The organism is Embleya sp. NPDC050154, assembly GCF_044460165.1.
GTDB lineage: Bacteria > Actinomycetota > Actinomycetes > Streptomycetales > Streptomycetaceae > Embleya.
This window is the reverse complement of sequence record NZ_JBITJP010000004.1, coordinates 1-55,629: the sequence shown is the minus strand read 5'-3', so window position 1 is coordinate 55,629 and position 55,629 is coordinate 1. Positions and strand designations below refer to the sequence as shown.

At 70.1% G+C, this 55,629-nt stretch carries 53 protein-coding genes, 3 pseudogenes and 1 riboswitch (1 of these 57 only partly in view); of the genes and pseudogenes, 35 read left to right on the top strand and 21 right to left on the bottom strand.

Going from position 1 to position 55,629, the window contains the following annotated elements; translation table 11 throughout:
• Positions 1–456, bottom strand: the 5' portion of a protein-coding gene (locus ACIBSV_RS09780; RefSeq protein ID WP_395861090.1) for a TetR/AcrR family transcriptional regulator. 207 nt of this gene lie to the left of the window's left edge; only the first 456 of its 663 coding nucleotides appear in the window; it begins with the start codon at positions 454–456; its stop codon lies off the left edge, out of view.
• Positions 457–520: 64 nt separating this feature from the next.
• Here ACIBSV_RS09780 and ACIBSV_RS09775 point away from each other — a divergent pair, with 64 nt between their 5' ends.
• The gene (locus ACIBSV_RS09775) at positions 521–1,147 is read left to right on the top strand and encodes a methyltransferase domain-containing protein (RefSeq protein WP_395861088.1); all 627 of its coding nucleotides are present in this window, start codon (positions 521–523) and stop codon (positions 1,145–1,147) included.
• Between the two features lie 132 nt (positions 1,148–1,279).
• Here ACIBSV_RS09775 and ACIBSV_RS09770 read toward each other — a convergent pair whose 3' ends face one another.
• Together ACIBSV_RS09770 and ACIBSV_RS09765 are read right to left on the bottom strand one after the other, a co-directional pair.
• The gene (locus tag ACIBSV_RS09770) at positions 1,280–2,434 is read right to left on the bottom strand and encodes a hypothetical protein (protein ID WP_395861086.1); all 1,155 of its coding nucleotides are present in this window, start codon (positions 2,432–2,434) and stop codon (positions 1,280–1,282) included.
• 542 nt (positions 2,435–2,976) lie between these two features.
• The gene (locus ACIBSV_RS09765; RefSeq protein ID WP_395861084.1) at positions 2,977–3,405 is read right to left on the bottom strand and encodes a pyridoxamine 5'-phosphate oxidase family protein; all 429 of its coding nucleotides are present in this window, start codon (positions 3,403–3,405) and stop codon (positions 2,977–2,979) included.
• Positions 3,406–3,912: 507 nt separating this feature from the next.
• On the opposite strand from ACIBSV_RS09765, the gene ACIBSV_RS09760 reads away from it, so the two are divergent.
• On the top strand, positions 3,913–4,542 hold the full coding sequence (locus ACIBSV_RS09760; RefSeq protein ID WP_395861083.1) for a hypothetical protein: 630 nt from the start codon (positions 3,913–3,915) through the stop codon (positions 4,540–4,542).
• A gap of 229 nt (positions 4,543–4,771) precedes the next feature.
• On the opposite strand, the gene ACIBSV_RS09755 is transcribed toward ACIBSV_RS09760, so the two are convergent.
• Complete coding sequence (locus ACIBSV_RS09755; RefSeq protein WP_395861081.1) at positions 4,772–5,092, bottom strand: response regulator transcription factor; 321 nt, start codon at positions 5,090–5,092, stop codon at positions 4,772–4,774.
• Positions 5,093–5,196: 104 nt separating this feature from the next.
• Here ACIBSV_RS09755 and ACIBSV_RS09750 point away from each other — a divergent pair, with 104 nt between their 5' ends.
• A complete protein-coding gene (locus tag ACIBSV_RS09750; protein ID WP_395861079.1) occupies positions 5,197–6,063 on the top strand; it encodes a sensor histidine kinase in 867 nt (288 codons plus the stop codon).
• 200 nt (positions 6,064–6,263) lie between these two features.
• On the opposite strand, the gene ACIBSV_RS09745 is transcribed toward ACIBSV_RS09750, so the two are convergent.
• The gene (locus ACIBSV_RS09745) at positions 6,264–6,902 is read right to left on the bottom strand and encodes a hypothetical protein (protein WP_395861078.1); all 639 of its coding nucleotides are present in this window, start codon (positions 6,900–6,902) and stop codon (positions 6,264–6,266) included.
• A 148-nt stretch (positions 6,903–7,050) separates the two neighbouring features.
• A complete protein-coding gene (locus tag ACIBSV_RS09740; RefSeq protein WP_395861076.1) occupies positions 7,051–7,797 on the bottom strand; it encodes a carbon-nitrogen hydrolase family protein in 747 nt (248 codons plus the stop codon).
• A gap of 374 nt (positions 7,798–8,171) precedes the next feature.
• On the opposite strand from ACIBSV_RS09740, the gene ACIBSV_RS09735 reads away from it, so the two are divergent.
• Together ACIBSV_RS09735 and ACIBSV_RS09730 are read left to right on the top strand one after the other, a co-directional pair.
• Entirely contained in the window at positions 8,172–8,732 is a 561-nt protein-coding gene (locus ACIBSV_RS09735; RefSeq protein WP_395861074.1) for an EF-hand domain-containing protein, read from the top strand.
• Between the two features lie 339 nt (positions 8,733–9,071).
• Positions 9,072–9,761, top strand: coding sequence for a class I SAM-dependent methyltransferase (locus tag ACIBSV_RS09730; RefSeq protein WP_395861073.1), 690 nt, complete (start codon positions 9,072–9,074; stop codon positions 9,759–9,761).
• A gap of 233 nt (positions 9,762–9,994) precedes the next feature.
• Positions 9,995–10,158, bottom strand: a riboswitch (TPP riboswitch).
• A 444-nt stretch (positions 10,159–10,602) separates the two neighbouring features.
• Here the strand turns inward: ACIBSV_RS09730 and ACIBSV_RS09725 are convergent.
• Positions 10,603–11,346, bottom strand: a complete 744-nt coding sequence (locus ACIBSV_RS09725; RefSeq protein WP_395861071.1) for a FadR/GntR family transcriptional regulator — start codon at positions 11,344–11,346, stop codon at positions 10,603–10,605.
• A 221-nt stretch (positions 11,347–11,567) separates the two neighbouring features.
• On the opposite strand from ACIBSV_RS09725, the gene ACIBSV_RS09720 reads away from it, so the two are divergent.
• The 6 genes and pseudogenes from ACIBSV_RS09720 to ACIBSV_RS09695 form a co-directional block, all read left to right on the top strand.
• Positions 11,568–13,181, top strand: coding sequence for an ABC transporter substrate-binding protein (locus ACIBSV_RS09720; RefSeq protein WP_395861069.1), 1,614 nt, complete (start codon positions 11,568–11,570; stop codon positions 13,179–13,181).
• Positions 13,182–13,281: 100 nt separating this feature from the next.
• Positions 13,282–14,235, top strand: coding sequence for an ABC transporter permease (locus tag ACIBSV_RS09715; RefSeq protein WP_395861067.1), 954 nt, complete (start codon positions 13,282–13,284; stop codon positions 14,233–14,235).
• The gene (locus tag ACIBSV_RS09710; protein ID WP_395861065.1) at positions 14,235–14,534 is read left to right on the top strand and encodes a hypothetical protein; all 300 of its coding nucleotides are present in this window, start codon (positions 14,235–14,237) and stop codon (positions 14,532–14,534) included. The genes ACIBSV_RS09715 and ACIBSV_RS09710 overlap by 1 nt, the downstream gene beginning before the upstream one ends.
• Positions 14,458–14,754 (top strand): hypothetical protein, encoded by a 297-nt coding sequence (locus ACIBSV_RS09705; RefSeq protein ID WP_395861847.1) that lies wholly within the window; start codon positions 14,458–14,460, stop codon positions 14,752–14,754. Before ACIBSV_RS09710 ends, ACIBSV_RS09705 begins: the two co-directional genes overlap by 77 nt.
• A 557-nt stretch (positions 14,755–15,311) precedes the next feature.
• Positions 15,312–15,593, top strand: coding sequence for a hypothetical protein (locus ACIBSV_RS09700; RefSeq protein WP_395861063.1), 282 nt, complete (start codon positions 15,312–15,314; stop codon positions 15,591–15,593).
• A gap of 36 nt (positions 15,594–15,629) precedes the next feature.
• Positions 15,630–16,043, top strand: a pseudogene (locus tag ACIBSV_RS09695) (LysR substrate-binding domain-containing protein); the annotation flags it as partial.
• A gap of 93 nt (positions 16,044–16,136) precedes the next feature.
• Here the strand turns inward: ACIBSV_RS09695 and ACIBSV_RS09690 are convergent.
• A complete protein-coding gene (locus ACIBSV_RS09690) occupies positions 16,137–16,559 on the bottom strand; it encodes a hypothetical protein (protein ID WP_395861062.1) in 423 nt (140 codons plus the stop codon).
• Between the two features lie 383 nt (positions 16,560–16,942).
• Here ACIBSV_RS09690 and ACIBSV_RS09685 point away from each other — a divergent pair, with 383 nt between their 5' ends.
• Entirely contained in the window at positions 16,943–17,770 is an 828-nt protein-coding gene (locus ACIBSV_RS09685) for a hypothetical protein (RefSeq protein WP_395861060.1), read from the top strand.
• A 471-nt stretch (positions 17,771–18,241) separates the two neighbouring features.
• Here ACIBSV_RS09685 and ACIBSV_RS09680 read toward each other — a convergent pair whose 3' ends face one another.
• Genes ACIBSV_RS09680 through ACIBSV_RS09670 form a run of 3 tightly spaced genes read right to left on the bottom strand, consistent with a single transcriptional unit; the run spans position 18,242 to position 19,533 of the window.
• Positions 18,242–18,586 (bottom strand): hypothetical protein, encoded by a 345-nt coding sequence (locus ACIBSV_RS09680; protein WP_395861058.1) that lies wholly within the window; start codon positions 18,584–18,586, stop codon positions 18,242–18,244.
• A gap of 7 nt (positions 18,587–18,593) precedes the next feature.
• The gene (locus ACIBSV_RS09675) at positions 18,594–19,199 is read right to left on the bottom strand and encodes a hypothetical protein (protein WP_395861056.1); all 606 of its coding nucleotides are present in this window, start codon (positions 19,197–19,199) and stop codon (positions 18,594–18,596) included.
• A gap of 58 nt (positions 19,200–19,257) precedes the next feature.
• Complete coding sequence (locus ACIBSV_RS09670; protein WP_395861054.1) at positions 19,258–19,533, bottom strand: hypothetical protein; 276 nt, start codon at positions 19,531–19,533, stop codon at positions 19,258–19,260.
• A 358-nt stretch (positions 19,534–19,891) separates the two neighbouring features.
• On the opposite strand from ACIBSV_RS09670, the gene ACIBSV_RS09665 reads away from it, so the two are divergent.
• From ACIBSV_RS09665 to ACIBSV_RS09645, 5 genes are all read left to right on the top strand, one after another.
• Positions 19,892–20,206 (top strand): chaplin, encoded by a 315-nt coding sequence (locus ACIBSV_RS09665; protein ID WP_395861052.1) that lies wholly within the window; start codon positions 19,892–19,894, stop codon positions 20,204–20,206.
• 1,042 nt (positions 20,207–21,248) lie between these two features.
• Complete coding sequence (locus ACIBSV_RS09660; protein ID WP_395861050.1) at positions 21,249–21,590, top strand: STAS domain-containing protein; 342 nt, start codon at positions 21,249–21,251, stop codon at positions 21,588–21,590.
• Positions 21,587–22,510: an anti-sigma factor RsbA family regulatory protein gene (locus tag ACIBSV_RS09655; protein WP_395861048.1), complete on the top strand. Its 924-nt coding sequence runs from the start codon at positions 21,587–21,589 to the stop codon at positions 22,508–22,510. Before ACIBSV_RS09660 ends, ACIBSV_RS09655 begins: the two co-directional genes overlap by 4 nt.
• Before the next feature lie 266 nt (positions 22,511–22,776).
• Positions 22,777–23,427 (top strand): carbonic anhydrase, encoded by a 651-nt coding sequence (locus tag ACIBSV_RS09650; protein WP_395861046.1) that lies wholly within the window; start codon positions 22,777–22,779, stop codon positions 23,425–23,427.
• A gap of 642 nt (positions 23,428–24,069) precedes the next feature.
• Entirely contained in the window at positions 24,070–24,675 is a 606-nt protein-coding gene (locus ACIBSV_RS09645; RefSeq protein WP_395861044.1) for a 1,4-alpha-glucan branching protein, read from the top strand.
• 75 nt (positions 24,676–24,750) lie between these two features.
• Here the strand turns inward: ACIBSV_RS09645 and ACIBSV_RS09640 are convergent, their stop codons facing one another.
• Positions 24,751–25,785, bottom strand: coding sequence for an alpha/beta hydrolase (locus ACIBSV_RS09640; RefSeq protein WP_395861043.1), 1,035 nt, complete (start codon positions 25,783–25,785; stop codon positions 24,751–24,753).
• Positions 25,786–25,868: 83 nt separating this feature from the next.
• On the opposite strand from ACIBSV_RS09640, the gene ACIBSV_RS09635 reads away from it, so the two are divergent.
• The 3 genes from ACIBSV_RS09635 (at position 25,869) to ACIBSV_RS09625 (ending at position 28,622) form a co-directional block, all read left to right on the top strand.
• Complete coding sequence (locus tag ACIBSV_RS09635; protein ID WP_395861041.1) at positions 25,869–26,414, top strand: MarR family winged helix-turn-helix transcriptional regulator; 546 nt, start codon at positions 25,869–25,871, stop codon at positions 26,412–26,414.
• Positions 26,415–26,613: 199 nt separating this feature from the next.
• Positions 26,614–27,201, top strand: a complete 588-nt coding sequence (locus tag ACIBSV_RS09630; RefSeq protein ID WP_395861039.1) for an ArsR/SmtB family transcription factor — start codon at positions 26,614–26,616, stop codon at positions 27,199–27,201.
• Positions 27,198–28,622, top strand: coding sequence for an MFS transporter (locus tag ACIBSV_RS09625; RefSeq protein WP_395861037.1), 1,425 nt, complete (start codon positions 27,198–27,200; stop codon positions 28,620–28,622). The genes ACIBSV_RS09630 and ACIBSV_RS09625 overlap by 4 nt, the downstream gene beginning before the upstream one ends.
• Before the next feature lie 63 nt (positions 28,623–28,685).
• Here ACIBSV_RS09625 and ACIBSV_RS09620 read toward each other — a convergent pair whose 3' ends face one another.
• The gene (locus tag ACIBSV_RS09620; RefSeq protein ID WP_395861035.1) at positions 28,686–29,210 is read right to left on the bottom strand and encodes a MarR family winged helix-turn-helix transcriptional regulator; all 525 of its coding nucleotides are present in this window, start codon (positions 29,208–29,210) and stop codon (positions 28,686–28,688) included.
• Positions 29,211–29,311: 101 nt separating this feature from the next.
• On the opposite strand from ACIBSV_RS09620, the gene ACIBSV_RS09615 reads away from it, so the two are divergent.
• The 7 genes and pseudogenes from ACIBSV_RS09615 to ACIBSV_RS09585 form a co-directional block, all read left to right on the top strand.
• Entirely contained in the window at positions 29,312–30,829 is a 1,518-nt protein-coding gene (locus ACIBSV_RS09615) for an MFS transporter (RefSeq protein WP_395861033.1), read from the top strand.
• Between the two features lie 160 nt (positions 30,830–30,989).
• A complete protein-coding gene (locus ACIBSV_RS09610; protein ID WP_395861827.1) occupies positions 30,990–31,631 on the top strand; it encodes a transcriptional regulator in 642 nt (213 codons plus the stop codon).
• A gap of 10 nt (positions 31,632–31,641) precedes the next feature.
• On the top strand, positions 31,642–31,896 hold the full coding sequence (locus tag ACIBSV_RS09605; protein WP_395861031.1) for a hypothetical protein: 255 nt from the start codon (positions 31,642–31,644) through the stop codon (positions 31,894–31,896).
• Entirely contained in the window at positions 31,893–33,068 is a 1,176-nt protein-coding gene (locus ACIBSV_RS09600) for a DSD1 family PLP-dependent enzyme (RefSeq protein WP_395861029.1), read from the top strand. The genes ACIBSV_RS09605 and ACIBSV_RS09600 overlap by 4 nt, the downstream gene beginning before the upstream one ends.
• A 339-nt stretch (positions 33,069–33,407) precedes the next feature.
• Positions 33,408–34,859, top strand: a complete 1,452-nt coding sequence (argG, locus tag ACIBSV_RS09595; protein WP_395861027.1) for an argininosuccinate synthase — start codon at positions 33,408–33,410, stop codon at positions 34,857–34,859.
• 295 nt (positions 34,860–35,154) lie between these two features.
• The gene (locus ACIBSV_RS09590; RefSeq protein WP_395861025.1) at positions 35,155–36,276 is read left to right on the top strand and encodes a sulfite oxidase; all 1,122 of its coding nucleotides are present in this window, start codon (positions 35,155–35,157) and stop codon (positions 36,274–36,276) included.
• A gap of 304 nt (positions 36,277–36,580) precedes the next feature.
• Positions 36,581–37,120: pseudogene (locus ACIBSV_RS09585) on the top strand (ATP-binding protein); the annotation flags it as partial.
• Between the two features lie 359 nt (positions 37,121–37,479).
• Here the strand turns inward: ACIBSV_RS09585 and ACIBSV_RS09580 are convergent.
• The 3 genes from ACIBSV_RS09580 to ACIBSV_RS09570 all read right to left on the bottom strand — a co-directional run bounded on the left by ACIBSV_RS09580 (position 37,480) and on the right by ACIBSV_RS09570 (position 40,564).
• On the bottom strand, positions 37,480–38,712 hold the full coding sequence (locus ACIBSV_RS09580) for a PP2C family protein-serine/threonine phosphatase (RefSeq protein ID WP_395861023.1): 1,233 nt from the start codon (positions 38,710–38,712) through the stop codon (positions 37,480–37,482).
• 238 nt (positions 38,713–38,950) lie between these two features.
• Complete coding sequence (locus tag ACIBSV_RS09575; RefSeq protein WP_395861021.1) at positions 38,951–39,268, bottom strand: hypothetical protein; 318 nt, start codon at positions 39,266–39,268, stop codon at positions 38,951–38,953.
• A gap of 1,059 nt (positions 39,269–40,327) precedes the next feature.
• Positions 40,328–40,564, bottom strand: a complete 237-nt coding sequence (locus tag ACIBSV_RS09570) for a hypothetical protein (protein WP_395861019.1) — start codon at positions 40,562–40,564, stop codon at positions 40,328–40,330.
• Positions 40,565–40,723: 159 nt separating this feature from the next.
• Here ACIBSV_RS09570 and ACIBSV_RS09565 point away from each other — a divergent pair, with 159 nt between their 5' ends.
• Both ACIBSV_RS09565 and ACIBSV_RS09560 read left to right on the top strand, forming a co-directional pair.
• Positions 40,724–41,686 (top strand): ATP-binding cassette domain-containing protein, encoded by a 963-nt coding sequence (locus tag ACIBSV_RS09565; RefSeq protein ID WP_395861017.1) that lies wholly within the window; start codon positions 40,724–40,726, stop codon positions 41,684–41,686.
• On the top strand, positions 41,683–42,474 hold the full coding sequence (locus ACIBSV_RS09560) for an ABC transporter permease (RefSeq protein WP_395861015.1): 792 nt from the start codon (positions 41,683–41,685) through the stop codon (positions 42,472–42,474). Before ACIBSV_RS09565 ends, ACIBSV_RS09560 begins: the two co-directional genes overlap by 4 nt.
• Here ACIBSV_RS09560 and ACIBSV_RS09555 read toward each other — a convergent pair.
• Positions 42,401–45,589 carry an ATP-binding protein gene (locus ACIBSV_RS09555; RefSeq protein ID WP_395861013.1) on the bottom strand — a complete coding sequence of 1,063 codons (3,189 nt, stop codon included), beginning with the start codon at positions 45,587–45,589 and terminating at the stop codon, positions 42,401–42,403. The two genes, ACIBSV_RS09560 and ACIBSV_RS09555, sit on opposite strands and share 74 nt — an antisense overlap.
• Before the next feature lie 118 nt (positions 45,590–45,707).
• A pseudogene (locus tag ACIBSV_RS09550) lies at positions 45,708–45,848 on the bottom strand (ABC transporter ATP-binding protein); the annotation flags it as partial.
• Positions 45,849–45,988: 140 nt separating this feature from the next.
• Between ACIBSV_RS09550 and ACIBSV_RS09545 the strand changes: the two are divergent.
• Positions 45,989–47,362, top strand: a complete 1,374-nt coding sequence (locus ACIBSV_RS09545; RefSeq protein ID WP_395861011.1) for a VWA domain-containing protein — start codon at positions 45,989–45,991, stop codon at positions 47,360–47,362.
• A gap of 167 nt (positions 47,363–47,529) precedes the next feature.
• A complete protein-coding gene (locus ACIBSV_RS09540) occupies positions 47,530–49,191 on the top strand; it encodes a hypothetical protein (protein ID WP_395861009.1) in 1,662 nt (553 codons plus the stop codon).
• 339 nt (positions 49,192–49,530) lie between these two features.
• Here the strand turns inward: ACIBSV_RS09540 and ACIBSV_RS09535 are convergent, their stop codons facing one another.
• Positions 49,531–49,863, bottom strand: coding sequence for an Lsr2 family protein (locus ACIBSV_RS09535; RefSeq protein WP_395861007.1), 333 nt, complete (start codon positions 49,861–49,863; stop codon positions 49,531–49,533).
• A gap of 447 nt (positions 49,864–50,310) precedes the next feature.
• Complete coding sequence (locus tag ACIBSV_RS09530) at positions 50,311–50,850, bottom strand: DUF4303 domain-containing protein (RefSeq protein ID WP_395861005.1); 540 nt, start codon at positions 50,848–50,850, stop codon at positions 50,311–50,313.
• Positions 50,851–51,118: 268 nt separating this feature from the next.
• Here ACIBSV_RS09530 and ACIBSV_RS09525 point away from each other — a divergent pair, with 268 nt between their 5' ends.
• From ACIBSV_RS09525 to ACIBSV_RS09510, 4 genes are read left to right on the top strand one after another with little or no spacing between them, the layout of a single operon-like run.
• Complete coding sequence (locus ACIBSV_RS09525; protein ID WP_395861004.1) at positions 51,119–51,781, top strand: HemK2/MTQ2 family protein methyltransferase; 663 nt, start codon at positions 51,119–51,121, stop codon at positions 51,779–51,781.
• A gap of 34 nt (positions 51,782–51,815) precedes the next feature.
• Positions 51,816–52,004: a CDGSH iron-sulfur domain-containing protein gene (locus ACIBSV_RS09520; protein WP_395861825.1), complete on the top strand. Its 189-nt coding sequence runs from the start codon at positions 51,816–51,818 to the stop codon at positions 52,002–52,004.
• Entirely contained in the window at positions 52,001–53,041 is a 1,041-nt protein-coding gene (locus ACIBSV_RS09515) for an iron-containing redox enzyme family protein (protein ID WP_395861002.1), read from the top strand. The genes ACIBSV_RS09520 and ACIBSV_RS09515 overlap by 4 nt, the downstream gene beginning before the upstream one ends.
• Positions 53,038–54,339 (top strand): peptide ligase PGM1-related protein, encoded by a 1,302-nt coding sequence (locus tag ACIBSV_RS09510; protein ID WP_395861000.1) that lies wholly within the window; start codon positions 53,038–53,040, stop codon positions 54,337–54,339. Before ACIBSV_RS09515 ends, ACIBSV_RS09510 begins: the two co-directional genes overlap by 4 nt.
• On the opposite strand, the gene ACIBSV_RS09505 is transcribed toward ACIBSV_RS09510, so the two are convergent.
• Complete coding sequence (locus ACIBSV_RS09505; RefSeq protein ID WP_395860999.1) at positions 54,329–55,189, bottom strand: SigB/SigF/SigG family RNA polymerase sigma factor; 861 nt, start codon at positions 55,187–55,189, stop codon at positions 54,329–54,331. The genes ACIBSV_RS09510 and ACIBSV_RS09505 overlap by 11 nt on opposite strands.
• Between the last annotated feature and the right edge of the window lie 440 nt (positions 55,190–55,629).

Below are 55,629 nucleotides of genomic sequence, written 5' to 3'. Positions count from 1 at the left end.
GGTATAGCGCGGGTCCGGGCCGGCGGGCCACTGGGCGGCGATCTCCGGGTCGGTGGCCGCCGCGGCCGCGATCAGCGGCACGACCGGGGCGACTCGGCCGAGGATGTCGCGTACGCCCCGTACGTGGGCGCGCAGTTGCCCGGCCGCGGTGGGCTCGGCGCACGCGGCGCGGAACCAGTCGCGGTCCATCGTGGCGACCGGTTCGTCGTCGCCGGCGATGGACGTGTCGACGACGTCCTTGAACAGCGCGCGCTTGTTGCGGAACACGAAGTACACGGTCTGGACGGCCACTCCCGCGCGGTCGGCGACCTCCTGAAGGCTTGTCGCGCCGTATCCCTGCGCGACGAACAGTTCGCGCGCCGCGGCGACGATCCTCTCGCGGGTGAGCCGCGAGCGCTCGGCCCGCTTGTCGGGGCGTTTGGCGTTCTGCTTGTCGGATCCCTTGACCGCGTCCATACCCGAAGTCTATATCTAGAGTCGATCACTAGAGTTCAACTACAACTTCTTGGAGGAACCGGCGATGAGCGAGACTCGGACGGCCGCGGAGCTCGACCAGGAGGCGGCCGTGCGCCGCGCATTGGAGGACTACTACCGGGACGGCCGGCCGCCGTGGGACAGCGGCGTCACGCCGCCCGAGCTGGTGACCCTGGTGGAAGGGCCCGGTGCGCTCACCCCCGGCCGGGTCCTCGAACTCGGCTGCGGCACCGGGACCAACGCGGTGTACCTGGCCCGACACGGCTGGCGAGTGGAGGCTGTCGATCTGGTGGACCGCGCGGTTCTACAGGCACGGGCGAAGGCCGACGCGGCGCAGGCGGAGGTCACGGTGCTGTGTGGGGACGCCACCCGCCTCGACGAGGTGGGCGTGCGTGGCCCCTACGACCTGTTCTTCGACCTGAGCCGTTACTGCGGGATACCGCCGCACCGCCGCGACGCCTACGCCGCCGGCCTCACCGACCGCGCCGCTCCCGGCGCACGGCTGTCGATGTTCGGGTACGGGCCCGAGGCGTTCGACGACCCGATCTCCGGCGTCACCGCGGACGAACTCCGCGCCAGGTTCACCGGGTGGCAATTGGTCGACGTGGCACCCGGTACCAACCCGGTCCCGACCTTCTGGTTCACACTGCACCACATCGCCACCGCGACATGAGGCCCGCCTGTCCCGTTCGGGTGAACTGCGCACACCGGGGCCCGGGTTGAGGTAACCGCGAAGCTCGACGCGCCGGCCGTCCCGGGCCTTCTGTTCGCGAGATCGGGCCGGCTCGAACAGGGCGAGAACCCACTACTGCCCTTCGGGGAAGGGCGGATCCATGGTGGCGAGCAGGGCGTCGAGGTTCTCCCGGAGTGAGATCGCCCGGGCGGAGCAGAGGTCCGCCTCGGCCAGTCGCTCGGCGTCGCGCAGGTTGAACGGCGCCCAGTCGTGGCTCCCGCCCACCAGGTGGTCGCGCCTCCAGCGCGAGAGTCCGCGGTCGAGGAAGGCTCGGGCGTCGTCGGCGGTGTCGAGCGGGATGATGCGCTGAACGAAGCGGGCGTGCTCGTGGTCCCATCCTGCGGCGATCAGCATGCGCGCGGCCTCCGCGCCCGCGCCGGTCGTGCGAGCCCACACGCTCGCCTCGTACTCGACGCGCAGGTCCCGGATCACCCGTGCGCGCTCGGGCGTGAGCGGAAAGCGGCGTACGACGTAGAACTCGTGCGATCGGGTGGTGCGTTCGAGGACCCACACCGCGCACTCGCAGTCCTCGTCCACGTACATCAGGTCCTCGTCGACGTGCCGCGTATCGGCGGTGTCGTCGAACGCGACGGCGCGGCGATCGTTGCGATCCGGCGGGCCCGGGTCGTGCGTGGACACGGTGGCGCCGTCCGTGGTGTCGGTCCCACCCGAGCGCAGCAGCCGCCAGACACGCTCGCGCAACTCGGCGCGGCGTCGGACCCGTTCGCGATCACCCTCGGGGACGGACGGGCCCGGCGGCGGTTCCGGAGGTTCCCCGTCGGCGGGTAGCCCACGCCACAGCGCGGCGGGGCATCGGACGACGTCGGGGGTATCCGACGCGGGAGCGTGCAGCACGGTGGGGTGGTCGGGCGGCCCGGTCCAGGTGGGATGCGCCGCGATCGCGTCGCGCACGACATCACCCCACGGCCCGGAGACGGACGCGGCCCGGTGGTCGTGGAGGACGATCAGGGCGCCCGAGGCGGAAACCTGCCAGAGCCGCTCGCGGTGGATCACGCCGGCGTCCGGGGTCTGTTCCGTGTCGTAGCCGACGAGCAAGACCCCGGCGGGCAGCATGAGCAGCACGCCGGCGGCGACGTCGAATCCCGGCACCGGCCTCACCTCGGTGGAGACGCCGGTGACGCCGGTGACGCCGGTGACGCCGGTGACGCCGGTGACGACGACCCTCCCGTAGTGGGTAGCGGCCGTCGACGGAGGCGGAACACTCACAGGGCGCAAGGGGGTTCCTCCGTAGGAGCGCGGGTGGCGGCAGGAGCCCGGCACGACGCTGGGTCGTTCCGGTCGACCCGATCGCCACGCTCGAACCTACGTGGTCACGGCACCGGCTGTCTCAACTCGGCGCCGCGCCTTGGGCATTGCGCAGGCGGGCCGGTTCGACTTCGGTCACGGCCGTCTTCGCGTCCAGCTCGCAACCCTTCGCGTACGCCGCGGCGAAGGCTTCCTCCCCAGTGCGGCCCGCCCTCGGCGAGTGAGGTCACGAACCTGCCGATCGGTGCGGTCGTGAGCGCCGCGCAGCCGGAAGGCGGCACAGGAGCACTGGAGCGGACGTGCTGCCGACTTCGATCATCTGCTGCTCGGCGCCATCGACGGCGGGACACATGGCGACGGTCTCCCACCGATGCAGGTTCCGCGTACCGCATCCTCGCGTCGCGGACGGCAAACCTGGTTCGTACCAAGGCGACGAGGGTGTGTGCTCATGCTCCACCTCGGCCGCCGCGACAGCGCCTCGCTCGCACAGGTTGCCGCCGGAGTCAGTTCGCGTAGCGACTCACGGTCTCCGGGTGGATGACGAGACGAACCTGGTCCGCGGCCAGCATCTCGGCGAGTTGGTCGGCGCGGGCCGGGTCGTCGACGTCCCAATAGCGGGCGGCCAGACGGGTGCACAAGTCGTGTGCTCCGTCGGGTTCCACCGTGACACGGCCCGCGACCGCCACCCAGCGCTCGCTTTCACCCACCGGGGCGGCGACTACGATCGAGGCACGGGAGTCGCGGCGTAGGCGCCGCACCTTGGGCGAGTCCGGACCCGTGAAGAGTTGGATCGTGCCTTCGGCAGTGGCCTCGAACCACACCGGCCGGGGCTGGGGCGGGATCGGCCCCCCGGCCACGGACAGGAATCCGTGCAGGGGGCGTTGGAGGAATTCGAGATCCTGGGGAGTCAGCGAACCGGCGTCGATGCTCATCACAGTCCTTCCGGTAGGCGAGGAAGACCGTCCGAGCCTATGTGAACCAGGCATCGCCGCGCGGCCGGTCGGTGGCCTGTTCCGTGACCTCGATCTCCCGGGAGCGCCGAGCGCACCGGCCACGGCGGACAGCATCGATTGGGCGGCCGGGAGTCTCGGCCTCCGGCGGCCACACGGGCCGAGGAGTACGACCGAGAAGCACCGACCGACGCCGACGACGTAATCGCGAAAAGCGCCTGTCACCCGCCATCGCAACAACCTGACCCTCATCGAGTGGAACGCCTCTCGGACGGCCACCACATCTTCCCCGGTGTCACGGCCCGCGCGCTCCGGCGTCGGATCATCCCCGCAGACGCGGGGAGCGGAATCCGCGCCGTGGCTTTCGGCGTGACAAGGACGAATCGAATGGCCCAAACGAACGTCCGGCCCTGTTTGAGGGATTGTCCATCGGACGACTCTCCCCCCGTACCGCATTGGTCTCAAGGGGTTGTCATGTCGCGTCGGGTCGTGTCTGTCTGCATCGTGGTCACCGCTCTTCTTTCGTTGGCCGGTTGCGGCGACGACGACGGGAAGAGTGGTTCGGGTGCCGCGTCGGCGTCGCCGTCGGTGAGCTGTGATCCTCCCGGCCTGCCGCAGGACGAGTGGTTGCGGTTGTGCGGGCCCGGATCCGGTCGCGACACCGGGTCGGCGAACACCGCGCCAGTCGGGGGCTGGGTGGCGATGCCCAACGGCGTCGTCGTGTCGGTGGCGCGCGTGGAACCCGCGCCCGCGGCTGCGAGCGCCGCGCCCGGTTCCTTCCCGGCGCTGGTCACGATCACCGTGACCAACCGGTCGCAAACCCCGTACGACGTCTCCGGAGTGCATGTCAGCGAAATGAGCCGCGTCGGCGGAGCCCGCGCCGAACGCATCGCGCACGGGAGTCTGCCGCAGCAGGACTTCACCGGCACGGTGGCACCGGGACAGTCGGTCTTCGCCCAGCAGCTCTTCGACGTTCCCGACGCCCTCCGTCCCGGTTTCCGCATCATCGTCGCCATGACCCCGCTCCCCTCGGCGCTGCCGGACGCCACGTTCACCGGCACCCTGCCGCAGAGCGCCGGCACCACACCGACACCCGCCCCGTCCGGGTCGACCCCGTAACGCACGGCGTCGGAGACGGCGCGGCGACGGGACACCGTCCCCGTCCACCACAGCAGGACCTGCGTGGTCGTACCAGCCCTTCCCGTAGGCAACGGCCAATCCGGGGTACTTCGCGACAGACGCGGCAGGTTGCTCCCGCGGGATGCCGGTGAGGTCCCGGAATCGATTCCGGACGGGTGAAGCGGGTTGCGGTCATCGGCCCCCGTGTCAGGGCGTGCGTCCGGCCACATCAACCCCGAAGCCGCCGGCGACCGAGACCACGGTGCCGCTTTGGCGGCAGCAGGCGGCCGTCGTCTTCGCCGGCCAGGGTGCCCGTTCCGCCCTGCTCGATGCCGTCCGTGGGTCGCCGACCGGGTTCGGTCAGGCCCGCCTCGTGCGCGGCTATCGCGGCTTCGACCCGATTGCGTGCGCCGATCTTGCCGAGGATCGAGCTGACATGCGCCTTCACCGTACCTTCGACCAGGCACAGGTGGACGCCGATCTCCGCGTTGGGCAGCCCGGTGCCGAGCAGGGCCAGAACCTCGTGCTCGCGATCGGTGAGTCGGTCCATCCGATGCCGGGGCCGCGTTTCACTCGCCGGCGCGTCGGACCGCAGGCGCGCGACGACCCGGGCCGCGACCCTCGGTGAGAGGTACGCGCCGCCCGCCGCCAGAGGTGGAAGAACTCGTCGCCCGGGTCGGTGAGTCCGGTGTCGCGGTGGACCTGCGCCGGAACGGCTCGGCCCCGGCGCTCTCGCCGCTGGTCGAGCACGCGGTGTACCGCGTGGTGCAGGAGTCGTTGACCAACACCATCAAGCACGCAAGGGGCAGTAAGGTCCGGATACGCATCACCCATCGGAACGAGCGCACCACCGTACGGGTGACCAACTCCGCGCCGCCCGCAGCCTCGTCGGCGGGCCCGACGTACGGCACGGTCGTGCCCCCCGGTTCGGGCAACCGGGGGCTGATCGGGCTGCGGGAGCGGGTGCTGCTGATCGGTGGAACACTCCGTGCCGCTCCCCGTGACGGCGGCTTCGAGGTCGTTGCCGGCTTCCCGGATCGGGTACGGTCCGAACGGGCCGAGACCACCGATCGGCCCTCGGTGAAGGCCGGTTCGGACTCGGTGCGTGAACTCGCGGCCGCCCGGCGCAGCGCCCGATTCCGCTTCGCCGCCGCGTTCGCGCTACCGGCGGGGGTAGGGCTCGTGATGGTCGCGTCGGCCGCGTATCTGGCGCTTCGACTGTCGGGATGCGTCCTTGCCCCCGCGGACTACGCGGCGCTGCGCGTGGGCGGCGAGCGCGCCGAATTGGCAAACTCGCTGCCGTTGCGACAGTTCCCCTTCGTGCCGGACGAGATGCGGACGCTGCCTCGACCCGCCGGTGCCGTCTGCGAGTTCTACCGATCCAACGGCAACCTCCTGGAGCAGGTGGATGTGTACCGGCTCTGCTTCTCGGGATCCCGACTGATCAGCAAGGACGTGTTGCCGGCGAACGGCCCCTCCCACAGGGACACGCCGGCGCCCCGCACGCCGGAACCCCGGTGAGTGCGCGGCGATTCCTCGTGCGGTCGATCCCCGGGCCCATCCCCCCGGTTCGACCCTTCGGTCCTTCCTCACCCGCTCGGGAGGAAAGCCGGGCCGAGGCGGTCGGGGTCGGGGCCGTCCGCATCACCCGGCCCCGAATCACCGAGGCGCACTGCCTCACCTGCCGACCAACGGGGCGCCGGGCGGGCGGCGTGGGGGACTCATTTCGTACCGGTGGCGCCCGAGTGGGTCATCACGTAGTTCAGCGACGAGGCCAGAGCGGTATGGGCGAACACAGCCGCGAGCCGGTCCCAGCCCGCAAGCGTGAAGTGACCCAGCAGCCACCACACCTGGATACGGTCGTCGCACTCCCAGAGCGGCCGAGGGCCTTTCAGCGTCGCGAACAGCCGTGCCCGCGGCGCCTTGCCGTCGGCCAGGCGCGCTGCGTCCTCGGCGCAGCACAGAACCGGCCGGGGCAGCAGTTCCGGCGACGGCTGCCACAACGCACCGACCTTCGCCGGCCCGTGGTGTGGATCGAACAGACACGGTGCCGTGTACAGGCCCGTGGCGTCCGGGCCGAAGCCTTCTCCCGGTCCTGCGGGCAGGCACACGCGGGCCTGGGCGAGTTGAGCGGTGAACCAGCCGACCGGCGATGCGTCCAGGAAGAGGTCGGTCGGGTCGGGTGCGGCACGCAACGCGTCCCGAATGCGCGCGGCGTCCGCGGTACGAGCCACAGCCTGGGAAGGCGAACCGCAATCGGCCACTCGCGCTTCGACCGCGGCCAATTCGGTGTCGAACTCGTCGAACATGCGCAGCAGCACCGCACGGGTCTGCGCTATTTCTCGGTCATACGCGGACAAGAGTGCTCCTCGGGCATTCAGCGGACCGGCGCGGGCGTGCCGGAAACCCGAACCGATCATGCCGTGCCTGCGTGACACCCGCCGAGACTTCGCCCCACCTGTCGAAGATCGCGCGATTCCCACGCGCGCATTCGGGCGATTTTTCGGGTCAGCCGGAGATCCCGTCGGCGTCGGCCGGTGATCGGAGCCGGCCGACCTCGGCGACGACCACCGTGACCGTGCGGTCGTCGGCCTCCGCGAGGAGCGCGCCGCCCGGGGCCCACAGGGCTGCGCCGCCGCAGCCGGTCCACGGTCCCGACGGGCCGACGTGGTTGGCCATCACGACGTACAGGCCGGTGTCCTCGGCGATTCCCGGGTAGACGGCCGCCCGCTCCGCGATCCCCTTGCCCGTGCCGTACAGCGAGCTGGCGAGGTGCACTTGGCAGCCGTCGGCGGCGCCGCGGGCGGTCAGCTCGGGGAAGTGGTTGTCGTAACACGTGGCCAGCGCGAAACGCAGGCCACCCAGCTCGAAGCGCCCGTCCCGATCGCCGGCCGCGAAGACGCCCCGCTCCTCCTCGTAGAGGTACTGCTTCCGGTATGTGGTCACCGGTTCACCGTCGGCGTCGTAGACCAGTGTCCCGATGGCGGGCAGCGATCCGCCCGTGGTCACGGCGCAGTTGACGACGGTGGCGATCCCCGCCGCCCGGATCGGATCCAGTCGCGGATCGTCCGCACTCACCCACAGGCCGGGATCCTCGGCCAGGGATCCGAGTTCGTACCCGGTCAGCGCGAGTTCGGGAAACACGACGAGTTCGGCGCCCCGTGCGCGCGCCTGCTCGGCGAGAGCCACAAGCTGTCGAACGTTGGCGGGGATGTCCGCGGGAACACACGTGAGCTGCGCGGCAGCGATCTTCATACCGCCGAGCATGCCAGGCCATGCCGCGACGGTGAGAGCCGTGTCCGGGAATCTTGGCACCACGACTCGGTCGAACCTGCCCGACACGACACGAACGGCACGGTCCGGCAGAGTCGGCGAGCGCCCGCGGCGGGGAGGTCGGCGCCTGGATGGCAGGGCCTGTGATGGTCTCCCGCGCCCCACGATTCACTCGTAGGAGTGATCTTTCTTCAGGAGCGTCGCAGCGTCGGAGAGATTGCCGCTAGACAGGCAATCCACTCACCATGGCCGAAGGTTGCACATGCCGCCTATGGTTGCCGGCTGGTTGCCTCAGGTTGGCTTGCCTCAGGTCGTGGAGATGCACTCATCGGTCCGTCGTCCAGAGGGAGCCGTCCATGGCCAGCGTGTTCCAGCAGCGCAAGATCCAGGAAATGTTCGTCGCGTTCGATGTCGACGGGGACGGCTACCTGCAACGGGACGACTTCGAGGCCCTGGTGGACCGCTGGGGCCGGCTGCCGGGCGTGGAGCCCGGGACGGAACTGCGCGCCCGCGTCGAGGCGCTCCTCATGGGCTGGTGGGACGAGCTGTCGGCGGCCGACACCGACAACGACGGCAGGGTCGACGTTTACGAGGTCCACGCCCTCATGGACCGGCTGCACTCCATGCCGGAGGCCGTCACGGCCACCGCCCGGACCATCTTCGACGCCATCGACGAGAACCGGGACGGCCGGATCTCTCGCACCGAACACCGCCGACTCGTCGAGACCTGGCACGGCCGCAGCGTCGACACGGACGCGGTCTTCGACCTGCTCGACGTCGACGGCGACGGCTACCTGAGCCGGCCGGAATTCGCCCGACTGTGGTCCCAGTTCTGGATGAGCGACGACCCCACCGAGCCCGGAAACCTGCTCTGCGGACGCATCCCCGAACCGGGGCCGGCGAGCCGGAAGGCGTGATCCGGCAGCCCATCCGACCGACGGTTCCCGGTACTCCGAGGTCCGGATCACCCGCTCCCCCGCCGTCCGGGGATCATGCGCCGTGTCACCGTCAGGGCTGCGCGGCTCCGGCGCGGGAACGTCGATCGAGCACCCCGGTCCTGCCCGCGATACACAGCCGCGCCGGGTCGGGGCCGATCACCACCGCCCGGGTCGGGCACGGACACCCCCGTCGGCATGCCCGCAATCGGCCGGCCCGGTGTCGAAACCGTTGACAGCTCCGGGCCGTTGCGGTTTGGGTGGGCGCGTTGCTGTCCGTTTCGTGAGCGACCGTGGGTCGTTCGGGGGAGGGGATCGGTCATGGCGCGTTTTCGTGAGGGGTATCGCGGCGAGGGGCCCGGGGCGTTCACGCCGGATGGGTGCGCCGTGGACATGTACGACCGCCTGCCGGCGCGTGAGGAGCCGGAGATGATCGCGCTCGGCGCCCGTGAAGGGGCACGCACTCTGCTCGAACTCGGTTGTGGGGCCGGGCGGGTGACCCATGCCTTGGTCGAGCGCGGGTGGGAGGTCACGGCGGTGGACGAGTCGCCGGAGATGCTCGATCGGGTGCGCGGGGCAAAGACCGTACTGTCCACGATCGAGGACCTGCGGCTCGAGGAGCGCTTCGACGTGGTGTTGTTGGCGTCCTATCTGGTGCACACGGTCGAGCCCGAATTCCGCCGGGCGATGCTCGACGCCTGTCGGGCACACGTCGCCGACGACGGGGTGGTGCTGATCCAGCGCGAAGGAATCGGCTGGCACGACCAGTTGCCCCGGATCAGCCAACACCCCGACGGTTCCGTGAACATCCTCAGCTCCGAGCCGATCGGAGACGGGGTGCGCGCGGTGCGCATCGAATACGAATTCCAGGACGCTCACTGGGTACACGAGTTCCGCTGCCGCCCGCTGACAGACGCTGAGTTCGAGGCGATATTGGCGGAGTCGAACCTGGTGGTGGACGGCCACCTGGACGAACTCCGCACCTGGGCACGGGTGTTGCCCACCAACTGAGCGCGCTTCCGACGAGCCGGTCCACGAACCGCTCGGCAGATATCCCACCGTCGACGTGTAGCCGGTGGGTGAGGTGGCTGCCGATTCTCGGCCACCCGCCCCCGGCTTCCCGCAGCGCCGGCGACTGCTCTCGCCTCAGGCTCGCGACCAGAGCGGGTCACGACAAAGCGCCCGCCCCGGCCGAGGCCAAGCGCGAGCGCGGATCGGAATCGCGATGCGGGGTGCGCGGATAAAAACCTACGAGGTGGGCTCCCTGCGCCGGCATTGTCCGGATCAGGTGCTAGGGGTCGCCTTCCGGTCCTTTCGACCTTCCGGCCTCTCAGCCTGGCCCTGCGACCTTGGCCCGAGCAGTGCTCCTTGCTCCAAAGCCGTCGGTCAAGCTCCCTCGCTCGCCCCGTAGGCTGATTCCATGATATTCACACATCAATCGGACAACAAGGGGTTTGCCTGATGAATCTCGGATGACCCGGAAGCGGACCGCAGGTCGGGCGGCAGGAGCGGGCCGCTCGTACCCTTGATCGTCACCCCGCAATCCGTCGAATTCCGGTTCCACACCGCGCAGTTCACCGCTCCCCTGCCCCATCCCGGCGTTCCGTCGCCGCCGCTCCGCACACCTGAAGCCGACCGCCCGCCAGGGTGATTTTCTTCGGATCGGCCGCCCCGGCCGCACACCGTGGGCGTGGGCCACAGCCACGTCGTAGCGGCCGATGCCGCGAATATCCTCGACGTACGGGGACGTCAGGGTCCCGAAACGCTTCTCGCGGGAGGGGGAGCGAGCCGCGCGGGCGCGGCGGTCCCGTCGCGGCCCTCGTCGGACGCGAGGAGGTCCGCGGGCCACGCGTCACGGGATCGTGGGGCCTCCACCGGGTGCGCGGTTGCGGATGCCGGTGAAGTGCACCGTGACCGCCCGGCGCGCTCGCTCGGCGTCGCGAGACGCGACCGCCTCGTACACCTCGCGGTGCTGGGCCGCGACGTCGGACGCCGACTCGCCGATCGGCGGCAGGTCGGCGGCGAGCCGGTCGTAGGCGTCCCAGAACGCGGCGAGCAGACGCAGCATCAGGTCGTTGCCGAGCGGTCGGTACAGCGTCTCGTGGAACTGCCGGTCCGTCAGGGGGGAGACCTCGCCCGCCTCCGCCTCCCGGGCCATGCGTTCGGCGACCGCGCGCAGGTCCGCGAGGTCGCCGGCGTCGGCGATCTCGACGACCTGTCCGATCAGACCGGACTCGAGGGCCTGGCGCACCTCGATCAGCTCGGTGATGCTGCGGCTGTCTCCCGTCGGCGCCAGGCGGCCGTGGAAGGACAACTCGTCGACGAGGGCGCCGAGCGACATGCGTCCGACGTAGGTGCCGAAGCCGTGCCGGATCTCCACGATGCCGACCGCCTGGAGGGCCTTGAGCGCCTCGCGCACGGAGTTTCGGCTGATCCCCAGAAGTTCCATCAGCTCGGTCTCGGTGGGCATGGAGTCCCCCGCGCCCAGCCCGCGCTCCAGGATGAGTTCCTTGATCTGCTCCTGTACGCCGTTCTTGCGCTTGCCGCGCACCGTCATCGTGTCCCCCATCGCCGGGTCCGCCGTTGCGGAAGTCACCGTATCCACCGCCAGACGGCCGCGTGCCGCCCGGCGCCGTCACCGCGAGTGATCGGGACGAACCCTTGACCGCGTCGCGGATGACCTCCTACTGTCACCCCCAGCCTAGACGTAGGACGTCCCTCATCCCACGTCGGCTGTCCCATTGTCCTACGGTTGTTCCCGCGTTTCTCGCGAACCGACGGAGAAACCCGGCACATCAGACACGAACAGGAGGCGTCGTGGCCGAGTCCCGCTCACCCGCCCGGGCCCTGGACCGCCGGCAGTTCCTCAGGCTCTCCGGAGCCCTGGGAGCCGCGACCGCCCTGGCCGGCACCCTCGCCGCGTGCGGCCCCGCGTCGACCAACACCGGCAACGCCGACAAGGGCGGCGGCAAGGGAAGCGGCAAGGGGACCATCGACGCCGGGCTCTCGTACACCCTGAGCACCGGCTTCGACCCGATGACCGCCTCCGGCGCGCTGCCGGTAGCCGCCAACCTGCACGTCTTCGAGGGCCTGGTCGACCTCGACCCGGTCACCCGCAGCCCCTACGCCGCGCTGGCCGCCGCGATGCCGCGCCAGATCGACGCGACCACCTGGCAGGTCACGCTGCGTCAGGGAGCGACCTTCCACGACGGCTCCCCGGTGACCGCCGACGACGTCGTGTTCAGCTTCACCCGGATCCTGGACCCGGCGAACAACTCGCTGATCAGTCAGTTCCTGCCGTTCCTTCGGGAGGTGCGGGCGGTCGACGCGAACACCGTCGAGTTCCGGCTCTCCTTCGCGTTCGCCCTGTTCGGCGAGCGCATATCGGTCGTCAAGATCGTGCCCAGGGCCGCCGTGCTCGCCGACCGGCAGCGCTTCGACGCGCTGCCGGTGGGATCGGGCCCGTACCGCATGGTCTCGGCCACCAAGGACGACCGGATCGTCTTCGCCGAGCACACCGCGTACAACGGACCCAAACCCGCGCGAGCCGCCGGGATGAACTGGCTGCTGCTCGCCGACGCCTCGGCTCGGGTGACCGCCCTCGACTCGAACCGGGTGCGGGTGATCGAGGACGTTCCGTACATCAACTACGCCCAGGTCAAGAAGGCCCACCGAGCCGACTCGGTGCAGAGCTTCGGGCTGCTGTTCCTGATGTTCAACCTCCGCCGCAAGCCGTTCGACGACGTGCGGGTGCGCCAGGCCCTGCATTGGGGGCTGGACAAGGACAAGATGATCGCCACCGGGCTGCTCGGCAACGCCACCCCCGCGAGCAGCTTCCTCCAGGAGAGCCATCCCGACTACCGGCGCGCGGCCGGCGTCTACGGCTACGACCCGGACCGGGCCAAGAGGTTGCTCGCCGAGGCGGGCGTGAGCGGACTCGACGTCACGCTCGTGCTCACCGACACCGCGTGGGTCAAGGACGTCGCGCCGCTGATCAAGGAGAGCTGGGACGGAATCGGCGTGCGCACCACACTCGACATCGGCCAGTCCGGCGGTCAGTACAAGAACAAGATCGACAACGGCGAGTACCAGGTCATGGCCGCGCCCGGCGACCCCTCGGTATTCGGCAACGACGTCGACCTGCTGATGCGCTGGTGGTACGTGGGCCTGTGGGCCGACAAACGCCACATGTGGTCCCAGACCCCCGAGGGCCGGCAGGCCAGGACACTCCTGGACGCCGCCGCCGCGGAGTCCGACACGGTCAAGCGCAAGGAACTGTGGGGGCAGGCGATCGACCTGGCATCCGTGCAGGTCCCGCTCTACCCGGTCTTCCACCGCAAACTCGCCACCGCCTGGAACGACAAGGCCCTGACCGGATTCCGGCCGCTGCCCACGACCGGCCTGTCCTTCCTGGACAGCGCCCCCGCGTAGCGCCCGGTCCGCGTCGCGGCCCCGCGATGCCGTGCCGCCTCCCCGAGCCGACCGTGGCCGCCCGAACGGGCGGCCACCCTCCCAGCCCATCGAGAGCCCCATGACCACGATCCTGCGCCTGGCCGGCAGACGGCTGCTCACCCTTCCACCCCTGCTCCTGGGGATCACGCTGTTCGTCTTCGTGGTCCTGCGGTTCTCGCCCACCGACCCCGCGTACAACGCGCTGGGCGAGGGCTCCTCCGACGCGGCACGCGCCGCGTACGCCGCCGAGCACGGGCTCGACGACCCACTCGTGGTCCGCTACTTCGCCTTCCTCGGCGATCTCCTGCACGGCGACCTGGGCGTAACCTCGCCGCCGAGCAAGCCGGTCGCCGACGCGATCTTCACCGCGCTGCCGCTGACCCTGCAATTGACCTTCCTGGGCATGTTGTTCGCGTCGGTGGGCGCGCTGCTCCTGGGTGTGGTCGCGGCGCTGTACCGCGACCGTTGGCCCGACCAGGTGATCCGGGTGTTGTCCATGGCCGGCGTGGCCACACCCTCGTTCTGGCTCGGTATCCTGCTCATCCAACAGTTCGCGCTGCGGCTCGGCTGGTTTCCCACCGGCGGCTACGTCAACCCCGTCGACGGCGTCGGGGCCTGGTTCCAGAGCCTGTTCCTGCCCGCCGTCGCGATCGCGATCCCGGTCGGCGCGTCGCTGACCCGGATCGTGCGCACCTCGATGGTCGAGGAACTCGATCGCGACTACGTACGCACCGCCGCCGGCAACGGCCTTCCCCCGCTGGTGATCGTCGGCCGCAACGTCCTGCGCAACGCCTTGGTCACCCCGCTGACCGTGCTCGGACTGCGCGCCGGCTACGCGTTGGGCGGCGCCGTCGTGATCGAGACCATCTTCGGCCTCCCCGGCCTGGGCACGCTCATCCTCAACGGCGTCACCTCCGGCGACGTGGCCGTGGTGCAGGGCACCGTGCTCGTGATCGCCGTCGTCTTCGTCCTGGTCAACCTGACCGTCGACCTCGCCTGTCTGTTCGCCAACCCTCGTACCAGGGAGGCCTGATGATGCGTCAGGAGCTGGTCGCCCGACTCACCGGCCCCGGGATCCGCCTACGCCGGCTGCGCCGCCTGCCGCTGCCCGCGCGTATCTGCTCGATCGCGCTCGTCCTGCTGTGCCTGGTGGCACTGCTCGCACCGTGGATCGCCCCGCACGACCCGCTCGCCACCGGCACCCCGGCGCAGGATAACCGAGTTCGGCTGCTGTGCCTTCGATGGCGCTGCCGAGATGGGCCCGGCCGGTTACGGCATCATCGACTGGGCGGCGGATCCTCCCGCGCTGTCAGGCACGTTCACCCGCAATGAGCAGGTGCAGGCGGACTACCTGTCACAACAACTGGGAGTGTTCGCAGCGGAAGGCGTTTATGGCGCCTACGTGTTCGAGTTCATGGCGCCGAAGCCCCACTCTCTCGATCCTCGCTACGACTTGGACATGGCGAGCTTCGGCGTGGTCAAGGTCGTCGACGACGGCTGGGAACCAAAGACCGCGTTCGATGAACTGGCCAGGCTCTACAGCGCCCACTGACACCCTGAAGCACGGCGGCTGGGGGAAATGCTGCGCGGTTGGAACAAGCCCTCCCCCCGGTAGTGCCGGAAGCCGGTGATGTCAGCGAACCGCAAGATCCGTACGCACCCGCAGGATCCGTACGCACCCGGAGGATCCGTACGTACGCCGAGAACGGCAAGGCGTCGGTGCATCCCATGTGTGCCGCTCGACACCGCCGCCGGGACACGTACCGCCTCACGCGACTCCACGGATCGCCACTTCCTCCGACGAGCCCACGTCTTCGTTCACCGCCACGATCGCCCCGCCGTACGACCCGTCACCAACCTCCGTGGGCCATACACCTAGCCGTCAAGGAACCGGCCCCACGGCACCCGAGCGTGGACGAAACCGTCCCCAACCTCCACTATAACCGCTCCGGCCGGTCCCACGGGCGCACGGGCGCCGGGCGCACGGGCGATCCGGCTGCACGAGGAGGCGCACAAGCCAGTCGACGTCATGGGCGCGCGAGGGCAACCGACCGGCCACCCGCCGCCATGGCGAACACGCGATGATTCGGTCATCGGAGGGCTCGGCTTGTGGCCGCGTACCTCCGCGGCCCGCCGGCCGAGCAGGCGGACGGCGCGGTCGCCGGAGACGGTCTGGTCGAGCGCAAGGGCTTGGGCGAACTGGTCGAACGCAAGGGCTCGGGCGAACGGGAGGCCGAGGGTTTCGGCGGCCTGTTCGAGCGGCCAGGGTTCGGCGCGGCCGATGCCGCCCGCGGCGAGGTCGGCGGCGGCGAGTGGGGGGTGCCGACGGAGTCGACGGCGACGCCGTGCCAGAGGGTGCCGGCGTCGGCTTTGGTGAGGACGAGGCTGTAGAGAGCGGCGAACGCCGTCGCGCCGCCTGCCGATTATCGCCTCGCCGAACGCGATCGGGTCACTCTCGCCGACCTCGCCGACGAACCCGTCGTGTGCCCCGACATGTTCACCTCCCCGGAGGCCGAACGCCACCGGATCGTCGACCCGCGACCCGACGGCACACCGGCGCCGCGCAGCCCCAGGGTCGCCCAGATCGAGGAGTGCCTCCGGATGGTCGCCCCCGGCCGCGGCATCTGGCCGGCCCCGGAACCGCTCGCCCACTCGGTCCCGGCCATGAACATCCGCTGGGTCCCCATTTCCGACGCCGAGCCCGTCGAACTGGCCGTCGTCTGGACCGACCGCGGTCCCGAAGAACTGATCGCCACCATGGTGGCCGAAGTCCGCGCCCTCGTCACGGAACCCACCCACGCCATGTTCCGTGCCAGCAGGTCGAATTCACCACGACATTGACGTCCGCGGCCTCCGGCGAACGCCGCGGGAGAGACGTCGAGGGTCGGGATCATCCCTGCGGGCGGGCCGTGGGTGGCTTCGCCGTGGGCGGCTTCAGCGCCCGGCGGGTGCGGTGTCCTCGCCCTTGCCGTGCCGTCGGCGCGCCCGGAACTCGTCGCCCTTGCGCGCGCTCCAGGCGTTGAGCGCGGTTCTGGCCGGCAGAAGCACGCTACAGGCGGGAAAGATGAGCGCCGGGAACAGCCACACCTCGACGCCGCTCCCGCCCATCACCGACCGGACGATCACCGTCACCACGTAAGCGGCGACTCCCGCACCGAGCCACCACTTCCACGCGCTCCCACTGGGGCCCTCGGTGGGCCGATTCGAATCCTCGTCCTCCCGGGTACTGACCGGCTGCCCGTTCCTCTTGCGCCACAGGGCGCGAATCAGAAAAGCCCCACCGAACACGGCGAGAACCACCCCCAGCAGCCCCCACTCCATCGGCGACTCCGGTACCCCTCGGGCGTACTCGTTCACGTCCCCACCTCCGCGATCGATCCTGTGACGCAGGTCGGCCGAACATCTGCCCGGGGCACCAAAAGCCACACCCACTACGGGAGTTGTACGCGATCGACAGGCACCTACCGCGGGCGGAATCCACCGACGAAGCGACTGCCGACGGCGTGGGACGGCGCGTGACCCGGTCCGTGGACAGTGTGCGAAGCCCGCGCGCGCGGCCACCCGCTCGACGTCGTGTGGAGGCCGGGTGCGGGATACCGGGGCCTGATTCCGCGATCACACCGCAGACCCGAATGTGCTCGGGTAGGTGCGTCACGGTGCCACACACAAGGGGAATGTCTGATCGAACTCGGGGCAGGAACAGTCCACTTGCGACCGGCAACGATCGATTCGGGGCGAAGATGACCATCCACACGAAGTACCGCGCCACCACGGTGACCACCGGCGCCCTCGCGGCCCTGCTGCTCCTGGCCGGATGCGGCGACAACGACAAGGACGACGACCGCCGAACCCCCGCGGGCGACACCGCTTTCCCGCCCCCGGGCGACGCAGCCACCTCCGCCCCCGACTCGGGCCGGGACAACACCAAACTCGACGACGCAACGCTGCGCACCAAGGTCCAGACAGCCGCCGCACAGGTCAAGACCGTGCACACGGTCGGCGCCCTGCGCGGTCCCAACGGCGAGACCTCCTTCGACCTGCGCGTGGACAACACCACCCGCAACTACACCGGCACCCTGATCGAAGCAGGCCAGACCGCGCAGATCATGCGCATCGGCCCGGATATGTACCTCAAGGCCGGCGCCGACTACTGGACCAAGGCCGCGAAGGTCACCGACCCCACCGCCATCGCCCTGATCCAGGACAAGCACGTCAAACTCAAGGTCGAGGACCCCCGCTTCAAGGGCATCAGCGCCGCCGCCGAACTCGGCGACATCAACAAGGCCGTCGCCGACTGGGGACCCACCGTCCAACGCCGCCCCGACACCGACATCGCCGGCACCCGCGCCATCGTGTTCGGCGAGACCGACCCCCAAGAAGGCGAAACACTGCTCTACGTCCCCGCCAAGGGCGAGACCTTCCCCATCAAATTGGAGAACAAGAACCCCGCCAACGGCGGCACCATCGACTGGAACGAACACAACAAACCCGTCACCGTCACGCCCCCGGCCCCCGACACCGTCGTCAACCTCCCCGCACTCACCGGGGAAACCCCCACCACCGGCTGACCCCGAACCAGGCACCCCACGGCACCGATCGGGCGGTGACGGCTCCGACCCCAGGGACGCGGTCGGTGAATGAGTACCTTGCTTCGCCCCGTCGATGCGCCCCGCCGGCGGGCGGGTTCGGCGGCGCGTGCGTCGGCTGCGGCCTCGCCCTCGGACCCGCCGCTCCATGCCCGCGAGGAGCCCCTCGGTTCCGGTCGCGATTGGCGGCCGAGATGAAACGGCGCGGGAACCGGCCCGTGCGCGCCGCTGGATCCGCGCCGCCGTGAAGACAACCGTCTTGGGCGCCTTCGCGCGGTGGGTCCGGGGGTACGACCGCCGAGCCGGCTCGGGGACGTCTCCGGGTTCGCTGCGAGGAACGGGCCGTAGATGTCGTGCCGAGGTGTTCCACGAACATCGATGTCGACGCAGGGGAGGCCACCCCCTTCCGGATGGTGGTGGCCTCCCGGGCCGGGTGTCAGCGTCCGGGTTCGGTCAGGCGTTGTCGGCTTCGGCCGACTTCGGGCCGTACGTGGTGGGGTCGGTCCGGGCCAGGTCGACGTACGGGCCGATCGCCTCGCGCACCAGCGGGATCGCGCTCGGCTTCCGGTTGGTTTCGGCCACGAACGCGGCGGCGGGCGACACGAGCCAGACGGCCAACTTCGTTCGGTAGGTGGGGTTCCGGGCGACGATCGGTCGCAGGTTGTCGACGGCTTGCAGGGCCGACTCGGTGGCCTTGGTCTGCGACGCGGGGTTACCCCACAGGTGGACGGCGATCTCGATGATCGCCGCCGGAGCCGAGCCGAGGGCGCGGCGGAGAATACGTTCGAATGGGTGCATTCGACGGTCATCGCGTCGCGTGGGAGGCGCGCCACTCGACCCACCCGGAGGCCGTGCGCCCGGCCGCGTAGGGGCTTTCGAGCGGTTTCGAGACGACCCCTTCGATGCCTCCGCCGAACGCCCCGACCCAGGCGAGGGCCTCGGTCGGGTCGGTGGTCATGGGTACCGGCTGGATCGGCGTGGGCCGGGGCGCGTTCTCCAGCAGGTCCAGCAGTTGTTCGCGTCGTTCCCGATAGGGCCGCCGGCGAAGGTCGACGTCGTCGATCGAGAGCACGTCGAAGGCCACCAGGACGACTTGATAGTCCGCGCCGCGCCGGAGCCCTTTCGCGCTGCGTGTGTGCAGGCGGCCGAACGCAACGCTCCCGTCGTCCAGGACCGCGACGAGCTCGCCGTCGAGCACCGCGGTGTCCAGCGACCGCGCCGCGTCGGCGACGTCGGCGAAAGGCTCGGTGAGATCGGTGCCGTGCCGACCGAACACGCGCGGTCGTGGGCCGGTGCGCAGGGTTGCCCGCCATCCGTCCATCTTGGCCTCGTGGGCCCAGCCGGAGTCGGTGGGGACCCGGTCGACACGGGTGGCGAGGGCGACATCGACGGGGAGCACGATTGCGGGCATCCCCGCCCGTACCCCGCACCCGGCCCCGCCACCCGGAGCCGGGATCCCGCGCCGCGGTTCACCGGTTGGCGGCTTCCGACGGCCCGGGGCGCCGGAGGGACGCCGACGTGGAGTCGAAATCGCCTCCCAGCGACCGACGTTCGATGGCCTCGCGTTCCGGGGGCGGGAGGTCGAGATGCGCGGCGAACAGTTCCAGCGTCTCGACCGAAACGGGCCCGGACCCACAGCCATGGATCCGTGCGACGCCGTGATCGCGCAACCGCTGGAGCGCGGTCTCGCGCCGCAACCACTCGTCGGGGTCGGTGGGAAACGGATCGGGATCGGTCAGTCCCATGCCACATCCTCGATGTCCGGAAGCAGTGGGCACAACACGCTACGACACCACGCCGACACGACCCCGGGAGATGGGGTGCCGTTGGCGGACGTGTCATGAGCCACGGATGGGTTGGGATCAGCCCGGCCGACCGCACCCGTACGGCGATGAAGTGCACCACGCCGCACGGGTGCGGTTCGGGAGAGCGAAGTCGGCCCGCGGGAAAGCGGCTTCGCCCGGATGTTGTCCGGGTGGCCCGGCCGATGTGTGGCGTTCGGGTGAATTTCCGGCATGCGCGCTGCCTGCGCCGGTCCGGGTCGTTGAGTCGGGAGAGGGCGCACCGGGATCGGCCGGTGTCCCTGTGGATAAGGGAGAGTTCGTGAGTTCGTTCAGGAAGATCACTGTCCTGATGGCCGGCACTGCCGCGGTCGTGATGGCGGGCGCGGGGGCAGCCCACGCCGAGGCCGAGGCGGACGGCGCCGCGGTCGGTTCCCCGGGCGTGGCCTCCGGCAACAACATCCAGGTCCCGGTGCACGTGCCGGTCAACCTGTGCGGCAACACCGTCAACATCGTCGGCGTGCTCAACCCGGCCATCGGCAACACCTGCCTGAACGTCGACGACGTCGAGCACGACGGCGGCCACAAGCAGAGTGACCACCACCAGGCACCCCAGCACGGCGGACACCAGGGCTGACCCCAAGTACCGGGTCGCCGAACAGCGGCCGGGCACACCTCGGTCCCGACCGATGACACACGCCGATTCGGCCGACTCCTCCACGGACCGAATCGCGTGGCACCTCCGGCCCTCGCGCCTGCATCCCGCGAGGGCCGGAGTTCCGGGACCGAACGCGTCCGCGAGCCGAGGACCCGACCCGACGCGGACAACCTCGAATCCGAACCACCCATCCATCCATCCGGACGAGCAATTCCCCGGGCACGGCGCGGGCCATGGCCCGAGTCGCCACGCCCTGGGCACGCAACGTGGCCGAAGTACCGCCGTCGGTCGTCTGCCAGGAAACACCGACGTAGCGGCTGAGCCTGGAGTGCCCGTCCACACCGGCGGAATCTCGGAGACGGTGTTGGCCGTACACCGCCATGACCGCGCACGAGAAACCTGCCGAGAAGCCCCGGAACGAGAGCGCCGCCGGCCGCGTCGACGCCGACAACCGCGGTTGCACCCCTCCGCGAACGCCACGGGGTCCGTGCACGCCACCAGGGCGCCGGCGACTCGTTCGCGCACATGACCGTGGAACAGGACGCACGCCACCCCCGCCTCCGCCTCCGCTGACCCCGCCGCGAAACGGTCGAGCCGACCCCGGCCTCCCGACCCGCTCGCGAGCGAGTGCCCGAGCGCCCGAGTACCCGCGTGCCCGAACACCCGAGCGCTCGGAAGTCCTCGCCGAGCCGCCGAGTCGCCCCGGGTGACGACGGTCATCCGACCCGTTCTTGTGCCCGACCCCGCCGGGCACAGGCCCCGAGTGGCGCCGTTTGCCGAGCCATTCCCTTGGACGAAAGCAGTCCGGTTCCGTGCGAAATGGCCGGCCCGCGCTCCCGCCCCCGGGGATCCCCGCCCCGCGTTCGTGGAACGTCTCCACTCACAGGCCCGAGACGCGAGGCTGCGTGGGATCGTCACGACAGCGTCGACCCGTTCGGTTGCATTTCCGGCCCCACGCCGTCGACATCCTCCGATCCCGGGTACGCTCCGCCCAAGCGTCCGGCGAGCGAGGGACACAGACGTGGGTGTTGACTACGACGACGGTGTGCTTCGTGTCGAACGGAGCTCGCCGCAGCCCGGAGTTCGACTCCTGGGGGAGATCGATCTCGACAACTGCGCGCACGTGCGGTCCGCGCTGGAAGCGCAACGGGGCGCCGAGCCGGGGGACGTCCTGGTCGACGTGTCGGCATTGGGGTTCATCGACATCGCCGGCGTCCGCACCCTCGTAGAGACCGCCCGCGCCCTGGAAGAGGGGCGGCGGCTGGTCCTGCACCGCGCCTCGGAGGAGTTGTGCGACCTGGTGGAGCTCGCGGGGTGGGGACACCTGCCCGGTCTGGCATTGGAGAGGGTGACGACCGGATGAACGCGGTCACAGAATTCCGTCATGACGCCCTGCTCTACGCGGGTTTGGACGACTTCGTCGAGCGCACGGCGGGATTCGTACGCGAGGGGTTGGCCGCGGACGAGGCGGTCGCGGTCGCGGTGATCCACCCCCGAGCGGGCGCCTTGCGCGAAGAACTGGCCGGCGACGCGAATCAGGTCACCTGGATCGACATGGAACGCGTCGGCCGCAACCCGGCGCGCATCATCCCGACCTGGCAACAGTGGACCCGGGAACAGGGGACTCGGACCTTCCGCGGAATCGGCGAGCCGATCTGGGCCGGCCGCGACGAAGCCGAACTCGTCGAATGCCGCCACCACGAGACCCTCCTCAACCTCGCCTTCGACGGCGTGCCCTGGCAACTCCTTTGCCCCTACGACACCACCACGCTCGAACCGGACACCATCGAGGCGGTTCGTCACTCCCACCCGCAGGTCCTGGACGGCGCGTCCCGCATCGACCACCCCCACCCCGGGCCCGATCACTACGCCGCCACCCTGCTCGGTCCCGCCCTGCCCCCGGCGCCCGACCACGCGCAAAGGCTCGCGTTCCGTTCCGGTGAACTCGCCGCCGTCCGAACGCTGGTCCGCCGGGAACTGTCGGATGTCCCCCGTCCGCTGGTCAACCAGGCGCTGTTGGCGATCGGCGAGATCGCGGGCAACAGCATCGTGCACGGAGGGGGCGGCGGCAGCCTCACCCTGTGGCGGCAGGACACGTTCGTGATCTGCGACGTCCAGGACAAGGGCCACGTCCTCGACCCACTCGCGGGGCGGCATCGCCCCACCGCCGACCAGGACGGCGGACGCGGACTGTGGATCGCCAACCAGATCTGCGACCTGTTCCAGATCCGCTCGACCGAGACCGGAACCACCACACGCCTGCGGGTTGACATCTCCGGGTAATCACGGCAGGGAGGCGCTGGACCTTGGCGCCGACCGCGCCGGTTGCTCCAATAATGAGCAGCCGAGCGTCCGGTGGCAGGTCCGGCAGCTCCGGCAGCTCCGGCAGTTCCGGGGCTTGCAAAGCGTCCGAGCGGCCGGGCTCGGGAGCGGCAGCGCAGCCGCTTCGGGAAGGATGCACGTCTCGAGCGGAGCGCGGCCGCCGTCCCTCACTGTCCTCATGGCGGACACCAGCACACCGACGGGCCGGCTCGTCGTAGCCTGTCTCCATGATCGACGTCGCCGCTTTGACCCCGTCCGAAGCCGTCGAGCTGCTGCTGGCCGGCAACCGGCGCTTCGTGGACGGCACTCCGCAGCATCCGAACCAGGACGCCGCGCGCCGTGCGCAGACCGCACCCGGCCAGCGACCGTTCGCGGTGCTCTTCGGCTGTTCCGACTCGCGCCTGGCCGCCGAGATCATCTTCGACCGGGGCCTGGGTGACCTGTTCGTCGTACGCACCGCGGGCCACGTGGCGGGCCCGGAGGTCCTGGGCAGCATCGAATACGGTGTGAGCGTCCTGGACTGCCCGCTGGTCGTGGTCCTCGGACACGACTCGTGCGGCGCCGTCGCGGCCGCCCGTGCCGCCGTGACCGACGGTGTCGCCGCCACCGGGTACGTACGCGACGTCATCGAACGCGTCACCCCCAGCATCCTGGCCGCCCGCGCGGCCGGGCTCACCCGTGACGACGACATCATCGCCGAGCACATACGGCACAGCGTCGACCTCCTCATGGATCGCTCCCGGGTGCTCGCCGAGCGCGTCGCCGCCGGGCAGACGGCCGTGGTGGGCCTGTCCTACCGACTGGCCGACGGCAGCGCCCGACTCGTCACGGCCCACGGCCTGTCCGCCGAAACGACGGTCCCGAGCCCGGACGCCTGAACGGCACCCCACACGTACGGCGATACCGATACCCGCGGGTCGGCGAGAACGCAGCCGGCATGCCGTCCCGTGCGGTCCAAGACAGGGGGCGTGTGGACTGGGACATACGGTCGACCGCCCGCGGAGCGTGGGCGGCCCGGCGTGCGCTCGACGGAGGGCAGGCGTCAATAGCGGAAGGTGCGGGCCCGCATCATCTGCCGCAGGCGCTCGTTGCGTGTGCGTCGACGTCGCACACGTGCCCGCAGCGCACGGGCTTCGGCCAGTTCGCGTAGGAATACCGCCCGCCTCCGGCGTCGTTCCGCTTGGTCCTGCCGGCGTTGAGCCGCCGACGTTCGGCGTTCCGGTGGTGTCCGGCGTGCCGGGCTGTCCATCGCTCACACTCCAGGATCTCGCTGGGGCGTCGTGGGCTGTCCGGATTCCACCTCGGATGCGCCGGGCACAGCCCACACCAACATCGCTGTCCTGCCCGAAAATCCGACGATCAGTCGCCCCGGCGAACCGGGTCGACTCCGCTTCGCTCAGGATCCGGAACCCCGGATCCGTCTGCTCGCGCTCGACAACCACGCGTCGGATAGAGGTTCCTATAGGTTCGATCATCTCCCGTCGAAGGACGGGCTCGGACCCACGCGTGAGGGAGTTCGCATGGCCTCGATCCACCACACCACCATGACGCCCGGCAAGCTGGATCTGCTCACCGCCTGGCTGCCGAGGCAGAGCTGGTACGTGGGCGACGGACGAACGCCGGAACTGGTCAATGCCGGTGGGTTCCGTCTGGACGATCCGCAGGGCGCGGTCGGGATCGAGTTCATGATCGTGGTGGACACGACCGCGCAGGATCCGGTGGCGTACGCGGTGCCGATGGGCTACCGCGGCGCGGCCCTGGAAGGCGTCCCCGACGAGGCGCTGATCGGGATTGCCGAGCACGGGGTGCTCGGCACGCGGTGGATCTACGACGGCTTCCACGACCCCGTGGTGACGGCGCAGTTGCGCGCGCTCCTGCGCGGCGAGGCGACGGCGCAGCACCAGAGCGACAGTGACACCCCCGATCCGACCGTCACCGTGCACGGAACCGGCCCGGACGACGGGTTCGACGTTCGGGTCGACCGCGTCCCGCGCCCCGTCGAGGCCACGCGGAGCTCGTCCGGACACCTGGTCGCCGGATGGACCCGGCCGAACGGAACGGCCGCACGAGGCGTCGTCGCGACCGTTGTGCCGAGCGACGCGCTTCGCCCCGGGTCCGACCGATGACGCGGTTCGAGCGCGCCCCGACCCGGTCGGCGAACAGCGCCTACGGGGACGGGGATGTGCGCGCTCCCTGAGCCTTTATCGCGGGTGGGCGATCCGATGGGAGAGCCATGCGAGTGCGGGCGGCATCCGGTACTCCACGGCGTGGTGTCCCGCGTCGAACAACTCGAAGCGTATGACGTCCCCATCCACTCCGGCCTCGGCGAGGGCATCGCGGAACGCCTGTGCCCCCAAGTCGAGGAACCATTCGTCGCGGGTGCCCGCGTCGATCCAGATCGCCCGCTGGGATCGCAGTGCCTCGCCGTGCAGTGGCGCCATCCTCACCGGGTCCCAGTCCAGCCAGCGCTGCCAGATCTCCGGCCGGAGTGCGCCTGTGCGCGGGTCGAAGGGCAACTGTGGCGTGCCGTCCGGAGCGGGCGAGAAGCAGGCCGAGACGCCGAGCAGTTCGAGCAGCCTCAGGTCCTCGTCCTTGGTGAAGGCCACTCGCGCGCGGAAGTCGTCCCACCAGCGGAGGATGTCGCCGTCGTACGTTCTCAACTGGCGTGCCGCCATGAGGAAATGAGGGATGTACTGGGCCTCCGACAACGAATCGCCCGAGTGTGTCGCGAACGCGCCGAACAGGTCGGGCCGGAGCATCGATGTGATCATCGCGCCGAGCCCGCCGCTCGACTTCCCTGCCAGCGCCCGGTGATCGCGGTCGGCGAGCGACCGGTAGTGGGCATCGACCCACGGCACGATCTCCTCGCACAGATACGAGTGGTAGCGGCCGGTCCCCGGCGAGTCGATGTACTGGCTGCCGCCGTAGGTGGTCCAGGCGTCGACGAACACCAGAATCATCGGCGGTGCCTCGCCGCGGGCGAAGATCCCGTCGATGAGTTCGGGCACCGGCCGGCGGTAGGGGGTGTGGTTGCGCCATACCGGGAGGGTGCCGGCGTAGCCGAGCAGCAGATAGGTGACGGGGTAGCGGCGCCCGGCATCGGCGTCGTAGCCGGGTGGGGTGTAGACCCACAACGGCCTCTGTGTGGCGTCTCCCAGGGGATTGCCGCGCAACAGGACGCTGTCGATGACGTGCTCGTCGATGCGGCCTGTGAGCGGGGTGGGCCATGGGGTCATCGGAACCTCCTCGGGGCGGGGGCTTCGACGTTACTACGATTTCAAATTATATGAATCGGTAGTACTTGCCTTATGCTGGCGCCATGGACACGACGCACGGCCAGGTCCCCTCCGCCGACTCGGTCGACCGGCACATCGCTCACTGGAAGCACGAGGTGCCCGATCTGGACCCGATGGTCGAGGGCGTCGTCACCCGGATGCAGATGCTGGTGCGCCATCTCCAGCGTCGAAAGGAAGCCGGGCTCACCCAACGCGAGTTGAAGATGTGGGAATACGAGATCCTCTGGCGGCTGCGCTCCGCCGGCGAGCCGTACCGGATGACGCCGACACGGCTCGCCGAAGGTCTGGACATCCATCCGGCGACACTCACGAGCCGGCTGGACCGCCTGGCAAAGTCCGGCTACGTGACCCGGGAGCACACCCCGGAAGACCGCCGGAGCCTGCTCGTGACGCTGACCGACAAGGGACACGAGGCGTGGTCGTCCACGATCGGCGATCAGATGGCGACCGAGAACGCGCTACTGGCTCCGCTGAGCGAAGCGGAACGGGAGCAACTCGTGGCACTGCTGCGAAAGATCACCTTGATGGCGGAGTCGGGCGGCCCACCGCTGATGCCGACTCTCGACTGAACACACCCGCGGACTCGACAAGCTGCTTTCCGGCGGCTTCCGCGTCCCGTCGGTCACTGCTCGTCACCCGGCCATGGGGTCGCAGGACGGCCGTGGCACGTCCTCGTTCCCGATGCTTCCGCCTTCCGGCTTCCGTTGACATCTCCCGATGCGTCGACAACTATCAAGGGAATCCTTCATAAATTCGGCGGGAGCCACGATGGCACCGGAAGCACGCAGACGGATCGGGGACGCGGACACCCTTCGGGCACTGGCCGGCCCGGTCCGGCAACGCCTGCTGACCCACCTGATGACCTTCGGCCCGCAGACCGCGACCCAGTGCGCGAGCGTGGTCGAGGCGACCCCCTCCAACTGCAGCTACCACCTCCGGGAACTCGCCAGATACGGTCTGGTCGAGCGGGTCGAGGCAAGCGCGGGAGACGCCCGCGAACGGCTGTGGCGGGCGACCGTGACCGGATTGATCTACGATCCACCGACCGACGCCGACGCCGATCCGGTGGTCGCGCTGGCCCGACGGGAGGTCGCCCACGTACGGATCGACAACGACGCGGCACTCGCCCACGCGGCCGTCGACCGGCACGAGGAACTCCCGCCGCACTGGCGGGACGCGGAGACCATGGCCGGCTACGGTCTGCGCGTCACCGCGGCCGAACTGGCCGAACTCACCGCGGCGATCGACGCCCTGCTCCGCCCCTACATCGCGCCCACCCGAGAGGACGCGCCCGAGGACGCCCGGGTCGTTCATCTGGGCCTGACCGCGCTGCGCACCTCGGAACCACCGACGTGAGCGCCCGATCGCCGCTGCGCGAAAGGGACTTCGCGCTGCTGTGGAGCGGCGGTCTGATCGGCGATCTCGGCGACTGGATGTTGTTGGCGAGCCTGCCGGTGCACGTGTACACGCAAACCGGTTCGGCGACCGCGACCTCCACGGTCTTCCTCGCCGAATTGCTCCCGGCCCTGCTTGTCGCCCCGTTCGCCGGCGTCCTGGTCGACCGTTGGGACCGACGGCGGCTCCTGGTCCGGCTGGGACTGCTCCAGGCGCTCCTGCTCCTGCCCCTGCTCGCGGCCGGCGGCGCCGACCGGCTGTGGATCGTGTACGCGGTCGCCGCAGCGCAATCGTGCCTGGCCGGACTGGGCACGCCGGCCAAGGCCGCCCTGGTCCCGATGCTCGTCGGCCGGGACCGCGTCGCCGCCGCCAACTCGCTGAATGCCGTCAGCGACAACCTCGCCCGGCTGGTCGGCGCGCCCCTGGGCGGTGTGGCGATCCAACTCCTGGGCCTGCCCGGAGTGGTCACCGTCGACGCGGTGACGTTCGTGCTCGCCGCCGCGCTCACGGCCGGCATCCGCGGCCGCGGCCGTCCCGAGCTTCCCCCCGTCGCACGCCCGGGAATGCTCGGCGAATGGCTCGACGGGCTCCGGGTGGTCCGACGAAACCGCCCGCTGCCCGCCGCGATCGCGATCGCCGCGCTCGGACAACTCGCCCAGGGCATCTTCATGGTGCTGTTCGTCGTCTTCGTCCTGGACCACCTGCACGGCGACGGCACCGACGTGGGTCTGCTGCGCGGTGTCCAGGCGATCGGCGGCGTACTGGGCGGCCTCGTACTCGGCGCACTCGGCGGTCGGATGCGCCCGCACATCCTCGTCGGCTCCGGCCTCATCGCGTTCGGCCTCATCTCCCTGACCACCTGGACCGCGCCCACCGTGAGCACCGCGATCGGCCTGTACGCCGGGCTGTTCGTCGCCGCGGGAGTCCCCGGCGTGGCGGCCTCGGCCGGCCTGCTCACAATCACTCAGACCCATACGCCGCCGACCCACATCGGCCGCGTTCTCGCCGCCGGGAACGCCTCGGCCGGCGCCGCGCAGTTGGTCGGCGTCCTGATCGCGGGCACCCTCGCCGACCGCTACGGCACCCTCGCGTTGCTCGACGCCCAAGCCGGCCTGTACCTCCTCACCGGACTCCTCGCCCTCACCACCCTTCGCCCACGCAACCCGTCCGTCCCGTCTGCCGCCCACACCACCCGGCGCCGCGATCGCGGCCCGCACCATGGCCGACCCCCCGACCTGCGATCCCCGATCGAGCACCGCAACCTCGACGTGCTCGGCCGGTCCGGCTTCGGCACCTCCACCCCGGCCGCCGGCAGCCTGCGACCACCGCGCGACCCGAACGCCGCCGGGCCCGATGACGATGACGACAGCACGAGGAAATGAGCACCGCCGCCGGCTCCCGCCAGGCTCAGAGGTCCGAACGACGCCGTGTCCACACCGCCCCGGCTAGGGAGTCCGGTCACCGGGGCTGTCGGGGGAACGCGGGGTCGCCGTGCCCTGTTCCGCGAGGTGGGTGTCCATGGTGGAGTTGAGGTCGGTCATGAACGACTCGATCTGTTCCAGGAGTTGCGGCGGGTAGTGCGACATCGCGGTGTCGAGGCGGCGGGCGAGCGGGCCGAAGAACTCGTCCGCCCGTTCCTGGATGTGCCCGCCGCTGCGCAGGGTGATGATGCGCCGGTCGGAGTGTTCGCGGAAGCGGGTGATGTGCCCGGCCGCTTCGAGACGGTTCAGGAGTGCGGTGGTCGCCCCCGTGGACAGGGAGATCCGCTCGCTCAGCCGTGCCGGTGACAGGGGGGTGCCGCGCTCTTCGGCAGCGGCGATCTCCAGTACCGCGGTCGCGTCCGTGGAGTGCAGGCTCAGCCAGGCGGCGAAGCGCCGGCTGAGCTCGGCGTAGTGGCCGCCGTAGATCCTCAGCGATTCCATCAGCCGCTCACGCTGCGCCGCGACACCGTCGCGGGTCGCTTCCTCCATGGAACCCCTCCACCTTTCTCTCCTGCCGTGCGGTCCACGCCGGCGGCCCGCTTTGACAACCTACCGTCGCCACTTTACCTTCATGATGGAATTACTTCACCATGGAGGTATTACGCGTGCGCAATCCGCCTCTTGCCCCCGAGGAGACCACCGCGCCCTACCGTTGGCGGTGGCTGATCCTGGTGGTGATGATCGCCGCGGAGATCATGGATCTCCTGGACGCCTCGATCGTCAACGTCGCCGGACCCGCGCTGGAGGAGTCTCTCGGCGCCGGTTCCGTCGGACTGCAGTGGGTGATCGGCGGCTACGCTCTGACCCTGGGCGCCGGTCTCGTTCTGGGTGGCCGGCTCGGCGACCGTTACGGGCGGCGCCGGATGTTCCTGATCGGCCTGGCGGCCTTCACCGCATGCTCGCTGCTGTGCGCGATCGCGCCGACCATCGAGTCGTTGATCGTCTTCCGTCTGCTGCAGGGCACCGCCGGGGCGATGCTGCTTCCGCAGGGCCTGGGCCTGCTGCGGGAGAACTTCTCCGGCCCGGAACTCACCAAGGTCTTCGCGATCTTCGGTCCCGTCCTCGGCCTGGGCGGCATCATCGGCCCGGTCCTGGGCGGCTTCCTCATCGAGGGCGACTTCTTCGGCCTGGGCTGGCGCTCGGTGTTCCTGATCAACCTGCCCGTCGGCCTCGCGGCGTTGATCATCGCCGCGAAGTTCGTGCCCAGGAAGGCGGGCGACCGCGCGGTGCGGATCGACACGGTCGGCGCGGTCCTGGTGGCAGCCTCCTGCGCCCTCCTGGTGCTGCCGCTGAACCAGGGACAGGAGGACGACTGGCCACTGTGGACATGGCTGTGCATGTCCGCCTCGGTGATCGGGTTCGCCCTGTTCGCCGTGCAGCAGCGCCGTACGGCCGCCGCAGGTCGTGAGCCGTTGGTGAGGGCAGGCCTGCTGCGCAAGTCCGCCTTCACCGTCGGGCTCGGCGGCATCGCCTTGTTCTTCGGCGGGCTGATCGGCACGCAACTCGTGCTGACCCTCTACCTCCAGATCGGCCGGCACTTCACCGCCGGTGACGCGGGACTCGGCAACCTGCCGCTCGCGGTGGGCACCGCGATCGGGGGAGCCGTCAGCGGCGCCTTCCTCGCGGACCGGATCGGGCGCAGGGTGCTGCAGATCGGTCCACTGGTCCAGTTGCTCGGAACCACCGTGTTGTGGTTCGAACTCGACGGCCTCGACACCGCCTCGTTCTCGATCTGGGACATCGCTCCCGGTGTGGCGGTGGCGGGCATCGGCGCCGGCATGGTGATCGCCGCCCTGTTCAGCTTCATCCTGGCCGCGGTCGACGACGACGAGATCGGTTCCGCCTCCGGCGTCCTGTCGGCGGTCCAAGCGGTCGGCGGTTCCATCGGCGTCGCGATCTTCGGATCGGTGTTCTTCGCCCAGGCCGAGACCGGTGACTTCACCGGCGGCTTCCATCGCGCGCTGATCGTCCAGGCGTGCCTGCTGGCGGCCTTTTTCGCCATCACCTTCCTCCTCCCCAGGAAGGGCCGCCCCGAGGAGGAGCAGCACGGCGTCACCCCCGAGGCCACCACCTGCGACTCCGACACCAAGCAGCAACTCACCACGTAAGAGCCCCCGCCCTCGGGTCGCCTCGCGGACCGACGGCCCGCTGGACAACCACCGAGCGAGCTACTTAGACTTGCTGTCCAATAGTAGACAATAAATACAATTAAGCTGGGAGGACCTCATGGAACCCATCGACGGTCCGGAGACGGGCGAGCGCACGGACATGGTCGCCGCGGCCCCCACCGAGGCGGACGAGCATCTCATCCGTGAGGTCGAAAGGATCGCTGTCGCGCTGGGCCGGATGTTTCCGGGACTGTGCGAAGTGGTTCTGCACGATCTGCGGAATCCGCGGCATGCGATCCGGGCGATCGAGAACAACCTTTCCGGCCGCAAGGTCGGGGATTCGGTCACAGAGCTGGGCCTGGCCCGGATCGAGGACCCGAGCTACCCCAGTGTCATCCAGAACTACCCCAATCAATTCCCCGACGGCCGCCCGGTCAAGAGCACGTCCATCGGGATCAGGAACGCCACCGGCGAGTACGTCGCCGCCCTCTGCCTGAACCTGGACGTGTCGGTGCTGTCGCCGGTGACCCTCGCGCTGTCGAACCTCGTGGCCACCGACACCGAGCACCGCGACCAGTCCCTGGAATCCCTCCGGGACCGCAACGCCCACGAGCTGCGCCGGGCGGTGGAGGAACTGGCCGCGGAGCGCGCGGCGGCCCCTCGGTCGCTGAGCAGGGAGAGCAAGAGGGCCCTCGTGCGGCAACTGCACCAGGAGGGCCACTTCGACTCGCGCGATGCCGCGCAGACCATCGCGGACCTGCTCGGCGTGTCCCGGGCGACCGTCTACAACTACACCAAGTGAAGGGCGCCTCGTGACCGCCGCCGGCTCGACCACTCGCCCCGTTCCCGCATCCGCCTCCGGCCGGCCACCGACCGCGCGCCGCCTGGGCGAAAGCCGGCACTCCCCCGCGCGGACGGTCCTCACCCCGCTCGGCGAGGTCCTCACCTGCCACGCCACGGGACGCATCGACGACAACGACATCACGGCCTTCGACAGCTCCGGAATCGGAGTGCAGGACCTGTATCCGGGCCTGGCCCTCCTGAAGAAGACGGACATCTCCCTGTGAGCACCCCCGCAAGCGCCACCGGCCCCGAGGCCACCCGGACGCTGGCCGACCCCGACACCCCGTTCGCCGTCGTCGACGTCCACAAGGCCCGGCGCAACATCGAACGACTGGCGGCCCGGGCCGACCGGCTCGGGGTCGCCCTACGCCCCCACGTGAAGACGGCCAAGAGCCTCGACGTCGCCGGCCTCACGCACGACACGCCCTGTCCGGTCACCGTCTCCACCCTGGCCGAGGCCGAGGCGTTCGCCGACGGCGGTTACATCGACATCACCTACGCCGTCGGGATCGACCCCCACAAACTCACGCGCGTCCTCGCGCTGCTGCGCCGCGGTGTCACTCTGCGGATCCTGCTGGACAGTGTCGAGCAGGCGGCATTCGTCGCCGAAGCCTCTCGCCGGGCCGGCGTTCCCATCCCCACTCAGATCGAGATCGACTGCGACGGCCACCGAGGCGGCGTCGAGCCCGACGCCCCCGCGCTCACCGAGATCGGCCGCGTCCTGCACGACGCGGGATGTCTGGACGGCGTACTGGCCCACGCGGGTGAGTCCTACTTCGCCTACACCGCCGAGGAACGGCGCCTGGCGGCGAAGAACGAACGCGACACCGCCGTCGCCGCGGCCGAGCGGCTGCGCGCGGCCGGAATGCCCGTGGCCACCGTCAGTGTCGGCTCCACCCCCACGGCCCACGCGGCCGAGAACCTCGACGGAGTCACCGAACTGCGCGCGGGGAACTACGTCTTCTTCGACCTGGTGATGGCCGGCATCGGCATCTGCCGGATCGAGGATCTCGCCCTGTCGGTCGTCGTCACCGTCATCGGCCACCGCCGCGAATACGGGTGGATCGTCACCGACGGCGGCTGGATGGCCATGTCCCGCGACCGAGGCACCGCCGCCCAGTCGCAGGACCAGGGCTACGGCCTGGTAACCGACCTGGACGGCAACCTCATATCGGGCCTGCTCATGACGGCCGCAAGCCAGGAACACGGCACCCTCACCGCCCGCGACGGCGCCCACCTGCCCGACCTGCCCGTCGGCACCCGACTGCGCATCCTGCCCAACCACGCCTGCGCCACCGCCGCCCAACACCGCGGCTATCACGTCGTCGACGGCGCACTGACCACGAACACGGCACCGACGATTCAGACCTTCTGGGAACGCGTCTCCGGCTGGTGACCAACCGGGCGACGAAGGAGCCGCCGTTCCTCATCCGCCTCCACCCGACGCGGCAGTATCCGCAGGGATGTCGACCCCTCGCCATACACACCCGCACGACGGAACCGAACTCCCGCCCGGAGCGCGCGCCCGCGTCGCCGGCTTCGTCCGAGCGTCGTCGCGTGCCGCGCCGAGTGCTCGATGACGACGCCCCGCCGGCGGTTGATCCGTCACGAGGGCGCGAGGCGGGCCGGGCACGCCGGGCCGTCTCCGAGAGCTCAAGTCGGCGACCTGAGCCATAAGTTCCGGTTCCCCACTCCCCTCGTTGCATATTCATGCGGAGTGCAGCATACTCTTTCCATGTCCAAGGTTCTTACCTCTCTGCCCATCGGCGAACGTGTCGGCATCGCCTTCTCCGGTGGGCTCGACACCTCCGTCGCGGTCGCGTGGATGCGCGACAAGGGGGCCGTCCCGTGCACCTACACCGCTGACATCGGCCAGTACGACGAGCCGGACATCGCCTCGGTGCCCAGCCGCGCGTCGGCGTACGGCGCCGAGATCGCGCGCCTGGTCGACTGCCGTGCGGCGCTGGTCGAGGAGGGCTTGGCCGCACTCGCCTGCGGCGCGTTCCACATCCGCTCGGGCGGGCGGGCCTACTTCAACACGACGCCGCTCGGCCGCGCCGTCACCGGAACCCTGCTGGTCCGGGCGATGCTCGCCGACGACGTGCAGATCTGGGGCGACGGCTCGACGTTCAAGGGCAACGACATCGAGCGGTTCTACCGTTACGGTCTGCTCACCAACCCGAACCTGCGCATCTACAAGCCATGGCTCGACGCGGACTTCGTCTCCGAACTCGGCGGACGCAAGGAGATGTCGGAGTGGCTGCTCGCCCACGACCTCCCCTACCGCGACAGCACCGAGAAGGCCTACTCCACCGACGCCAACATCTGGGGCGCCACCCACGAGGCCAAGACCCTGGAACGCCTCGACACCGGCGTCGAGACCGTCGACCCGATCATGGGCGTGCGGTTCTGGGACCCCGAGGTCGAGATCACGACCGAGGACGTGACGATCACCTTCGCCCAAGGCCGCCCGGTGGCGATCAACGGCAAGGAGTTCGCCACCCCGGTCGACCTGGTGATGGAGGCGAACACCATCGGCGGACGCCACGGCATGGGCATGTCCGACCAGATCGAGAACCGGATCATCGAGGCCAAGAGCCGCGGCATCTACGAGGCCCCGGGCATGGCGCTGCTGCACGCCGCGTACGAGCGCCTGGTCAACGCGATCCACAACGAGGACACCCTCGCGCAGTACCACAACGAAGGCCGGCGCCTCGGTCGCCTCATGTACGAAGGCCGCTGGCTCGACCCCCAGGCGCTGATGATCCGGGAGTCCCTGCAGCGCTGGGTGGGTACGGCGGTCACCGGTGAAGTGACGCTGCGGCTGCGGCGCGGCGAGGACTACTCGGTCATGGACACCTCCGGCCCGACGTTCAGCTACCACCCGGACAAGCTGTCCATGGAACGCACCGAAGACTCGGCGTTCGGCCCGGTGGACCGGATCGGCCAACTCACCATGCGCAACCTCGACATCGCCGACTCCCGCGCCAAACTGGAGCAGTACGCCCTGCTCGGCATCGTCGGTCACACCCATGCGGCCCTCATCAGTGCCGCCCAGGACACCTCCACCGAGCTGATCGGTGCGATGCCGCAGGGCGGCGCCGAGGTCATCGCCTCCCGCGGCAGGGTCGAGAGCGACGGCGATCTCATGCTCGACCGTGCCGCCATGGAGTCGGGCACCGACTGACCGGCACGACAGTCGGCACACCACCCGGGCGCCGGTGCGCGCACTCGCGGCCTCACGGCACCGGCCGACGCGCCCGCCGGCATCGGCGCCCGGGCCGATGCGCGCACCGCCCTTGGCATCGCTTGGCACGCACACACCCGGCCCGGCCCGGCCCTGACAGTCCGGGCCGGGCCGAGGTTGTTCGTCGATCAGTCGGTTGTACCGGCGAACCATCCGAGCGAGCCGGCCCCGATCCGGGGCCGGCGTGGCTCCGCAGCGGATGCCCGGGCTCGGGCCGAAGCGCACCATGGAATCAATGAACCATCGCATGGGCGACATCAGCTCCCCGGGACGAATCGCCGGTCCTGACGAGGAGATCAGCCCGGAGGAACTGGCGCTCGCGGCGCGCAACCACGGCCTGCCCCTGGAGGCTCTGCGCCACGATGTGACCCCACCCGGACTGCACTACCTGCTCACCCACTACGACATCCCCGCGGCCCGCGTCGACGACTGGCGGCTCGTGGTGGGTGGTCGGGTGCGCACACCACTGACCCTGGACATGCGGACGCTGCGATCCTTCCCGGCCGTGACCCATCGCGTGACGATGGAGTGTGCCGGCAACGGCCGGGCACGGCTGACGCCCCGACCGGTCAGTCAGCCGTGGCTGGTCGAGGCGGTCGGCACCGCCGAGTGGACCGGGGTCCCGCTGCGCCTGCTGCTTGCCGAAGCCGGGGTGGAGGCGGACGCCGTCGAGGCGGTCTTCCGCGGGGTCGACCACGGCGTGGAGCGCGGCGTCGAGCAGGATTACCGGCGCAGTCTGCCCACGGCGGTGTGCACCGGAAGCGATCCGGAGCCGGAAGTGCTGGTGGCCTACGACATGAACGGAATGCCGCTGCCCCCGCAACACGGCTGCCCGCTACGCCTGGTGGTGCCGGGCTGGTACGGGATGGCGCAGGTGAAATGGCTACGCGAGATCACACTGGTCGACGCGCCTTTCGCGGGCTTCCAACAGGCGGTGGCCTATCGGTATCGACAAAGGCAGGACGAACCGGGTGAGCCGGTGACGCGGATCGCCCCGCGGGCGTTGATGATTCCGCCCGGTTTTCCGGACTTCATGTCGAGGGCGCGGGTGGTACGGCCAGGCCCGGTGCTGTTGGAGGGGCGGGCATGGTCCGGGTTCGGAGCGGTTGCCCGGGTCGAGGTCAGCGCGGATGACGGGCGCACCTGGACAATGGCGGACCTCGCCCCGGCAGACCATCATCGGTGGGCCTGGCGGGGGTGGAGCGCGAGGTGGCAGGCCACGGTCGGCTGCCACGTACTGAGTGTGCGGGCGACGGATGCGCTGGGTAACGACCAGCCGCTCACCCAGTCCTGGAATCGCGGCGGATTCGGGAACAACGCGGTGCAGCGGATTCCCGTCTCGTGCGTTTCACCCTGACCCGAGGAGCACACGCGGCCCCCGGGTGGGCTCGGCGGCGGTGGATCACCAGGTGACGGTCATGGTCCGCGGTCCACTCCGCCGGGCCGAACCATGACGTCGACGAACCGCGACGTCGGAGCCGGGCTCGCCGATCCGGTCGCGGCGAGCCCGGCTGCCGAGCCCAAGGTGTCGCATCCACACGACCGCAATCGTGTGGACCGTGTTGTCGACCTGACGAACCATTCGATCGGGTGACGCGTAGCCGCCGGGTCGCCGGGCAGGCGTGCGACACGACGGCGTCGACCGCGGGGAAGGATCGCCGATGGGTACGAGCGGGCAGGTCACCTCATTCCGGGAGGGTTCGCGCTCTCCCGTTCGAATGCCGCGCTCATCGGCCGTCCGGACGAGAGCAGCGGCAGGACTCCCGGTCTCGGCGGGCCCGTATGCCGAAAGTCGACCCGGAGTATCGTCCGCTGTCCACCACGTGCCTGTGAGGAAGGTCATGCCTCGACTCCGACGTTCCCTCGTCCGATGGCGCGTGCCACGACAGACCGGGGCTTGCGGTCGAGCCCGGAAAGCGATGCGGACCACTCTCACCGACTGGGGCTGGGACAAGGACCGCGTCGCGGCGGTCGTCCTGGTCGCCTCGGAATTGCTGACGAACGCGCAACTGCACACCGATGGGGACGTGCGACTGGCCCTGCGCCGGACCCGGCGCGGCGTACGGTTGTCCGTCTCCGACACCGATCCCCGAACGCCGACGCGCCGCGACACCGGTGCCGAACACGAAGGCGGCTTCGGACTGCACATCCTCGACACCATCACCACCGACTGGGGCGTTCGGACACACCGGGCCGGCAAGACCGTCTGGGCCGACCTCGACGCCCACCGCCCTGAGGCGAAACGGCGCCCGGGACCGGTGCGTGCCGCACGAACGAGCGCCGCCTGGGTCCGAGCGGCCCTTCGCCCGCTACGCCAAGCGGGCCCGGCGGCCGCCCTCCGAGGAGCGCGACTGTCTCGATCGGCGGTGCGGGTGTGGCGGCGGGCCGGCTCGATCGGCGGGTCGGCGCGCGGCTGGGCACCATCGGTGACGCAACGGATGCGACGGTTGTGGCGCGGGAGTCCGCGCCTGGTGCCCACGGATGGGATGTCCTCGCCGTGGTCCGACCCGCGGCATGAGCCGGACGGGCCGGGAGCGGGATGTTCCCCGGCTCGCCGCGATCAGGAGCCGGCGCCGTGCCATTGCAGGAGCAGGATGGTGGCATCGTCCCGGAGACGGTCGTGGTGGTATTCGCGGATCGCTCGGATGAGCCGGCGCAGGGTTTCGGGGGCGGGGAGGCCGTCAGCTATGTGGCGGATGACGAAGTCGACGAAGCGGTCCAGTCCGAAGATCTCGCCCTGGGGATTGCGGGCGTCGGTGACGCCGTCGGTGTAGAGCAGGAGCCAGTCGCCGGGTTCGAGCTGCTCGTCGTACAACGTGACGGGCAGGCCCATGTCCGTGCCCATCGGGTGAGCGGGCGGGCGTTCCAGGGTGGCGACCCATTGGCCGTTGCGGATCACGATCGGTGGGTGGTGGCCGCGGTTGACCCAGGTCAAGGCGCCGGTGAGCAGGTCGAGTTCGGCGATGATCGCGGTGGCGTAGCGGCTGCGGCCGAACTGTTCCACGAGCGCGGTCTCGATCGCCTCGCTGGTTTCGACCAGGCCCACGCCGTGGCGGCGGCTGCTGCGGCAGCCGGCCAGGGCGAGGGCGACGGTGAGGCCGGCGGAGGTGTCATGGCCCATGGCGTCGAAGACGGCCAGGTGGGCGGTGTCGCCGTCGACGGCGTACTCGTACGCGTCGCCGCCCATCTCGTACGCCGGTTCCATGGCCGCGCTGACGGTGGCCTGTGCGCCGGCGAAGGAACCGGGCGGCATCAGGGTCCACTGCATCTCGGCGGCCAGGCCCATCGGGCGGGTGCGCACCAGGCGTTCGTAGGTGTCGCTATAGGCGCGTTTGCTCACCAGGAGCAAGCCCACCAGGAGCGCGAGGTCGAGCGCCCTGTCGAGGACGGTGTCGTCGGTCTCGTCGGTTTCCAGGCCCAGGACACCCAGGCGTTCGGCGCCGTCCACGAGGGGCAGCCACAAACGCCTGGTGGGCGCTTCGCCGGAGTCGACGTCGTCGGCGCCTGCCGGCGACTCGACGAGTTCGACGCTCTGGAAGGCGCGGCCGGCGAGCGTGGCATCGATGCGCAGCTCCGCCTCGGGGACCACGTCCGCTGCCCGCGTGTGCTCCCCTCTGCCGGGGACCAGGCGGAGCAGTTGTTGTTGCACGTCCACTAGGTAGACCAGCGGGCGGGCCAGACCCAGCGGTCGGGCATGCGCGGCGATCAGGTCCGGAAGATCCTCCAGGACGGCGTGGCGACTTGCCCGGAGCAGACCGACCGTCGTGGCCGCACCGTTCGAGAGAGGCTTCACACGGCATCCTGTCCTGATTCGAGACCCGCGTCTCCAACGGTCGATCACGACGACGTCGGTCGACTCGCTCCGCTCCGGCAACATCCGAAGGTAACAGAAACGGCCTCCGGGACTGTCACGGAGCCCACACCCGGCTCGGTCGGGTGGCCCGGCCGGCGCTTGCCCGTACAGCACCCGACATGTCGAGTCGACCGGTAGGTCCCGAAGGCGATTCCTGTCGCAGGGGTCCTGCCGTATGTCAGCGCGCGGGGCCGCCCGCGTCGTTGCGGGAACCGGGTCGGCCCTGGAGAGCGGCGATCCGCGTGGCGCTGCTGCTGAGGCAACTCGCGACGTCGTGCAGGTGGGACCTGCTGTACGAGTCCGTCGACCAACCGAGGTCGTCCATGCCCTTGACGGCCAGGAGCAACTGCTCCGCCGCCGCGGCCAATCGCTTCGCCAGGGCGGCCATGTCCCCCGCGTCTTGCTCCATCGCCTGCCTCCGATCGTCGACCGGGTCCACGGCCCGGGGGTCCGTCTCGCGGGCTCCGCCGGGTTCGGGATGCGGGTCGACGCTCATGACGAGGACCCCGGTGCCGTGGCACCGGGGTCCGGGTTGGGGTTTGTCTCACCATCCACCGGCTTGCCGAGCCCGGTGTCGTATCCGCACGGCTGCCGCACGCGGCAGGGGGGTGTGCGGGGATCGCTGATGCGTGACCGAAGACCACCTTCCGTTCGGATGGACCGCGGTGCCCGTTCGGCGGAAGTCACCGCCTGCGGGCGACCCGATGGCGCCTGGACCCTTCCCTTTCTCCTCTGACCGACAACTGCACTGCGATCTACTGCGATTGCCTGCCTCTGCCTGCTCCCGTCGTCGGCCGAAACCCCTACTACCGCTCGGTCCCGACCTGCCGACGGGTCCTGCTTCCTTCGGCCGTCGGAGCCCTTCGCACACACCGGCCCCGACGATCCCTCAACCAACTTGTGCCGCTGCACGGGCAGTTCGTCATCTGCCACGTCCGTTTGACGTTTCCTTCGATTCCGACACAGAGAACGTTAGCTACGTTGTATGCGAATGTCTACCATGAACATGACAGATTTTCTGAAGCCATCGGCGCCTGTCTTGGGTTCACATTCGTCCGGGTTCACGTTGGTCCGGGTTCACGTTGGTCAAAGTCGACAGGGAACCGCGTCGAGGGGCCCTGGCGCCGTTACGACACCAGGGCCCCGAAAGAAATCCACACCATCCACCGACACCGACGTGTCGGTCTACCTGTTCCGCATCCGCCTCACGTGGCGGGGCTGCGGGGATCGCAATTGCGTGACCGCGGACCACCTTTCGTACCGGTGTCTCAACGGATCCCGCTCGGCCGAACAACCTCACCGCACCGAGCGGGCGATCCGGATGGCGTTCACTCCTTCCTTCCTACCTCGTGCAACGTGTAATGCCACCGCGGGTACAACCGAACTGCAGGTACTGCCGGGTTACTGCTCGTCCCGCACGGCGGCCCGGTGGGCCGCCCTCAGTTTCTCCTCGGCCCGACAACCAGCCTCCGGAACCCTTCACCGAACAACACACGGCCCCGGGACTCTGCTGTCGAACCCTCAACAACGCGCGCCAGTTCGTCTCTGTCGCGCCTCACTGATTCGCTTGGCTACGAGAGAAAACATACCCACCGACTTCCACGATGTCTACTCCCGCCGCGATAGATTTTCGAGCTTCATCGGAGGTGGAAACCCTCTCCCGTCGCGAGCGGACGACGCGCCACAGCGCGGGGCCGGCGAACGAGTTGAGCATCGGCGGCATCTCCACGATCACGTCCTCCGTGAGCAGCCGCTCGAGACCCTCGACATCGGCCCGCACAAACGCCTTCATGTCGGATGGTCGTCAACCACGAGGGTGCGTGGGCGGCTCGGTGCGGCGGACCGGCGCAGTGCGAGAACGGGGCGTCGAAGCAACCCCCCGTCGCCCGATTCCAGGTGCTGAAACCGTCGTGAAACCAGGCTGAATGCGTCCTGCCGCAACCTCTGCGGCATGACGACAACGACATCGCCCTCGCCCGCCATCGCGGCCGAGGGCCTGCGCAAGGCATACGGGGGCAGGACGGTCCTCGACGGCATCGACCTGGCCGTGCCGACCGGCACCGTCTTCTCCCTGCTCGGCCCGAACGGCGCCGGCAAGACCACCGCGGTCAAGATCCTCTCCACGCTCATCCGCGCCGACGGCGGACAGGCCCAGGTCGCGGGTCACGACGTCGCCGCCTCACCCGACGGAGTCCGCGCCGCGATCGGCGTCACCGGGCAGTTCTCCGCCGTCGACGGGCTGATCACCGGCGAGGAGAACATGCACCTCATGGCCGACCTGCACCACCTGTCCAAGCGCGAGGGCCGCCGCAGCACCGCCGAGTTGCTGGCGCGCCTCGACCTCACCGAGGCCGCGAAGAAGCCCGCCTCGACCTACTCCGGCGGCATGAAACGCCGCCTGGACATCGCCATGACCCTGGTCGGCAACCCGCGGATCATCTTCCTCGACGAGCCCACCACCGGCCTGGACCCGCGCAGCCGCCACAACATGTGGGGCATCATCCGCGAACTCGTCTCCGACGGCGTCACCGTCCTCCTCACCACCCAATACCTCGACGAGGCCGACGAACTCGCCGACCGCATCGCCGTGCTCCACGACGGAAAGATCGCCGCCGAGGGCACCGCCGAGGAACTCAAGCGGATGATCCCCGGCGGACACGTCCGGCTCCGATTCACCGACCCACGCGCCTACGAACGCGCCGCCGCCGCCCTGCACGGCGTCACCTGCCGCGACGAGACGCTGTCCCTACAGATCCCCAGCGACGGCAGCCAACGCGAACTGCGCTCCATCCTCGACCTACTCGACGCGGAGGACATCGAAGCCGACGAACTCACCGTGCACACCCCCGACCTCGACGACGTCTTCTTCGCCCTCACCGGCGGCACCGACCAGCCGAAGGAGGCTGTCCGATGAGCTCCCTCTCCCTCGCCGTACGCGACTCGAACACGATGCTGCGCCGCAACCTCCTGCACGCCCGGCGCTACCCCTCCCTCACCCTCAACATCCTGCTGACGCCGATCGTCCTGCTGCTGCTCTTCGTCTACGTCTTCGGTGACGTGATGAGCGCGGGCATCGACGGCGGCGGCGCCGATCGCGCCGGCTACATCGCCTATCTCGTCCCTGGCATCCTGATGATGACCATCGGCGCCACCCCGGCCGGGACCGCGATCTCCGTGTCCATGGACATGACCGAGGGCATCATCGCCCGCTTCCGTACGATGGCGATCCACCGAGGGGCGGTGCTCATCGGGCACGTCGTCGCAAGTGTGCTGCAGGCGGTCATCAGCGTCGTGCTCGTGGGCGCCGTCGCCGTGGCCATCGGCTTCCGATCCACCGACGCCACTGCCCTGGAATGGCTCGCGGCGTTCGGCCTGCTCACGCTGGTCGCCGTGGCGTTCACCTGGATCGCCGTCGGCATCGGCCTGGCCGGCCCCAACGCCGAGGCGGCCAGTAACAACGCGCTGCCGCTGATCATCCTCCCGCTCATCTCCAGCGCCTTCGTGCCCATCGACGCGATGCCGGGCTGGTTCCAGCCGATCGCCGAATACCAGCCGTTCACCCCCGCCATCGAAACCCTGCGCGGCCTGCTGCTCGGCACCGAGATCGGCGACAACGGGTGGGTCACGATCATCTGGTGCCTGGGCCTGGCCGCCCTCGGGTGCCGCTGGTCGAATTCGCTGTTCCGCCGCGACCCGAAATGAGCGTGCGGGCTGCCTCCCGCAGCTCGTCCCGCCCCAGGGCGGCGTACTCCGACACCGCTTCGGCGTACGCCGCCCGGTCGGCGTCCTCGGCCGCCCGCCGGGCGCGGTCCCCGGACATCGTCGGCGCGAACTCGCGCAGCACCCGCAGCCGTTCGGCCAAGGCGAGCATCCGCACGGCGCGGGCGTCGCCCGCCGCGAGCCCCGTCACGCCGAGCGCGTGCAGCACCGTCCCGAACACAGGGAGTTCCACCGGCGTGCGGGACGGGCCGGAAAGCAGCGTCCACAGCCGCTGCCGCAACCGAACGACCAGTTCCGCGACGGGCTCGAGGCGGCCGGCGTGCGCGTGCGCGGTCACCGCCGCCGCCTGGATCTGCAGCGCCCACGGGTCGAGCCAGGGGTCGCCGTCATGCATCGCGTCCGCCTCGGACATCCGCTCCACGGCACCGCGCCACAGGCCGAGCCCGGCCTCCGTCAGTCCGCGGGCGAGCGCGATCTCGGCGCGCGCGCCGAGATCGGGGCTGTAGAAGGCATCGGCCCGTGGGGTGTTGTCACCCTGGGCCTGCCCCAGCCAGTACTCGGCTTCGTCGTAGCGGCCGCGCTGCAGGCAGGCGAGGGCGAGGGCCGATCGGATCCCGATGTAGTCGTGCGCGTCGCCGAGCCGCGGCAGCTGCTCGAGCGCCGCCTGGAGGTGTCTGTACGCGGCCTCGCCCTGCCCGGTCCGCAAGCACAGCTCGCTCAGCCGGGAATGACCCATGACCCGCAGGAACGGGTTGTCCGCCGAAGCCAGTGCGGCGGTCATCCGGCGGGCCGAGGCGAGCGCGCGGTCGATGTCGTGCTCGTGCTCCCAGACATAGGTGGCGACACACTCGGCGATGCCGGCGACCAGCGGCTGCTCGTGGCCGCAGAGCCTGTGCAGTACGTCGTAGTCGGGAGGCAGCATCTCGGGGATCGCGCTCAGCACCGCCGCGGTCGCGCGCAGCAGCGTGTCCGGCGGAGCCGGCGGCAGACGCCGCAGGGTGACGAGCCGGCGGGTGACGTCGGCGTGCGGACCGTAGTCCATGAACAGGCTCGCCATGCACAACACCGTCGCTGCGCGGGCGACTTCGACGTATCGGGGCTCAGGGCGATAGCGCGACAGCAGCGGACCGGTGTCCGCGGCCAGGGCGATGAGGCGGGGGTGGTTGGAGTCGGTGGACCACAGTGCGGCGAGGACGGCGGTGAGGGCGGCGGTGGTGGGGCCGTCCGTACGAGCCAGGGCGTGCCGCAGCGCCGACACGAGGTTGTCCTGCTCGGCCCTGATTCGCTCCCAGGCGGTCCGCGGTTCCGGGCCGAATACCCAGTCGTGGTAGGTGACCCCGAAGTCCCGTGCCCAGGCCAGGAATCGGTCGACGGCCTCCTCGTTCTCGCCCGCCTCCGCGCGCCGGGCCGCGCTGAACTCCCTCACGGTCTCCAGCATCCGGAACCGCACGCCGGCCGGGGTGTCGGTGACGGTCAGCAGCGACTGATCGGTCGCCTGCTCGAGGAGCAACAGCGCGTCCTTGCCTAGGAGGTGCTCCGCCGCTTCGCCCAGGAAGCCGCCCGGGAAGACGGACAGCGCGCGCAGCGCCGCCCTGGCGTCCCGGGTGAGCAGGTTCCAGCTCCACTCCACGACCGCGTGCAGGGTGCGGTGGCGCTCCGGCGCGTCCCGCGCCCCGCCGCGAAGGAGTGCGAATCGGTCGCCGAGGCGGCGGGCGATCTCCGCAACCGACAGCACTCGCACCCGCGCCGCGGCCAACTCCACCGCGAGCGGCAGCCCGTCGAGGTGGCGGCACAGCCCGGCCACCGTGTCCGGCGGCAGCTCCACGCCGGGCCGGGCGGCCCGGGCCCGCTGCGTGAACAGTTCGATGGAGGTGTCGAGACCGAGCTCCGGCAGCGCGTACACCGCCTCCGAGGTGAGGTCCAGTGGGGATCGGCTGGTGGAGAGCACCCGCAGGTCCTTCGTGGCCGCGACCAGGTTCTGTACGAGGGCGGCGGCGCCCCGGATGACCTGCTCGCAGTTGTCCAGAACCAGCAGGCCGGGCCCGGAGCCGAGCACACCGAGGATGGCGGACACCGGGTCGGCCGGGGCGTGGCCGCTCAGGGCGCCGGGCCGTCCCTCGCCCGCGCCGAGCGCGGACACCACCTCCGCGGCCACGTCCTCGTCCGCGGTGACGCCGGCGAGCGGCACGAAGTACACCGCGCGTTGCTCGGCCCGGCGGCTGACGGCGTGCACGAGCCGGGTCTTGCCGAGGCCACCGGGGCCCACGACGGTGACGGCGCGAGAGGCGCGCAGCAGCCGCTCCACCGCCGCGATGTCCTCGTCCCGCCCCAGCAGCCGGTTCGGCTCGTGCGGCACGCCGCGCCCGATCACAGGCGCCCGGGTGCGCAGCAGCTCCCGCTGTACGGCCTGGAGCCCGCCGCCCGGGTCCGAGCCGAGTTCCTCGCGCAGCTCGCGGCGGTACGCCTCATACCGCGTCAGCGCGGCGGACGGGCCCGCCGTCGCCGCCTCGCCGCGCAGCAACTCGGCGAGCACCTCCTCGTCGCGTGGGTGCTCCGCAGCGGCCGCAGCCAGTGGCCCCACCGCCTCCGCGTACCGCCCCAGCCGGGCGAGCGCGAGCGCCCGCGCGCGTACGAGCGTGCCGCGGACGGGGGCGCGCTCGGCGCGCAGCGCGGCCACGGGGTCGTCGGTGGCGCCGGCCCCGCCCGGGGTGCCCTCCCACAACGCGAGCCCGGCCTCGGCCGCCGCCAACGACCCCGCGTGGTCCCCGGTCCTGGCCCGGTCCGCGCTCGCGGCGGCGTGCAGCAGCAGGGCCGAGCTGTCGACCCGATCCGCGGCGAGGGCCAGCCGGTATCCGGTCGGCGTGCTCGCCAGGATTCCTGCGCCCAACTGCGCCCGCGCCCTGGACACCAGAACCTGCACCGCCTTCGCCGGTCGCTCCGGCAACTCGTCCGGCCACAGCCCCTGCACCAGACGTCCGGTGCTGCAACCCGTACGCAAATCACCCGCGAGCAGCGCGAGGAGAGCGCGGAGCCGGGGCGCGGTGACCTCCCGTCCGCGATAGGCGACACGCGGCAACAGAGTCAAGTCGGTGGTCACCCGTGCAGATTAGCCAAGGCCCGGCCGCCGGAACTCCCCCTGCGGGCCGCACTCCCGCTGCGAGGGCTTCACGCCCCGCCATGCCGTCCGACACCCGGGCCCGTGAGCCGCCCCGCGAACCGGCTCGCGATCGCAGATGTTGGAAGACGAAGCCGATGCGGCTCGCCCGCAGCGCGGACAGTCGCGCGTCCGACAGACGCCCCACGTCGTACCCGGCCAGACGCACGGTGCCCGACGTCGGCCGATCGAGGGTGCCCAGACGGATGGTGACGCCGACGAAGCTCCAAAGCCCCGTGGCCGTGCGGTGTTACAGCCCGAGCGCCCCCGCGACCGATACCCGCGGCACGGTGGGTCGACCCGGATCGCAGCGGGGCGTCGGGCACTCGGCAAACTTGCGCCATGAAACCTTCATCTTTGAGCCAAGGCGCCAACTTGCCCGTCGATTCCCCGGAAATCCGTGCCGAGCTTTCGTGGTCCCGGGGCCCCGGGGTACCCGACATCGACGCGTCGGCGCTGCTTCTCACGGACGCCGGACACGTGCGTGGGGACGGTGACTTCGTCTTCTACAACCAACCGCGCCACCCGTCCGAGGCGGTGACGCATCTGGGGAAGGAGAAGACCGCCGACGGCGTGACGGACACCCTCGCGGTACATCTCGCCGTCGTGGAAGACGCGATACAACGGGTCCTGCTGTGCGCGTCGTCCGAGGGTGGCACCTTCGGCCAGGTGCCGGACCTGAGCCTCAGGTTGCTGGACACTCGGACGTCGGCCGAGATCGCACGCTTCGACATGGAGGGCGGGATCGAGACCGCCTTCGTCAGCGGCGAGTTGTACCGGCACCACGGGCGGTGGAAGTTCCGCGCGGTCGGACAGGGGTACGCCTCCGGGCTCGCCGGGCTGGCCGCGGACTACGGCATCGCGGTGCACGACGAGCCGGCGACCGACCCTGTCGCGTCCCCGCCGGTTCCGGATCAACCGGTCGCTCCCCAGCCCCCGTCCGTGTCGGCGGCAGTACCCGTCGCCGCACCGGCCGAGCAGGGCGAGGAGGCGCTGCCCGTGGACATGCGCAATCGTCTTTCGCTCCGCAAGGAGCAAGTGGCGACAAGTCTCCGCAAGCACGGGGCGGCCGGGATCGCCGCCCGAGTGATCCTGGTCATGGACGCGTCCGGCTCCATGGACTGGCTCTACTCCCGCGGTGTCGTCGCCGACGTGGTGGAGCGCATGACGGCCGTGGCCGCGCGGTTGGAGGACGACGGTGTGATGCAGGCCTGGACGTTCGCCTCGGCCCCGGCGCGCCTTCCGGACCTGCGTGTGGGTCGACTCCCCGAATGGCTCCGGCTGCACGTCCGTCCGGGAGGGGACGAGGCCGAGCAGGAGCTGCAACCGGGTCAGGTCGACATGACGGCGGTCGGTTACGGCAACGAAGAGCACAAGGTGATCGCCGAGGTTCGCTCGTACGTCCGGGAGCATCCGTCCGCCGCTCCCACTCTGGTGCTTTTCTTCTCGGACGGTGGCGTCTATCGCAACAACGAAATCAAGCGTGAACTCAAGGACGCGTCCACGGAACCGATGTTCTGGCAGTTCGTGGGCCTGGGCAACGCGGACTACGGCGTACTGCGGCGCCTCGACACCATGCGCGGTCGCCGCGTCGACAACGTCGGCTTCTTCGCCGTGGACGACATCAGCGAAGTCCCCGATCAAGAGCTTTACGACCGGCTGCTCTCCGAGTTCCCGACCTGGATCACCGCCGCCCGCCGCAAGAACGTCCTTTGAGGATGCGGCCCCGCACGCCGTGCGCGCGGGGCCGCACGTCGATCATCGGCACGCGGAACCATTCGACACCGGCGCCGATTCGAACGCAGGGTCGAGTCGGCTGCTACCTTGCGGGGACGCAGAATCCGGGATTCCGGACGTCATTTCGCGGCTTCGAGGCGGAAAATATGGCAGTCGATCGCATTCTCCCGAGCGGCACGGACGCCTCGGCCATTGCGCGGGCCGGATCGGCACTTCCCGGCGCTACCGACGCCGAATTGCACCACCGTTTGGCGGGGAATGCCCGGATGATTGGCCCCGGGAGTCGCCACGACGAGGTGGTGGATTTTGTCGCGCCGGCGATCGAGACCCTGTCCCGCAGCACGGGCAGGAACTTCGACACGGACTTCGTAACGGGCATGCTGGCCATGATCGACGGACCGGTGCTGGATCGCACGGAAGCGCATCCGGGCCTGGAATTCGATGTCGCCTGCATCGTGCCGATCCACGTTCACGTCGCTGCGGGACGCCGCGTGCATGTTTTCACTCACGATGCCGAACGGGCCGCGCACTGCCACGAGGCCGCGCGGGAGTACTTCGACCTCGCGGGAATCCGGTCCGCGTACGTCGAACCATGGCACCGGGTCGACCTCATGGAACCGGTGTCGGAGGAGCGACGGCGTCGGTACGCGGCGGACGTGGTCTACGGGTCGTACGACACCTTGGTCATGGACTCGCTGAGGATGGCACCGGTCACCGACGGCCACTTCGTCGACGATCGATGCGTCGCGTTCGTGGAGGAGATCGACACCGTCTTGATCAAGAGCGGTGACTCGGATATTCGGATCACCGGACCTGCGACGTCGAATCCGGACCGATACGCGGCGCTGGCTCGGTGGGTGCGAACGCTGGACGAGGGCGCCGACTACACGATCGACGAGGAGCTCGTCAGGGCTCGGCTGACGCCGAGGGCACTGGATGCGTTGTGGGACTACTTCGGTATCACCGAGCGGAGTTCGCCGGTGGATCGAATGGACCTGGCCGTCGACGCCGAACTGTCGGTCCGCGCGCACGAGTGCTTCGAGGTCGGCATCGACTACTACGTCGTGGAAGGGCACATCGTTCCGATCGCCGAAGGCGCGCTTCCGACGGGTTCCGCCTACGAGGCCGGGCTGCATCAGGCGTTGGCCGCCCGAGAGGGCCTGGTTGTCGAGGAGCGGCAGAGAATCCTCGAAGTGGCCAACGTCCGCGCGCATATCCGCAAGTATGCGACCGTTCGCGGGGGTTGCCGGTCGACGGTGTCCTACGGCGCCGTTCTCGAGGCGGTCTTCGGGCTGGACGTCGTGGACCTGCGCGCGCCGGAATTCCGGGGTGTCGACGCACAGTACGTCGAGGTCATGGATCGAGTCGCGGTCCACGGCAGGAGAGAATTGCAGCGCTGGGATGTACTGGCCGAGTCGGAGAAGCGCTACCGGACTGCGCGGGCAGCGGTTTCGCCCGACGGCGGGTCGCCCTCCGACATCGTCGGATTGCTCGAGACGACAGTGCGCGGCCTCGAGCGCACACATCGTGTCCTGAGGCACTCGGCCACCGTGGACTCGCTCGCCCGCCGCTATGCGGAGCGGTACGCGGGCGAGCAGACACCGTGGCGGGTTGCATGCGCCGAGGTCTTTCGAACGGAGTTGGATCTGGCCTGGTCCGACCACATCGACCTCGCGATGCGCATGAGGGAGTCATTCCCCGAATCGAGTCTCGACGAATTCGGATCCCACTCGACCGCGTCTTTCGAAATCAACCTGTCCGAAGCCGTGATCCGCGCCTTCGACCGCATCTTCGCCATCCGCCTTTGAGCCGGAACCAGGCGCGACGAGCCGGATGATTCGCCGATATGGGTCGTCCGCTCGCCGATCACCGCCTACCCATCCGGCGTACAGGAGACGGTACCGACGCGCGGTCGGAACCGTCTCCTGTCTCCATCGCGGGGAGCAGGCCGCCACGAGGCGAGAGCGTGGGCGCCGTGTGGGGTGCCCGCCCAGTCTTACCGGGTCTGCCCGCATCGTCATGACACCCATCGGATCCTGGCGGGCCGTCAGGGTATGTGCGGACCGCTGCCTCGCGGGACCGTTGACGCGGGCGATCTTTCGGCACCCGTTGCGACGGCAGATCCCGAGCGGCTCCGGCGCGGTCGCTCAGTGCGCGGCCCGGTACTTCTCGACCAGTTCGGAGGGAACCCGACCGCGGGCGTTGACTTCAAGGCCCTGCGACCTGGCCCACTCCCGCACCTTCACCGGGTCCGGTCCCTCGCCCGCCGCCAAACGTACGGCCTTGGTGCGACGCGACGTGCCGACCTTGCGGCCGGCCCTGAAGTACGGGCCCAGAGAGTCCAGCAGTTGCTGGTAGGTGTCTTGGCCGAGGTCGATTTCGTAGCTGACGCCATCCAGGCTGAAGGTGTGCGTCGCGATGTCTTCACCTTCGTTGCCGGTGATGTCATCGATGAACAACGTGACTACGCGCTGAGCCATTTTCGGAGAATCCCCTTCCTGGGAAGAAGGAAATCGTAACGGAGAATCAGGTCCGACTTCACGCCGTCTCAGTCGCCGGTCAGGGAAAGTCGTGGCCGCCGTCGCCGTCATCCCGGGCAGGAATCCGCTGACGCACCCGGCCGGCCCGGCGCCATTCCAGCCACACCGTCACGCCTTGTTCGTCGTTCGACGGAGCCGCCGATAAGCCTGAAGCAGCGGGACGGTTTTGGGCGCCGCCACGACCGATGTGACGCGTATGGCTCCTCGGCGGTGGTTTGTCGGACCGGATGGGAAGGCCGATGCGAGTTCCCACCCGCGCAAAACCATGTACGACCCCTTCGCAAAGGCACCATCGGCGCTCCGCAGGCGCCGTCGACACCGCATCGGACCGTCTCGCCAACCGACGCTCCCGGGTCACCGACCGCCTACCCCCGCCAATGCCTGGAATCATTCGTCCAACGGACCGAACGCGTCCATGTACGCCGCGACGGCCGCCGGGGGGTTCAGGGCGCGGGCACGGGCGACGTTCTCGGCCTCGTCCCCGGGAACCTCGACGACGGCGACCATGGACAGACGCCGCTCGCCGTTGCCGAACAGCCCTTCCGCGTCGAGGCGGCCCATCGCCGTGACCATCGCGCGCAACCGCAGTTCGTACTCGTCCTCGCCCTCGTCGTCGGGGAGTTCGAAGACCTGGGGTCGGGCGTCGAAGAGGCTTCGGATCGGGGCGAGGTGCCGCTCCCCGTAGGTGCAGAACGGCGAATCCGCGTAGGACCACCGCAGTTCCTCGGCCTCGGCCGCCGAGCCGCCCGCCGCGGCGGCCAGGGCCTGGGTCGACCAGGCCGACAACGACGGGCCGAAGGCCTCACCCGGCGTGACCAGCGCGCAGTAGTAGAAGTCGTGATCCGGGTATTCCCGAAACAGGTCCGAGATGGCGGCGCGGGCGGCTTGGTACACGGCTTCGGTGAGATCCGCTTCGGTCGGCGTCACGTCGACTCCTGTGTGCGTGCGTACGGATTCCCGGCAGGCCCCGCCCACGCCGTCCAGGGCGGTGGCGGGGCGGCCGGTGTGGGGGTGGAACGTACCGCGTCGTGGTCGAGGCCGCCTACGACGGGGCGCATTCGCACGGTGCCACGAATCAGCGCGATCCCACCGTGACCGATCGATCACCCTGCGCCTTCGATGTCGGCCCCGCATCGCTTCCGGCAGCGCGGCGATCATGGAGTTTCGCCCAGGGCGGGCCGGGCAGCCGGAGGTAATGAGAATGCTGCGCTTGCCGGGGACCTACCGTCCCCAGGCGGACACCAGACTGTTGGCGTCGGCGTTCATCGAGCAGGGCCTGCACCGGTCCGATCGTGTTCTGGATGTCGGCACCGGCACCGGCGCCGTGGCGCTCGCGGCCGCCTCCGCGCCGTCCGGAAGGTGTCGGGTCACCGCGATCGACGTCTCCCGCCAAGCCGTCTGGACGGCCCGCCTGAACAGCGCCTGGCGTCGGCGCCGGGTCAACGTCCTGCGTGGAGATCTCCTGGAACCCGTGGCGGGCCAAACATTCGACGTCATCCTCGCGAACCCGCCGTACGTGCCCTCCCCCGAAGATGACGTCCCCGTCCGAGGGCGCTCGCGTGCGTGGGAAGCCGGCACGGACGGACGGCTGGTCCTGGATCGGCTCTGCACCCAGGTTCCGGACTACCTGAACCCCGGCGGGACACTGCTGGTGGTGCATTCGGCGCTGTGCGGGGTGGGGACGACGTTGGGTCTGCTCGAGTCGGTCGGCCTGCGTGCCCGCGTGGTCGCGCGAAGCCTCGAGCCGTTCGGTCCCGTCCTGTCCGCCCGCGCGGCCTTCCTGGAGGAACGCGGTCTGGTGAAGCCCGGCTGCCGAGAAGAGGAATTGGTGGTCATCCGTGGCGATTCCCAGTCGTGAGACACGCCGCGTCGAGGTGGTCGACGGCGGGCCGATGCTGATCGAGGGGCCGGTGGAGGTGCTCCTGGCCGACGGAAGCACGGCATCCTCCGATCGGCGGATCGTGGCGCTGTGCACGTGCCGCCGCACCCGTCGACCGCCGTGGTGCGACACCAGCCACCGACCCCACCGGCTCCCCAACGAGCCACAGGCCGCGACTCGCACAGTCCGGGAGCAGCGATGACCGAACCGGAACTACCCGCCCCCCGCGGCCCCCTGTCACGCACCATCGTCGCGGCGCTGCGCAACCCCGCCGGAAGCGGTATGCAAACCCCCGAGGTCGAGGTCGATGCGGATCCCTTCGGCGAGGACCTCCAACTCGCGTTGTACGCGTGCTACGAACTGCACTACCGCTCGTTCGCGGGGGTGGACGCCCGATGGGAGTGGGATCCCGACCTGCTGCGCCTGCGGGGCCGCTTGGAAGGGGCGTTCCTACGCGCCCTGCGCGCGCACGTCGATGCCGCCGACGCCGGCGTCGACGACGCGCTCGCGCCCTTGCTGATCGAGCCGTTGGACCGCGGCGGTGTCAGCCACCATCTGCTCGACCACGGCAACGTGGAACAGTTTCGCGAGTACGTCGTCCACCGCTCGCTGTACCACCTCAAGGAGGCCGACCCCCAGGCGTGGCTCATCCCGCGCCTGACCGGGCGGGCCAAGGCGGGCGTGATCACGGTCGAGTTCGACGAGTACGGCGGTGGCCGCGCCGAGCGCATGCACGCGCGGTTGTTCGCCGACCTCATGCGCGGTCTGGGACTGGACGCCACGTACGGCTGCTACCTCGACCGAGTGCCCGCGCCCATGCTCGCGGTGGTCAACCTCATGTCACTGTTCGGGCTGCACCGGGAGCACCGGGCGATGGCGGTCGGCCAGTTCGCCGCCATCGAGATCGGCTCGCCGCCCGGCGCGGCCCGCCTGGCCCAGGCGCTGCGGCGGCTGGACGTCGCGGACCCTGCCTGCGCCTTCTTCTACACCGAACATGTGGAGGCGGACGCCGTCCACGAACAGCTCATGCGACGCGAGGTGGTGGCGGGGCTGCTGGAAGAGGAACCCGACCTCGAAAGCGACCTCGTGTTCGGAATCCGGGCGACCGGTCTCGTGGAAGACCGTCTCGCCGCACACCTGCTTGCCGCGTGGAACGAGGGCCGAAGCTCCCTGCGTTCCCGAGAGGCCGATGCCTTCGCATCGGGAGCCACCCCCGCGCCCGGGGCGGGCACCCGGTGATCGCCGAACATCGAGACCCGGGCGGGCTCCTGATCCTGGCCAACTTCGTGTCGCCCCTGGCCGTCGATCTCCGCGAGACGTCGATCCTGCGGCGCTGGTCGGAGCAGGCGTCCCGCAAAATCTGGCTCACCAGACCGGGTGACCTCCTGGTCGTTCCGCTGCCACTGTCCGATGCCTTTCGACGCTACGCCCTGCGCATGCTCGCGATGCCCGAGGACTCCGTCACGGTGGTCACGGTGCCGGACACCACGCACGCACCGATGGCGGAGGCCATCGCCATGCACGGCCTGTTGGAACCGCTGCGCGCACTCGTGCACGAACGCCCCGGTACGCGCCTGCTCCCGACCGCCCTCGACGAAGCGTCGGTCGCCCTCGCCGCAGACCTCGGCATCCCCGTCGCCCCGTACGGAGCGGACCGCCCCTCGCGCCGAGTCGTGCGAACGGTGGCGGACCTGAACACCAAATCCGGCTTCCGCTCCCTCGCCGACCGACTGGGGATGCGCCTGCCGTCCGGTCGGGTGTGCACAGGCGCCGACCTCCCCCGAACCATCGACGACATGTTGTCGGTATGGGAGCGCGTGGTCGTCAAAACCGACCGCTCCGCCGGCGGCCACGGCCTTTCCTTCGTGACTCGGGGAGAACCGTGGGCCACGGCGCCCGTCGCCCCCGACAGCCGGTGGGTCGTGGAGCGGTACGTCGAGCACACCCGCGCCGTCAGTGCCCAGGGCCACGTCGCGCGCGAGCGGGCGACGGCGCTGTACGACGGCGAGATGCGCATGTGCGGGGGCTCGTTCGCCGGCTACCGTTCGCCGCTGAACGACCTTCCCGAGACGGCCCGCGCGGAACTCGCCGACTGGACCATCGCCCTGGGACGTCACCTCGGCGCCGAGGGATACCTGGGCCCGTACAGTCTGGACGCGGTATGCGCCCGGGACGGCGGCCTCCACGCCCTGGAATGCAACGTCCGGCGCACCGCGACCACCACCACCCACACCCTGGTGACCCGGCTCGTGGGCGAGGACCCCGCACCCGTCTGGTCGATGGGCACTTTTCGAGCCGGTCCGGCCATGGCGTTCGACACGGTGCGGGAAGGTCTGATCGAGGCCGGCCTGGACTTTCGACCGGGTGGACGGGAAGGCGTGGTCCTGTACACGGACCGCCCTGCGGACGGCGTCGAATGGCGATACGTGGCCCTTGCCACCGACCTGCCCCGACTCGACGAGCTGGAAGCCCGACTCACCACCGCCTTCGCGCACGAAGGCGTCGAAGGACCGGGGAACCCTGGGCTCAGACGGTGATCAGTTCGGCGCGGAGTTTGTCGAGGATGCGGGAGATCAGCCGGGAGATGTGCATCTGGGACAGGCCCAGGCGTTCGCCGATCTCGGCCTGGGTCATCTCCTGGCCGAAGCGCATGGACACGATGTCGCGTTCACGTTCGGGCAGGGCGGCGATGGCGGGTTTGAGGACGTGCAGGTTCTCGACCATGTCGAAGCCCGGGTCCACGAACGACGCCTGCGCGCTGTACGAGCGAGCCGGTCCGTCGTCGTCGCCGGCGGGGGCGTCCAGGGACGCTGCGGTGTAGCCGGCGGAAGCGGTCAGGCCCTCCGCGACCTCCTCGACGCTCGTCCCGGTGAGGGTGGCGAGTTCGGCCTTGGTGGGTTCGCGATCGTGTTCGGTGGTGAACGCGTCGCGGGCCCTGGCCAGCTCCAGGCGCAGTTCCTGCAAACGGCGCGGGACGTGCACCGCCCAGGAGGTGTCACGGAAGAAGCGCTTGATCTCGCCGGAGATGGTGGGGATGGCGAAGGTGGGGAATTCGTACCCGAACGCCGGATCGAACCGGTCGATGGCCTTGATCAGGCCTATCGTGCCGACCTGGACCATCTCCTCCGCGCTCTCGCTGCGCGCCCGGAATCGCCCGGCGACGTAGCGCACGAGCGGGATGTTGACCTCGATGAGGGTGTTGCGCACGTACTGGTACTCGTGCGTGCCCTCCTCCAGCACCTTCAGCCGATCGAAGAGCACCTTGGACATCGCCCGGGCGTCCGTCGCCGTCATGTTCGCCATCTCCTCCGTCGTCGGGAGGCCGACGGAGGGCATGTGCCGTTCGGTGGCGGTCGTCTCGGTCGTGCTCACGGTACTCGGGCTCATCTGGGCATCCCCTTCGTTGGTCGGATGGACGCGGGTGCTACCTGCCCGGCACCGCGTCGGGTACACCCGTTTGCAGTAGTGGGTCTTGTCACCGATCCCGCCGCCACCGCCGGAGTGCCGGCGTTTCCGTTGCGCGACAACCCTCGCGGGAGATGGGCGCGGTATGTCGGCGGAAACGGCGGAGGCCCGGCGTGACCGAGGTGTGGATTCCCTGCGGATCACAGCGGCCCCGGCCGTGGCGCGGCACCTGCCCCCGGAATCGAAATTCATCTCGGGACCGCGGCGTCACCGGGCGCCGTTTCGGAAAATGGCCGAGGACGCCGAAACGGGCCGTGGGGGGGGGGGGGGGGGGCCGCGCGGCCCCCCCCCCCGCCGCGGGGGGGGGCCCCCCCCCCGCCCCCCCCCCCCCCCCCCCCGGGGGGGGGGGGGGGGGGGGGCCC

Excerpts from the sequence above, each read along its gene's own strand:
- ACIBSV_RS09775 (WP_395861088.1), top strand. The coding sequence starts at position 521 with ATGAGCGAGACTCGGACGGCCGCGGAGCTCGACCAGGAGGCGGCCGTG.
- ACIBSV_RS09520 (WP_395861825.1), top strand. The coding sequence starts at position 51,816 with ATGCTGATCGAGGGGCCGGTGGAGGTGCTCCTGGCCGACGGAAGCACG.
- argG (WP_395861027.1), top strand. The coding sequence starts at position 33,408 with ATGTCCAAGGTTCTTACCTCTCTGCCCATCGGCGAACGTGTCGGCATC.
- ACIBSV_RS09610 (WP_395861827.1), top strand. The coding sequence starts at position 30,990 with ATGGTCGCCGCGGCCCCCACCGAGGCGGACGAGCATCTCATCCGTGAG.
- ACIBSV_RS09560 (WP_395861015.1), top strand. The coding sequence starts at position 41,683 with ATGAGCTCCCTCTCCCTCGCCGTACGCGACTCGAACACGATGCTGCGC.
- ACIBSV_RS09670 (WP_395861054.1), bottom strand. The coding sequence starts at position 19,533 with ATGGGACTGACCGATCCCGATCCGTTTCCCACCGACCCCGACGAGTGG.
- ACIBSV_RS09705 (WP_395861847.1), top strand. The coding sequence starts at position 14,458 with ATGGGCCCGGCCGGTTACGGCATCATCGACTGGGCGGCGGATCCTCCC.
- ACIBSV_RS09730 (WP_395861073.1), top strand. The coding sequence starts at position 9,072 with ATGGCGCGTTTTCGTGAGGGGTATCGCGGCGAGGGGCCCGGGGCGTTC.
- ACIBSV_RS09615 (WP_395861033.1), top strand. The coding sequence starts at position 29,312 with ATGGAGGTATTACGCGTGCGCAATCCGCCTCTTGCCCCCGAGGAGACC.
- ACIBSV_RS09765 (WP_395861084.1), bottom strand. The coding sequence starts at position 3,405 with ATGAGCATCGACGCCGGTTCGCTGACTCCCCAGGATCTCGAATTCCTC.
- ACIBSV_RS09505 (WP_395860999.1), bottom strand. The coding sequence starts at position 55,189 with ATGAGCCCGAGTACCGTGAGCACGACCGAGACGACCGCCACCGAACGG.
- ACIBSV_RS09645 (WP_395861044.1), top strand. The coding sequence starts at position 24,070 with ATGGCCTCGATCCACCACACCACCATGACGCCCGGCAAGCTGGATCTG.
- ACIBSV_RS09735 (WP_395861074.1), top strand. The coding sequence starts at position 8,172 with ATGGCCAGCGTGTTCCAGCAGCGCAAGATCCAGGAAATGTTCGTCGCG.
- ACIBSV_RS09740 (WP_395861076.1), bottom strand. The coding sequence starts at position 7,797 with ATGAAGATCGCTGCCGCGCAGCTCACGTGTGTTCCCGCGGACATCCCC.
- ACIBSV_RS09565 (WP_395861017.1), top strand. The coding sequence starts at position 40,724 with ATGACGACAACGACATCGCCCTCGCCCGCCATCGCGGCCGAGGGCCTG.
- ACIBSV_RS09630 (WP_395861039.1), top strand. The coding sequence starts at position 26,614 with ATGGCACCGGAAGCACGCAGACGGATCGGGGACGCGGACACCCTTCGG.
- ACIBSV_RS09755 (WP_395861081.1), bottom strand. The coding sequence starts at position 5,092 with ATGGACCGACTCACCGATCGCGAGCACGAGGTTCTGGCCCTGCTCGGC.
- ACIBSV_RS09675 (WP_395861056.1), bottom strand. The coding sequence starts at position 19,199 with ATGCCCGCAATCGTGCTCCCCGTCGATGTCGCCCTCGCCACCCGTGTC.
- ACIBSV_RS09545 (WP_395861011.1), top strand. The coding sequence starts at position 45,989 with ATGAAACCTTCATCTTTGAGCCAAGGCGCCAACTTGCCCGTCGATTCC.
- ACIBSV_RS09620 (WP_395861035.1), bottom strand. The coding sequence starts at position 29,210 with ATGGAGGAAGCGACCCGCGACGGTGTCGCGGCGCAGCGTGAGCGGCTG.
- ACIBSV_RS09575 (WP_395861021.1), bottom strand. The coding sequence starts at position 39,268 with ATGAGCGTCGACCCGCATCCCGAACCCGGCGGAGCCCGCGAGACGGAC.
- ACIBSV_RS09635 (WP_395861041.1), top strand. The coding sequence starts at position 25,869 with ATGGACACGACGCACGGCCAGGTCCCCTCCGCCGACTCGGTCGACCGG.
- ACIBSV_RS09590 (WP_395861025.1), top strand. The coding sequence starts at position 35,155 with ATGAACCATCGCATGGGCGACATCAGCTCCCCGGGACGAATCGCCGGT.
- ACIBSV_RS09525 (WP_395861004.1), top strand. The coding sequence starts at position 51,119 with ATGAGAATGCTGCGCTTGCCGGGGACCTACCGTCCCCAGGCGGACACC.
- ACIBSV_RS09680 (WP_395861058.1), bottom strand. The coding sequence starts at position 18,586 with ATGCACCCATTCGAACGTATTCTCCGCCGCGCCCTCGGCTCGGCTCCG.
- ACIBSV_RS09685 (WP_395861060.1), top strand. The coding sequence starts at position 16,943 with ATGACCATCCACACGAAGTACCGCGCCACCACGGTGACCACCGGCGCC.
- ACIBSV_RS09570 (WP_395861019.1), bottom strand. The coding sequence starts at position 40,564 with ATGAAGGCGTTTGTGCGGGCCGATGTCGAGGGTCTCGAGCGGCTGCTC.
- ACIBSV_RS09535 (WP_395861007.1), bottom strand. The coding sequence starts at position 49,863 with ATGGCTCAGCGCGTAGTCACGTTGTTCATCGATGACATCACCGGCAAC.
- ACIBSV_RS09515 (WP_395861002.1), top strand. The coding sequence starts at position 52,001 with ATGACCGAACCGGAACTACCCGCCCCCCGCGGCCCCCTGTCACGCACC.
- ACIBSV_RS09655 (WP_395861048.1), top strand. The coding sequence starts at position 21,587 with ATGAACGCGGTCACAGAATTCCGTCATGACGCCCTGCTCTACGCGGGT.
- ACIBSV_RS09540 (WP_395861009.1), top strand. The coding sequence starts at position 47,530 with ATGGCAGTCGATCGCATTCTCCCGAGCGGCACGGACGCCTCGGCCATT.
- ACIBSV_RS09640 (WP_395861043.1), bottom strand. The coding sequence starts at position 25,785 with ATGACCCCATGGCCCACCCCGCTCACAGGCCGCATCGACGAGCACGTC.
- ACIBSV_RS09715 (WP_395861067.1), top strand. The coding sequence starts at position 13,282 with ATGACCACGATCCTGCGCCTGGCCGGCAGACGGCTGCTCACCCTTCCA.
- ACIBSV_RS09710 (WP_395861065.1), top strand. The coding sequence starts at position 14,235 with ATGATGCGTCAGGAGCTGGTCGCCCGACTCACCGGCCCCGGGATCCGC.
- ACIBSV_RS09650 (WP_395861046.1), top strand. The coding sequence starts at position 22,777 with ATGATCGACGTCGCCGCTTTGACCCCGTCCGAAGCCGTCGAGCTGCTG.